Origin of the sequence: Herbaspirillum sp. RV1423 (assembly GCF_000577615.1) — a bacterium.
Classification (GTDB): Bacteria; Pseudomonadota; Gammaproteobacteria; order Burkholderiales; family Burkholderiaceae_D; genus Herbaspirillum.
Genome location: NZ_CBXX010000014.1, coordinates 53,506 through 108,921, shown reverse-complemented (window position 1 = coordinate 108,921; position 55,416 = coordinate 53,506). Strand labels below are relative to the sequence as shown.

The 55,416-nt window shown below is 59.2% G+C and carries 57 protein-coding genes and 1 tRNA gene (2 of these 58 cut by a window edge); 26 read left to right on the top strand and 32 right to left on the bottom strand.

All coding sequences use genetic code 11. From position 1 onward, the window contains the following. Positions 1–685: the 3' portion of a urate hydroxylase PuuD gene (locus RV1423_RS15010; protein WP_034298066.1), read on the top strand. Its footprint begins 518 nt before the window's first position; the window shows 685 of its 1,203 coding nt (coding positions 519–1,203); its start codon lies off the left edge, out of view; the stop codon is at positions 683–685. A gap of 73 nt (positions 686–758) precedes the next feature. Here the strand turns inward: RV1423_RS15010 and puuE are convergent, their stop codons facing one another. The 3 genes from puuE to RV1423_RS29845 form a co-directional block, all read right to left on the bottom strand. Then, complete coding sequence (gene puuE / locus RV1423_RS15005) at positions 759–1,688, bottom strand: allantoinase PuuE (RefSeq protein WP_034298063.1); 930 nt, start codon at positions 1,686–1,688, stop codon at positions 759–761. Between the two features lie 100 nt (positions 1,689–1,788). Further along, positions 1,789–2,520, bottom strand: coding sequence for a GntR family transcriptional regulator (locus RV1423_RS15000; protein ID WP_034298061.1), 732 nt, complete (start codon positions 2,518–2,520; stop codon positions 1,789–1,791). Further along, positions 2,513–2,938 carry a hypothetical protein gene (locus RV1423_RS29845; protein ID WP_155835115.1) on the bottom strand — a complete coding sequence of 142 codons (426 nt, stop codon included), beginning with the start codon at positions 2,936–2,938 and terminating at the stop codon, positions 2,513–2,515. The genes RV1423_RS15000 and RV1423_RS29845 overlap by 8 nt, the downstream gene beginning before the upstream one ends. Before the next feature lie 83 nt (positions 2,939–3,021). On the opposite strand from RV1423_RS29845, the gene RV1423_RS14995 reads away from it, so the two are divergent. Beyond that, on the top strand, positions 3,022–4,287 hold the full coding sequence (locus tag RV1423_RS14995) for a M20/M25/M40 family metallo-hydrolase (RefSeq protein WP_034298059.1): 1,266 nt from the start codon (positions 3,022–3,024) through the stop codon (positions 4,285–4,287). Between the two features lie 86 nt (positions 4,288–4,373). Here RV1423_RS14995 and RV1423_RS14990 read toward each other — a convergent pair whose 3' ends face one another. Continuing rightward, on the bottom strand, positions 4,374–5,426 hold the full coding sequence (locus RV1423_RS14990) for an adenosine deaminase (RefSeq protein ID WP_034298057.1): 1,053 nt from the start codon (positions 5,424–5,426) through the stop codon (positions 4,374–4,376). A gap of 243 nt (positions 5,427–5,669) precedes the next feature. Between RV1423_RS14990 and RV1423_RS14985 the strand changes: the two genes are divergently transcribed. After that, entirely contained in the window at positions 5,670–6,215 is a 546-nt protein-coding gene (locus tag RV1423_RS14985; protein WP_034298055.1) for a hypothetical protein, read from the top strand. 114 nt (positions 6,216–6,329) lie between these two features. Here RV1423_RS14985 and RV1423_RS14980 read toward each other — a convergent pair whose 3' ends face one another. From RV1423_RS14980 to RV1423_RS14955, 6 genes are all read right to left on the bottom strand, one after another. Further along, entirely contained in the window at positions 6,330–7,058 is a 729-nt protein-coding gene (locus RV1423_RS14980; RefSeq protein WP_034298053.1) for an amino acid ABC transporter ATP-binding protein, read from the bottom strand. Then, complete coding sequence (locus tag RV1423_RS14975; protein ID WP_034298050.1) at positions 7,039–7,695, bottom strand: amino acid ABC transporter permease; 657 nt, start codon at positions 7,693–7,695, stop codon at positions 7,039–7,041. Before RV1423_RS14975 ends, RV1423_RS14980 begins: the two co-directional genes overlap by 20 nt. Then, the gene (locus RV1423_RS14970; protein WP_034298048.1) at positions 7,692–8,363 is read right to left on the bottom strand and encodes an amino acid ABC transporter permease; all 672 of its coding nucleotides are present in this window, start codon (positions 8,361–8,363) and stop codon (positions 7,692–7,694) included. Before RV1423_RS14970 ends, RV1423_RS14975 begins: the two co-directional genes overlap by 4 nt. Positions 8,364–8,521: 158 nt before the next feature. Further along, a complete protein-coding gene (locus tag RV1423_RS14965; protein ID WP_034298044.1) occupies positions 8,522–9,304 on the bottom strand; it encodes a transporter substrate-binding domain-containing protein in 783 nt (260 codons plus the stop codon). Positions 9,305–9,306: 2 nt separating this feature from the next. Next, entirely contained in the window at positions 9,307–10,101 is a 795-nt protein-coding gene (locus tag RV1423_RS14960; RefSeq protein WP_034298041.1) for a GntR family transcriptional regulator, read from the bottom strand. 246 nt (positions 10,102–10,347) lie between these two features. Next, the gene (locus RV1423_RS14955) at positions 10,348–11,331 is read right to left on the bottom strand and encodes a 5'-nucleotidase (protein ID WP_034298039.1); all 984 of its coding nucleotides are present in this window, start codon (positions 11,329–11,331) and stop codon (positions 10,348–10,350) included. Between the two features lie 304 nt (positions 11,332–11,635). On the opposite strand from RV1423_RS14955, the gene RV1423_RS14950 reads away from it, so the two are divergent. The 5 genes from RV1423_RS14950 to otnI all read left to right on the top strand — a co-directional run bounded on the left by RV1423_RS14950 (position 11,636) and on the right by otnI (position 16,176). Then, positions 11,636–12,331: a FadR/GntR family transcriptional regulator gene (locus RV1423_RS14950; protein ID WP_034298036.1), complete on the top strand. Its 696-nt coding sequence runs from the start codon at positions 11,636–11,638 to the stop codon at positions 12,329–12,331. Further along, a complete protein-coding gene (ltnD, locus tag RV1423_RS14945) occupies positions 12,316–13,299 on the top strand; it encodes an L-threonate dehydrogenase (RefSeq protein WP_373419966.1) in 984 nt (327 codons plus the stop codon). Before RV1423_RS14950 ends, ltnD begins: the two co-directional genes overlap by 16 nt. Positions 13,300–13,335: 36 nt before the next feature. Beyond that, positions 13,336–14,619 (top strand): 3-oxo-tetronate kinase, encoded by a 1,284-nt coding sequence (gene otnK / locus RV1423_RS14940; RefSeq protein ID WP_034298032.1) that lies wholly within the window; start codon positions 13,336–13,338, stop codon positions 14,617–14,619. Further along, the gene (locus tag RV1423_RS14935) at positions 14,616–15,254 is read left to right on the top strand and encodes an aldolase (protein ID WP_034298030.1); all 639 of its coding nucleotides are present in this window, start codon (positions 14,616–14,618) and stop codon (positions 15,252–15,254) included. Before otnK ends, RV1423_RS14935 begins: the two co-directional genes overlap by 4 nt. Before the next feature lie 115 nt (positions 15,255–15,369). After that, positions 15,370–16,176 (top strand): 2-oxo-tetronate isomerase, encoded by an 807-nt coding sequence (gene otnI, locus RV1423_RS14930; protein WP_034298100.1) that lies wholly within the window; start codon positions 15,370–15,372, stop codon positions 16,174–16,176. Positions 16,177–16,637: 461 nt separating this feature from the next. On the opposite strand, the gene RV1423_RS14925 is transcribed toward otnI, so the two are convergent. After that, complete coding sequence (locus tag RV1423_RS14925; RefSeq protein WP_034298026.1) at positions 16,638–17,228, bottom strand: hypothetical protein; 591 nt, start codon at positions 17,226–17,228, stop codon at positions 16,638–16,640. Between the two features lie 230 nt (positions 17,229–17,458). Between RV1423_RS14925 and RV1423_RS14920 the strand changes: the two genes are divergently transcribed. The 4 genes from RV1423_RS14920 (at position 17,459) to RV1423_RS14905 (ending at position 21,103) form a co-directional block, all read left to right on the top strand. After that, the gene (locus RV1423_RS14920; protein ID WP_034298024.1) at positions 17,459–18,028 is read left to right on the top strand and encodes a DUF2726 domain-containing protein; all 570 of its coding nucleotides are present in this window, start codon (positions 17,459–17,461) and stop codon (positions 18,026–18,028) included. Positions 18,029–18,093: 65 nt separating this feature from the next. After that, complete coding sequence (locus tag RV1423_RS14915; RefSeq protein ID WP_155835114.1) at positions 18,094–18,891, top strand: hypothetical protein; 798 nt, start codon at positions 18,094–18,096, stop codon at positions 18,889–18,891. A gap of 363 nt (positions 18,892–19,254) precedes the next feature. Continuing rightward, positions 19,255–19,914, top strand: a complete 660-nt coding sequence (locus RV1423_RS14910; protein ID WP_034298020.1) for a hypothetical protein — start codon at positions 19,255–19,257, stop codon at positions 19,912–19,914. Beyond that, on the top strand, positions 19,895–21,103 hold the full coding sequence (locus RV1423_RS14905; RefSeq protein WP_034298018.1) for an XRE family transcriptional regulator: 1,209 nt from the start codon (positions 19,895–19,897) through the stop codon (positions 21,101–21,103). The genes RV1423_RS14910 and RV1423_RS14905 overlap by 20 nt, the downstream gene beginning before the upstream one ends. 125 nt (positions 21,104–21,228) lie before the next feature. Here the strand turns inward: RV1423_RS14905 and RV1423_RS14900 are convergent, their stop codons facing one another. Then, positions 21,229–21,867: a hypothetical protein gene (locus tag RV1423_RS14900; protein WP_034298016.1), complete on the bottom strand. Its 639-nt coding sequence runs from the start codon at positions 21,865–21,867 to the stop codon at positions 21,229–21,231. Positions 21,868–22,054: 187 nt separating this feature from the next. On the opposite strand from RV1423_RS14900, the gene RV1423_RS14895 reads away from it, so the two are divergent. Further along, a complete protein-coding gene (locus tag RV1423_RS14895; protein WP_155835113.1) occupies positions 22,055–22,300 on the top strand; it encodes a hypothetical protein in 246 nt (81 codons plus the stop codon). A gap of 184 nt (positions 22,301–22,484) precedes the next feature. Further along, a complete protein-coding gene (locus tag RV1423_RS14890; protein WP_197034943.1) occupies positions 22,485–23,270 on the top strand; it encodes a tyrosine-type recombinase/integrase in 786 nt (261 codons plus the stop codon). A 176-nt stretch (positions 23,271–23,446) separates the two neighbouring features. Here the strand turns inward: RV1423_RS14890 and RV1423_RS14885 are convergent, their stop codons facing one another. Together RV1423_RS14885 and RV1423_RS14880 are read right to left on the bottom strand one after the other, a co-directional pair. Further along, positions 23,447–23,956, bottom strand: coding sequence for a hypothetical protein (locus RV1423_RS14885; protein ID WP_034298008.1), 510 nt, complete (start codon positions 23,954–23,956; stop codon positions 23,447–23,449). Between the two features lie 128 nt (positions 23,957–24,084). Continuing rightward, positions 24,085–24,160: transfer RNA gene (locus tag RV1423_RS14880), tRNA-Phe, on the bottom strand. Between the two features lie 164 nt (positions 24,161–24,324). Between RV1423_RS14880 and RV1423_RS14875 the strand changes: the two genes are divergently transcribed. Continuing rightward, positions 24,325–25,587, top strand: coding sequence for an FAD-dependent monooxygenase (locus tag RV1423_RS14875; protein ID WP_034298006.1), 1,263 nt, complete (start codon positions 24,325–24,327; stop codon positions 25,585–25,587). Positions 25,588–25,718: 131 nt separating this feature from the next. Beyond that, positions 25,719–26,411, top strand: coding sequence for a DsbC family protein (locus RV1423_RS14870; RefSeq protein WP_373419965.1), 693 nt, complete (start codon positions 25,719–25,721; stop codon positions 26,409–26,411). Positions 26,412–26,432: 21 nt separating this feature from the next. On the opposite strand, the gene pth is transcribed toward RV1423_RS14870, so the two are convergent. After that, on the bottom strand, positions 26,433–27,014 hold the full coding sequence (gene pth / locus RV1423_RS14865; RefSeq protein WP_034298000.1) for an aminoacyl-tRNA hydrolase: 582 nt from the start codon (positions 27,012–27,014) through the stop codon (positions 26,433–26,435). Positions 27,015–27,205: 191 nt separating this feature from the next. Here pth and RV1423_RS14860 point away from each other — a divergent pair, with 191 nt between their 5' ends. Then, positions 27,206–29,557: a Tex family protein gene (locus tag RV1423_RS14860; protein ID WP_034297997.1), complete on the top strand. Its 2,352-nt coding sequence runs from the start codon at positions 27,206–27,208 to the stop codon at positions 29,555–29,557. A gap of 115 nt (positions 29,558–29,672) precedes the next feature. Here RV1423_RS14860 and RV1423_RS14855 read toward each other — a convergent pair whose 3' ends face one another. From RV1423_RS14855 to pilM, 10 genes are all read right to left on the bottom strand, one after another. Continuing rightward, a complete protein-coding gene (locus tag RV1423_RS14855) occupies positions 29,673–30,389 on the bottom strand; it encodes a DUF5610 domain-containing protein (RefSeq protein WP_034297994.1) in 717 nt (238 codons plus the stop codon). 63 nt (positions 30,390–30,452) lie between these two features. Next, complete coding sequence (locus tag RV1423_RS29840) at positions 30,453–30,674, bottom strand: hypothetical protein (protein ID WP_155835112.1); 222 nt, start codon at positions 30,672–30,674, stop codon at positions 30,453–30,455. A 25-nt stretch (positions 30,675–30,699) separates the two neighbouring features. Then, the gene (locus tag RV1423_RS14850; RefSeq protein WP_231502294.1) at positions 30,700–31,839 is read right to left on the bottom strand and encodes an ABC transporter substrate-binding protein; all 1,140 of its coding nucleotides are present in this window, start codon (positions 31,837–31,839) and stop codon (positions 30,700–30,702) included. A gap of 162 nt (positions 31,840–32,001) precedes the next feature. Beyond that, complete coding sequence (locus RV1423_RS14845; RefSeq protein ID WP_034297992.1) at positions 32,002–33,153, bottom strand: deoxyguanosinetriphosphate triphosphohydrolase; 1,152 nt, start codon at positions 33,151–33,153, stop codon at positions 32,002–32,004. Positions 33,154–33,223: 70 nt separating this feature from the next. Then, positions 33,224–34,921: a bifunctional shikimate kinase/3-dehydroquinate synthase AroKB gene (gene aroKB, locus RV1423_RS14840; RefSeq protein ID WP_034297988.1), complete on the bottom strand. Its 1,698-nt coding sequence runs from the start codon at positions 34,919–34,921 to the stop codon at positions 33,224–33,226. Positions 34,922–35,084: 163 nt separating this feature from the next. After that, complete coding sequence (pilQ, locus tag RV1423_RS14835) at positions 35,085–37,181, bottom strand: type IV pilus secretin PilQ (RefSeq protein ID WP_034297985.1); 2,097 nt, start codon at positions 37,179–37,181, stop codon at positions 35,085–35,087. Further along, the gene (locus RV1423_RS28565; protein WP_197034942.1) at positions 37,178–37,690 is read right to left on the bottom strand and encodes a pilus assembly protein PilP; all 513 of its coding nucleotides are present in this window, start codon (positions 37,688–37,690) and stop codon (positions 37,178–37,180) included. Before RV1423_RS28565 ends, pilQ begins: the two co-directional genes overlap by 4 nt. Then, positions 37,687–38,292, bottom strand: a complete 606-nt coding sequence (locus RV1423_RS14825) for a type 4a pilus biogenesis protein PilO (RefSeq protein ID WP_051516693.1) — start codon at positions 38,290–38,292, stop codon at positions 37,687–37,689. The genes RV1423_RS28565 and RV1423_RS14825 overlap by 4 nt, the downstream gene beginning before the upstream one ends. Further along, complete coding sequence (locus RV1423_RS14820; protein ID WP_034297982.1) at positions 38,289–38,882, bottom strand: PilN domain-containing protein; 594 nt, start codon at positions 38,880–38,882, stop codon at positions 38,289–38,291. Before RV1423_RS14820 ends, RV1423_RS14825 begins: the two co-directional genes overlap by 4 nt. Next, positions 38,879–39,961 carry a type IV pilus assembly protein PilM gene (pilM, locus tag RV1423_RS14815; RefSeq protein ID WP_034297978.1) on the bottom strand — a complete coding sequence of 361 codons (1,083 nt, stop codon included), beginning with the start codon at positions 39,959–39,961 and terminating at the stop codon, positions 38,879–38,881. The genes RV1423_RS14820 and pilM overlap by 4 nt, the downstream gene beginning before the upstream one ends. A gap of 341 nt (positions 39,962–40,302) precedes the next feature. Here pilM and RV1423_RS14810 point away from each other — a divergent pair, with 341 nt between their 5' ends. After that, positions 40,303–42,720 (top strand): penicillin-binding protein 1A, encoded by a 2,418-nt coding sequence (locus tag RV1423_RS14810; protein ID WP_373419964.1) that lies wholly within the window; start codon positions 40,303–40,305, stop codon positions 42,718–42,720. An 86-nt stretch (positions 42,721–42,806) separates the two neighbouring features. Here RV1423_RS14810 and queC read toward each other — a convergent pair whose 3' ends face one another. From queC to RV1423_RS14795, 3 genes are all read right to left on the bottom strand, one after another. Then, complete coding sequence (gene queC / locus RV1423_RS14805) at positions 42,807–43,526, bottom strand: 7-cyano-7-deazaguanine synthase QueC (protein WP_034297975.1); 720 nt, start codon at positions 43,524–43,526, stop codon at positions 42,807–42,809. Positions 43,527–43,547: 21 nt separating this feature from the next. Beyond that, positions 43,548–44,336: a DUF3108 domain-containing protein gene (locus RV1423_RS14800; RefSeq protein WP_034297972.1), complete on the bottom strand. Its 789-nt coding sequence runs from the start codon at positions 44,334–44,336 to the stop codon at positions 43,548–43,550. 135 nt (positions 44,337–44,471) lie between these two features. Then, positions 44,472–45,572, bottom strand: coding sequence for a DUF3108 domain-containing protein (locus RV1423_RS14795; protein WP_034297970.1), 1,101 nt, complete (start codon positions 45,570–45,572; stop codon positions 44,472–44,474). Positions 45,573–45,694: 122 nt separating this feature from the next. On the opposite strand from RV1423_RS14795, the gene RV1423_RS14790 reads away from it, so the two are divergent. The 3 genes from RV1423_RS14790 to rfaE2 all read left to right on the top strand — a co-directional run bounded on the left by RV1423_RS14790 (position 45,695) and on the right by rfaE2 (position 47,992). After that, a complete protein-coding gene (locus RV1423_RS14790) occupies positions 45,695–46,438 on the top strand; it encodes a PhaM family polyhydroxyalkanoate granule multifunctional regulatory protein (RefSeq protein ID WP_306409599.1) in 744 nt (247 codons plus the stop codon). 138 nt (positions 46,439–46,576) lie between these two features. Beyond that, on the top strand, positions 46,577–47,431 hold the full coding sequence (locus RV1423_RS14785; protein ID WP_034297965.1) for a ferritin: 855 nt from the start codon (positions 46,577–46,579) through the stop codon (positions 47,429–47,431). 87 nt (positions 47,432–47,518) lie between these two features. Beyond that, positions 47,519–47,992 (top strand): D-glycero-beta-D-manno-heptose 1-phosphate adenylyltransferase, encoded by a 474-nt coding sequence (gene rfaE2, locus RV1423_RS14780; protein WP_034297963.1) that lies wholly within the window; start codon positions 47,519–47,521, stop codon positions 47,990–47,992. Between the two features lie 278 nt (positions 47,993–48,270). On the opposite strand, the gene RV1423_RS14775 is transcribed toward rfaE2, so the two are convergent. Together RV1423_RS14775 and RV1423_RS14770 are read right to left on the bottom strand one after the other, a co-directional pair. Then, positions 48,271–48,762 carry a copper chaperone PCu(A)C gene (locus tag RV1423_RS14775; protein ID WP_034297960.1) on the bottom strand — a complete coding sequence of 164 codons (492 nt, stop codon included), beginning with the start codon at positions 48,760–48,762 and terminating at the stop codon, positions 48,271–48,273. Between the two features lie 59 nt (positions 48,763–48,821). After that, entirely contained in the window at positions 48,822–49,175 is a 354-nt protein-coding gene (locus RV1423_RS14770) for a hypothetical protein (RefSeq protein ID WP_034297957.1), read from the bottom strand. Positions 49,176–49,445: 270 nt separating this feature from the next. Here RV1423_RS14770 and RV1423_RS14765 point away from each other — a divergent pair, with 270 nt between their 5' ends. The 4 genes from RV1423_RS14765 (at position 49,446) to RV1423_RS14750 (ending at position 53,330) form a co-directional block, all read left to right on the top strand. Next, complete coding sequence (locus RV1423_RS14765) at positions 49,446–50,435, top strand: ABC transporter substrate-binding protein (RefSeq protein WP_034297955.1); 990 nt, start codon at positions 49,446–49,448, stop codon at positions 50,433–50,435. Positions 50,436–50,502: 67 nt separating this feature from the next. Next, positions 50,503–51,477, top strand: a complete 975-nt coding sequence (locus tag RV1423_RS14760) for an ABC transporter substrate-binding protein (protein ID WP_034297953.1) — start codon at positions 50,503–50,505, stop codon at positions 51,475–51,477. Between the two features lie 163 nt (positions 51,478–51,640). Beyond that, on the top strand, positions 51,641–52,534 hold the full coding sequence (locus RV1423_RS14755) for an ABC transporter permease (RefSeq protein WP_034297952.1): 894 nt from the start codon (positions 51,641–51,643) through the stop codon (positions 52,532–52,534). Between the two features lies 1 nt (position 52,535). Continuing rightward, entirely contained in the window at positions 52,536–53,330 is a 795-nt protein-coding gene (locus tag RV1423_RS14750) for an ABC transporter ATP-binding protein (protein WP_034297949.1), read from the top strand. A 245-nt stretch (positions 53,331–53,575) separates the two neighbouring features. Here RV1423_RS14750 and trmL read toward each other — a convergent pair whose 3' ends face one another. Both trmL and RV1423_RS14740 read right to left on the bottom strand, forming a co-directional pair. Next, positions 53,576–54,058, bottom strand: a complete 483-nt coding sequence (gene trmL / locus RV1423_RS14745) for a tRNA (uridine(34)/cytosine(34)/5-carboxymethylaminomethyluridine(34)-2'-O)-methyltransferase TrmL (protein ID WP_034297946.1) — start codon at positions 54,056–54,058, stop codon at positions 53,576–53,578. Positions 54,059–54,083: 25 nt separating this feature from the next. Beyond that, entirely contained in the window at positions 54,084–54,785 is a 702-nt protein-coding gene (locus RV1423_RS14740; RefSeq protein WP_306409589.1) for a double zinc ribbon domain-containing protein, read from the bottom strand. A 184-nt stretch (positions 54,786–54,969) separates the two neighbouring features. Between RV1423_RS14740 and RV1423_RS14735 the strand changes: the two genes are divergently transcribed. After that, positions 54,970–55,416 carry the 5' end (the start) of a methyltransferase domain-containing protein gene (locus tag RV1423_RS14735; protein WP_034297941.1) on the top strand. The gene runs 489 nt beyond the window's last position, so 447 of the gene's 936 nt are visible here — the first part of the coding sequence; it begins with the start codon at positions 54,970–54,972; its stop codon lies beyond the right edge, outside the window.

Here is a 55,416-nt window from a genome sequence, read left to right as displayed (position 1 = left end):
GTTTTCGGGGCGCGCGGCCTTCCTCATGACCGGCGCGTCGCTGGCGACCGTGATGAGCGCCAACGTGCTGTTCTGGATCATTCCCGGCCAGCGCAAGATGGTGGCGTCGATGCGCGCCGGCCAGAGTCCCGATCCCATCCACGGCAAGCGCGGCAAGCAGCGCAGCGTGCACAACACCTACTTCACGCTGCCGGTGATCTTCGCCATGCTGTCGAACCACTACAGCATGACCTACGGCGCGCCAGCCAACTGGCTGGTGCTGTTGCTGATCATGCTGGCCGGCGTGCTGATACGGCAATTCTTCGTGCTCAGGCACAAGGGCGTTTTCAAATGGCAATATCCGGCTGCGGCGGTCGTCATCCTGGCCGGCGTGGCATTCTGGATTGTGCCGAAGTCGGCGTTGCAGCCTGCGCAGGGTGTTGCGACAACGGTGTCGTTCGCCCAGGCGCGGCAGGTGGTCGAGACGCGCTGCATCCAATGCCATGCCGCCAAACCGACGCTCATGCCGGTGCCGGGCAAGGGCATTCTGCTCGACAGCAAGGACGGCATCTTGCAACATGCCCAGCAGATTTACCAGCAGGCGGTGGTGCAGAAAGCCATGCCGCTCGGGAATATGACCAACATCACCGACGATGAACGCGCGGTGCTGGGCAAGTGGTTCGAGGCCGGCGCCAAGGGCGAATGAAACAGATTCCGCAAGGGCGATAAAAAAGGCTGAACGCAATGTTCAGCCTTTTTGTTTTTGTGCGACCAGTTTGTCAGCCCCGGTACGGATGCTGCTCGCGCCAGTGATTGGCGATGTCGATGCGGCGGCAGATCCAGACGCGCTCATGCGATTGCACGTAGTCGAGGAAACGCTGCAAGGCTGCAAAGCGTCCCGGTCGGCCGAGCAGGCGGCAGTGCATGCCGACCGACAGCATTCTTGGCGTTTCTTCGCCTTCGGCGTACAGCACGTCGAAGCTGTCCTTCAGGTATTGGAAGAACTGCTCGCCGGTGTTGAAGCCTTGCGGCGTGGCGAAGCGCATGTCGTTGCTGTCGAGCGTGTAAGGCACCACCAGATGCGGCTGCAGGGCGCCGTCGGCGCACGCGACCTTGGTCCAGAACGGCAGGTCGTCGCCATAGTAATCGGAGTCGTAGACGAAGCCGCCGTGCTCGACCACCAGTTGCCGCGTGTTGGGCGAATCGCGGCCGGTATACCAGCCTTGCGGATCGACCCCGGTCAGCTTGCGGAAAATCTCGACGGCGGCGCGCATGTGTTCGCGCTCGGTGTCGATATCGACGTTCTGGTAATGGATCCAGCGCAGGCCGTGGCAGGCGATCTCATGGCCCAGTTCAATGAACGCCTGCGTCACCTCCGGATGGCGCTGCAAGGCCATGGCGATGCCGAATACGGTCAGCGGCAACCGGCGTTTCTCGAATTCGCGCAGGATGCGCCAGACGCCCACGCGCGAGCCGTATTCGTAGATCGATTCCATCGACAGGTGGCGCGCCGGATAGGCGGCCGCGCCGATGATCTCGGACAGGAACTGTTCCGACGCCGGGTCGCCGTGCAGCACGGAGTTTTCGCCGCCTTCTTCATAGTTCAGGACGAACTGCACGGCGATCCTGGCTTGTCCGGGCCAGTTGGCGTGAGGGACGTTGCGACCGTAGCCGATCAGGTCGCGCGGATAATTGTCTGCTTGTTGCATGTGTTCTTTATGGTGATGGATATGGTCAGGCGGGCATTGTCATTCGGCGCGTTGCAGCGTGTCAAAGGCCTGGCGCGACGACATCCCGCCCTGTCGCCGCTCACGCACTTTTGCCCAACACCGAACGCAAATCAAAGTGATCGGTGTCATCGGGACGAACGCGGTCTTCACACAAGTGCAAATGGTGTGCCATGTGCTCCTGCGCCAGCGCGACGTCGCCACTTTCCAGCGCCGCGAGCACGGTATCGTGCTCGTCGAAGGAGCAGGCGTTGTGTCCCGGCGCTTCGGTCTTGGCGATCATCAGCGTGGTGCGCGAGACCAGCTTGCGCAGGGTTTCGACCAGCAGGGTATTGCCGGTCAGTTCAGCCAGCGCCAGGTGAAACTGCGCCGACAGGCGGATCCAGCGCGGCCGGTCGCCGGTCAGGTAGGAGTGCCGCTCTTCCTCGACCATTTTGCGCAGGCTGGCGATCTGGCGCGTGCTGGCTTCGCGGCCGACCTTGTCGAGCACCGCGTATTCGATGATGTTGCGCAGCTCGAACATGTCCTTCACTTCGGTGTTGGACGGACTGGCGATGAAGGCGCCGCGGTTGGCCTCGAGATCAACCATGCCTTCCGCGGCCAGGCGCGACAGCACCTTGCGCACGGTATGCCGGGCGGTATCGTAAATCTGGCACAGGACCTGCTCTGTGAGCTTGGTGCGCGGCGGCAGGCGATGTTCCATGATGGCGTCGTAGATGTCCTGGTAAATGCGTTCTTCCACGGCCGGCGAGTGATCGCGGGCGGTGGTTTGCGAAGCCAGGAAAGAGCGGGATGTCTTGCTTGGTTTAGTCATGGCGGTCAGTAGATGACATCAGAGGTTGGATGGACGAACGGTCATTTGCAACAGAGCAGGAGTCATACCGGCAAGCGATATTGTCGACAATAAATAAATTGATTTGCGACAAATTGGTGAGTTTATGCACCAAAAACGGTGCGATCGCCCAGGCAGTGCACCATGAGAAAAAATGCGGTGTACGCGATTCTTCGATGCGGCGGCGGACCTGCCGACAATCGGGGGCGCGATTTTTCCAGAGAAATCGGCGCATCTTGGATTGTTGACAATTTTTTTTGGTATTTTTCATCGGACATTGCTCATGCTTTTTGACGACGACTTTCCATCCTATGCAAGAAGCGTACTTGCCGCGCGATTTTGTCATTGACGGAGCGGCTGGAGCGGCCAACCGTTTGCGGCCCAACTCTTCTACAATCATGGACCGGCCGTTTTTGCTGCACGCGCATTCACCATGCGCATACTTTTACTCGTCTACACCGCTTATTCTTCACAGGTCACTTTATGCCGTCTTCATCCGCTTCATTCCAGCAGTCAGCCGTTTCCTTCCTCGATACGGAACATGCCGCGCAAATCCGTTTCCTGCAGGAACTGGTGCGCGTTCCTTCCGATAATCCTCCCGGCGATTGCGCCGCTCATGGCGCGCGCGTCCAACAATTGCTGGAGCAACTCGGTTTTGAGGTCGAGGCGCATGTGGTGCCGGCAGAGCTGGTCAAGGCCAACGGCATGCTGTCGGCGACCAACCTGATCGTGCGCAAGCGCTTCGGCAGCGGCGGCCCGACCATCGCGCTCAACGCCCACGGCGACGTGGTGCCGCCCGGCCTCGGCTGGAGCAAGGATCCCTACGGCGGCGAGATCGTGCAGGATCCGGAACATGGTCCGGTGATGTACGGCCGCGGCGTGGCGGTGTCGAAGTCGGACTTCGCCACCTACACCTGGGCGTTGCTGGCCTTGATCGCCGCCGAACGACAAGGCGTTGCGCTAAACGGCGCGATCGAGCTGCAATTCACCTACGACGAAGAAGCCGGCGGCGACATCGGCCCGAAATGGATACTGGAGCAAGGCCTGAGCAAGCCCGATTATGCCGTCTCGGCCGGTTTTGCCTACGGCATCACTTCGGCTCACAACGGCTGTCTGCACCTGGAAGTCACGGTCAAGGGCAGGCAGGCGCATGCCGCCATGCCGCATACCGGCATCGACGCCATCGAAGCGGCAAGCGGCATCCTGCAGGCGTTGTATGCCTATCGTGCGGAACTGGCGAAAAAGAAATCCGGGGTCAGCGGCATCGATCACGCCACGCTCAACGTCGGCCTGATCAAGGGCGGCATCAACACCAATGTGGTGCCTGATCTGGCGACGTTCCGCCTGGACCGCCGCATGATTCCGGAAGAGGCGGGCTTTGACGCCGAAGGCGAGCTGCGCCGTGTCATTGAGGCCGCCGCGGCGCTTTATCCCGGTATCGAAGTCAGCGTGCGGCGCATCCTGCTGGCCGAACCGCTGGCCGAGCTGCCGGGCGTGGAAAAACTGATCGCCGCGTTCCGACGCAATGCCGAAGCGGTACTCGGCGAGCCGGTGGCGGCGCATGGCGTGCCGCTGTATACCGATGCGCGCCATTACACCAAGCGGGGCATCCCGACGATCCTGTACGGCGCCGGGCCGCGCACGCTGATGGAAGCGCGCGGACACAATTCCGATGAAAACCTGCGTCTCGACGACTTGCTGAAGGCGACCAAGGTGGTGACGCTGGCGCTGGGCGAACTGTTGCAGTAATTGCCAGCGCCCGGGGTCCGGTGTCGTGAAAACGGACGGGAAGACGCGGGGGCCTGACTTTCGTCAGGACGACAACCGTGCGGGAATCAATGCGCGGCAGCGTACCGATCCAGTTCCGCCGTCAGGCGGCCTTTTTCAGCGACGGGCAGGAAGCTCGCATCGATGCCGTTGCGCGCCAGTTGCACGATCTCCTCGCGGGTGAGCGCCAGGGCCGAGGCGACGGCGAGATAATTGTCGTTCATGTAGCCGCCGAAGTAGGCCGGGTCGTCGGAATTGACCGTGACCGCGAGTCCGGCGCGCAGCAGGCGCGCCAGGTTGTGCTTGGCCATATCGTCCACCACGCACAGTTTCAGATTGGACAGCGGACATACCGTCAGCGGCATCTTTTCGCGCGCCAGGCGCTGCATCAACGCCGGGTCCTCTTCGCTGCGCACGCCGTGGTCGATGCGTTCCACCTTGAGTACATCAAGCGCGCCGGTCACATATGCCGGCGGACCCTCTTCGCCGGCATGGGCGACCAGATGGAAGCCTAGTTCCCTGCAGCGCGCGAATACGCGTGCGAATTTCTCCGGCGGATTGCCGCGTTCGGACGAGTCCAGGCCGATGCCGTTCCACAAATCCTTGTATTGCTCGCGCAGCGGCAGCGCGGCTTCCAGCGTGGCGAAAGCGTCCTCTTCCGACAGATGGCGCAGGAAGGACATGATCATGGCGCCGGAAAAACCATGCTCGTCGCGCGCTGCACGCAAGGCGCGGGCAATGCCGGCGAACACCACGTCGATGCCGATGCCGCGCTCGGTGTGGGTCTGCGGGTCGAAGAAAATCTCGGCATGGCGCACGTTGTCGGCGCGCGCGCGCTCGATGTAAGCGGCGGTCATGTCGTGGAAATCCTGTTCGGTGCGCAGCACGTTGGCGCCGGCGTAGTAGAGGTCGAGGAAGGATTGCAGGTCGGTGAAGGCATAGGCGGCGCGCAGGGCTTCCACCGAAGCATAGGGCAGCGCGATCTTGTTGCGTTGCGCCAGGGCGAACAGCAGTTCCGGCTCGAGCGTGCCTTCGATGTGCAGATGCAGTTCGGTCTTGGGCAAGGCCTCGACGAAGGCGCGCATCTCGGCGGACAGGGGCGGGGTGGCGGAGGTATTCATGGCTGACCTTTGGGTGTGTGCTGGAACGATGGCGTATTTTCTCAGAAAGCGGGAGAGAGCCAAAAAAAACGTCTGATGAGAAAACTAAATCGGTTCGGCGTTGACTAAGCATGCAAGCCGCAGGCCATGACGACGCGAAAAATAAAAATGTAAAGTTCTCATGAAATCCGTCGGATTGTCGGCGAGGCGTGCTTTAATGCTATGCCGTTAATGAATGGGTACAGAATCAGGTCGGGATCACGAATGAAAAAGATAATTGCGACGACGATGACATGCAGCATGCTGGCGGGCGTTGGGGCAGCGCTGTCCGGTTGCTCGCTGTTTTTCTGGAACAAGAAGGAAGACAGCTCGCTGGTGCCGTTCTCGACGATTCCAAGCAGCGCTTATCAAAGCTTTGTAAAGACCTGGGACGACAAGGACCAGCCGGTGCTGTGCGCGTTGATCCGTTCCCAGAGCGACTGGAACTACTGGTTCCGACCGGCCGCAACCATGCGCACCAGGCAGGCGCTGACGCCATCGGCCGATTATTTTGAAACCCGCCAGTTGCTGCTGGCCACGCGGGTGATCCAGGCGCCGGACAGCGTCGAGCGCAGCCAGATATTCACGGCCGACAAGGTGACCATGAAGGGCGGTGTGCTGAAACTGGAATATCGCTTCGTCAAGCCGCGCTCGGGCGCGACCTATGAGGTCAAGGATTTCCTGCTGGTCGAGATTCCCAAAGAACGCTATACCACCGGGCCGGTGCAGTTCATCGAAAACGGCCAGAAGGTTTGCCAGATTTCACGTTGAACCGGCATCGCCTCGGTTGTGCGCGTTTGTGCGCATAATCCCCCTGAGTCAGAAGCCTGAATCAAAAGCCTGAGTGGTGTGCTCAGGCTTTTTTTCGTTTCCGCCGTCGCGCCGTCAATGCGTCATGCCGAGGAATTGCTGCAACTCCGGCGTCTGCGGATTGGTGAACAATTCTTCCGGCGGTCCGATTTCATGGACCTTGCCCTGATGCATGAAGACCACGCGGTCGCAGACTTCGCGCGCAAAGCGCATTTCATGCGTGACCATCAGCAGCGTCATGCCGTCGTCGGCCAGGCCGCGCACCACGGCCAGCACTTCATTGACCAGTTCCGGATCGAGCGCCGAGGTGATTTCGTCGCACAGCAAAGCCTGCGGCTGCATGCTCAGCGCGCGGGCAATCGCCACGCGTTGTTGCTGGCCGCCGGAGAGTTGCTCGGGGAAGGCATCGAACTTCATGCCCAGGCCGACGCGCTCCAGATTCTTCTTTGCCAGTTCGCGCGCTTGCGCTTCCGGCATGCCCTTGACGATCATCGGCGAGATCATCACGTTGCGGCCCACGCTCAGGTGCGGGAACAGGTTGAACTGCTGGAAGATCATGCCGACCTTCAGCCGCAGCGTGCGCAGTTCCAGCTCGCTTTGCCCGAGATAGGCGCCGGCCACGCTGATCGAACCTTCGTCGATGGTTTCCAGTCCGTTGATACAGCGCAGCAGCGTGCTTTTGCCGGAGCCGCTCTTGCCGATGATGGCGATGACTTCCCCGGCGTCGACGGCGAGACGGATGCCCTTGAGCACTTCGTTGTCGCCGTAGCGTTTTTTGACATCCTCAATGGCGATGAGCGGCATTGAATTTCCTTTCCAAGAATTGGCTGTACTTCGACAGCGGCCAGCACAGAACAAAGTAAAAAAGTCCGACGACGGCAAACACGGTGAACGGCGCGAAGGTGGCGTTGGTGATCACGGTGCCGGCCTTCGATAGTTCGACAAAGCCGATGATCGAGGTCACGGCGGTGCCCTTGATGATCTGCACGCCGAAGCCGACGGTCGGCGGAATCGCGATCCTGAGCGCTTGCGGCAGGATGATGTGGCGCATCTGTTGCATGTGGCCCATGGCCAGCACCGAAGATGCCTCCCACTGGCCGCGCGGAATCGCCTCGACGCAGCCGCGCCAGATTTCGGCGAGGAAGGACGCGCTCCACAAGGTCAGCGCCAGCCCCGCCGCCAGCCAGGCCGGCACTTCCATGCCGAACAGCGCGAGGCCGAAGAAGATCAGGAACAATTGCATCAGCAGCGGCGTGCCCTGGAACACTTCGATATACAGCTTGGCCGAACGCTGCAGGAAGCGACGTTTGGAAATGCGCGCGAACAGGATGATCATGCCGACCACGCCGCCCAGCGCGAAGGTCGCCAGCGACAGCAGCACGGTCCAGCGTCCCGCCAGCAGCAAGTTGCGGACGATGTCCCACAAGGAAAAGGAAATCATGACGCCCTCCGCGCAAAGATGAATTTGTCGCCGATCACGCGCAACAACAGGCGCAGCAGGATCGCCATCAGCAAGTAAATGGCGGTGGCGATCAGATATGCTTCGAAGGCGCGGAAATTACGGCCCTGGATGAAGTTGGCGGCGAACGACAGTTCTTCCACCGCGATCTGCGAACACACCGCCGAACCTAGCATCACAATGACGACCTGGCTCGACAGCGCCGGCCAGATTTTTTGCAGCGCCGGGCGCAGGATGATGTGGCGGAACACCTGCACGCGCGTCATCGACAGGCTCAGCGCGGCTTCCACCTGGCCGCGCGCAATCGCGTTGACGCCGGCGCGGATGATCTCGGTGCTGTAGGCGCCGAGATTGATGACCATGGTCAGGATGGCCGCCTGCATTTCGCTGATCTGTATGCCCAGGCTGGGCAAGCCGAAGAAGATGAAGAACAGTTGCACCAGGAACGGCGTGTTGCGGACCAGCTCGACGTAGGCGCTGACGATGGGCTTGAGCCAGCGCGGCCCCTGGGTACGCGCCCAGGCGCCGAAAATGCCGACGGCAATGCCAATGACGCCGCCTACGGCGATCAGCTCGATCGTCGTCAGTACGCCCTTGACCAGCACGTCGGTATAGTCGAACGCCGACAGGAAATCAAAGTGATAGGCCATATGGATTCATTTTCTGAAAATGGTTGTCGGCGTTGATCAATTCAGATTGCAAGTGAATGGGTTCCGGCTTGCGCCGGGACGATGGTATTTTTTGCGATAACAAGGATGTCATTTTGCCGTCATCCCGGCGCAAGCCGGGACCCAGTGTCGTTACTTAATCACAGGTTGGCCGGCAGCGGCAGGCCCAGCCACTTCACGGTCAGCGCGCTCAGTTCGCCGTCCTTCTTGATGTCGGCGAGGATGGCGTTGACCTTGTCCTGCAGCTTCTTCTCATCCTTGTTCAGGCCGATGAAGCATGGCGAGTCCTTGATCAGGAACTTGGTTTCAGGCTTCTTCGGCGGGTTCTTGGCGATGATGGCGGCGGCGATCACGTTGCCGGTCGCGACCAGTTGCACCTGGTTCGACAGGAACGAGCTGATGGTGCCGTTGTTGTCTTCATAGCGTTTGATGGTGGCGCCCGCCGGAGCGATCTTGGAGAGTTCCAGGTCTTCCACTGAACCGCGCGTGACGCCGATGGTCTTGCCGGCCAGGTCGGCGGGGCCGCTGACCTTCTGGTCGGCCGGACCGAACACGCCGTTGAAGAAGGGCGCGTAGGCCGCCGAGAAGTCGATCACTTTTTCACGCTCGGCATTCTTGCCCATGCTGGAAATGACCAGGTCGACCTTCTTGGTTTGCAGGTAAGGCACACGGTTGGCGCTGGTGACCGGGATCAGTTCGACCTTGACGCCGATCTTCTTGGCGATCAGCGTGGCGACGTCGATGTCCAGGCCCTGCGGCTTGAGGTCGGCGGTGACCGAACCGAACGGCGGGAAGTCTTGCGGTACGGCCACGCGCAGCACGCCGTTTTTCTGGATATCGTCCAGCGCGTCGGCGCGCGCGGCGGAAGCGGAAATCAGCAGCGCGCCAGCCATCAGGCCAAGCAGAAGTTTGGATAATTTCATCATTATTCTCCAGGTTGAGATGAAGTAAGAGGAATGGCTGTCGCAGCCGATTTTTCAACGGAACGCGAAGCTGGCTTCTTGCGTTTCGCACTTGCTACAAAAGGATTGCCGACTGCGGAAACCGGCGCCAGCGCCTGCCGCAGCGGCGCCAGCGGATCGTTGATGCCGGCTTTGTTGAGGCCGGCTTCGACGTGCCGCAGGTGTTCATGCATCAATTGTTCCGCCGCCGCCAGGTCGCCGCGCTCCAGCGCCGCGACGATATGCACGTGTTCGGAGCAGGAGTCTTCGGCCTGCTCCGACGACTGATGCAGCATGGCGGTCAAGGTGGTGCGCGCGGTGAGGTCGCGCAGGGTGTCCGACAGCAGCGTGTTGCCCAGGCATTCGCACAGGCAGACGTGGAAATCGCCGAGCAGGTAGCTGCGCGCGCCGACGTCGTCGCCCTCGATGGCGGCTTGTTCTCGCTCGATATGGTCGCGCAGTTGCCGGATGGCGGCTTCGGTGATCGGGCGCGCATGGCGCAATAGGCCGAGTTCGATCACACGGCGCGCTTCGAAGGCTTCGCGCGCGTCGCTCGGCGACGGCTCGATGACGAACCAGCCGCGTCGGGCACTGACCGTGACGATGCCGCGCGTGACCAGGCGCGTCAGCGCTTCGCGCACCAACGTGCGGCTCACCCCGAACAGCGTCGACAGTTGCTGCTCGCCCAGCCGCGTGCCGGGGGCAAGCTGCTTGGCGAGGATCGCTTCCATGATGCGGCTGGCGATCTGGATCGAGGATTTGATGGCGTCGGTGCTCATGCCATCATCTGAGCAATATGTATGCCAGTCTGATATACAAGATTGACGTGCGGAAAGGGTGCATCTTGCCTCAAAGAGGAAAATGCTGCAGGGCCAGCGTGGCTGGGGCTCGGGACTAGATTGCAGAACTGGTATGGCTTTGGCGCCGATTCAATCTGGATCGGAGGCAATCACCGGAATGGTGCATCTTGTATACCAGTTCACGATAAAAACGCATTGCCGGGCGGCTCTTTGTTTCTATTTGCCCTAGTTCTTCGATGTCTCCAGCGGCGTTTCGCTGTCGGCCGGGGCTACCGGCGGTTTGGCCGGTTTGCGCACGATGCGGCCGCCCAGCGTGCCGCCTTCATACGGCACGCGGCCCGAAGGCACCACCGCAGAGGCCAGTTGCACATGGCCTTCCTGATCGTCAAAGAACATGTGCGCGCCGAAAGCATGCAGCACATCCGCCTTGGGCAGGCCGCCGAGGAAGAACGCTTCGTCCACCGTCACGTTCCAGGTGCGCAGCGTGTGGATCACGCGCTTGTGCGCCGGGCTGTTGCGCGCGGTGACGATGGCGATGCGCACCGGGCAGGTTTCGGGCGTGAACTGTTTCTGGATTTCCGACAGCGCGAACAGCAGCTTGGCCAGCGGGCCTTCCTTCATGGCCTTGTTGCGGTGGCGCTGTTCGTGGCGGACGAAGGCTTCCAGTCCCTTTTCGGCGTAGATGCGTTCCGATTCCGGCGAAAACAACACGGCGTCGCCGTCGAAGGCAATGCGGATCTGGTTTTCCGGGGCGACGTAGTTGGTCGGCGCGGTATACAACTGGGCCGCTGCGACGCCGCCGTCGATGGCGTCCTGCACATCGCTTTTTTCGCGCGACAGGAACAGGTCGATCTTGAAGGCTTCCAGATAATGCACGATCGGCTCGCCGCCGGTGAAAGCCGCGCGGCTGATGTCGAGCTTGTGCGCTTCGATGGCGTTGAAGGCGCGCAGGCCGGTGTCGGGCGTGTTGCGCGAGATGACCACCACTTCCACCAGGCGGCGGCCGGGGATCAGGTGGTTCAGCTTGAGCAGCGCCTTGACCAGCGGAAAAGCCGTGCCGGGCAGCAGCGGATCGTTTTCATGTTCGCGCTGATAGGCGGTATAGGCCGCCACGCCTTCATTGTCGAAGATGGCATTTTCGTGCTCGAGGTCGAACAGCGCGCGCGAGGAAATGCCGATGACCAGCATGCCGGAAAGATCGTAGGCCATGTTTTATAAACAGTATTTGTTAGAACGCATCCCGCTTCTATCGATGAAATGAGTTCTATAAGATCGGATGCGTGCAGTGTGCCACAGATACGGTTTCGCAGCGATTTCGTCGCATAGGCAATCGCTATGACCAAGGATGCCGCTCTTTGCTGTCGTCATTTACACCTTATCTCCGTCAAGAGCCGTCAATTTCCTTGTTTCTTTGTCAGGCAATGCCTGAAAGTATTTTGCGGCGACGGATTGCACGACGTCGCATAAATTTGTATGATGACCGGACAATTTAATGAAAACATCCAGAGACAGCATGTTCCAGAAAATCCCGGTGCAGGCGCTGAGCGACACGGTTGCGCGGCAATTGCTGGAGAAAATCGACCTCGGCGCGTTCCCGCGCGGCGGCAAGCTGCCGACCGAAGCGGTATTGGCGCGGGAGTTCGGCGTCAGCCGCACGGTGGTGCGCGAAGCGATCTCGCGGCTCAAGAACGAAGGCGTGGTCGAGCCGCGCCAGGGCAGCGGCGTGTTCGTGACCGAGCAGGCTGGCATCAAGCCGCTACGCATCGACTACACTGAAGTCAGTTCTCCCGACGCGGTCTTGCAGATCGTCGAGTTGCGTCGCGCCATCGAAGCCGAAGTCGCGGCGCAGGCCGCCAAGCGCCGCACCGACGCCGACATGGTGGCGATCGACGCGGCATTGGCGCGCATCGGCCAGGATGTCCGGGAAGGCGGCGACGGTGTTGCCGCCGATGTGGCGTTTCACCGCGCGCTGGCGGTGGCCACGCGCAATCCGTATTTCATCAAGACGCTGGAATTCCTGAGCCAGTATCTGGAAGCGGCAACCACGGTCACGCGCGGCAATGAAGCGCGGCGCGATGATTTCTCGCGCCAGGTGCGCGAAGAGCACGAGGCCATCGTCGCGGCGATTCGCGCCGGCGACGAGATGGCGGCGCGCGCTGCGGCGCAGACGCATATGTTTAACGCGGCACGGCGATTGAGCCAGGCCTGATCATTTCCAACCAGGCGACGCGTGTCGAACCGACCGGTTCGCAGTCAACGCCGCCGCAATCATCGGAGTCGAGAATGTCCAGAAATATAGGTGTGATCGGTCTAGGCGCGATGGGCCTGGGTGTTGCCCGCTCCCTGCTGCGGGCGGGTTTCAATGTGCACGCTTGCGACGTGCGCAAGGAGGTGCTCGACAGGTTTGCGGCGGAAGGCGGCGTCGCCTGCGCCAGTCCGGCCGAGATGGGCAAGGCTGTCGACGTGATCGTCACGCTGGTGGTCAACGGGGCGCAAACCGAGACCGTGCTGTTCGGCGAGAATGGCGCGGCTGCAACCTTGAAGCCGGGCAGCGTGGTGATTTCCAGCGCCACCGTCGCGCCGGATTTTGCGATTGCGCTCGCCCAGCGCCTTGCCGAAAAGGGATTGCTCATGCTGGATGCACCGGTGTCGGGGGGCGCGGCGCGCGCCGCATCGGGGGAGATGACGATGATGACTTCCGGCCCCGCCGAGGTTTATGCCGGAATCGAAGACGTGTTGAGGGGTATGGCCGGCAAGGTCTATCGCCTGGGCGACACGCACGGCATCGGCTCCAAGGTCAAGATCATCAACCAGTTGCTGGCCGGCGTACATATCGCCGCCTCGGCGGAAGCGATGGCATTGGGCTTGCGCGAAGGCGTCGACCCCGCTGCGCTGTACGAGGTGATCACGCACAGCGCGGGCAATTCGTGGATGTTTGAAAACCGTGTGCCGCATATCCTCAACGGCGATTACACGCCGCTGTCGGCGGTGGATATTTTCGTCAAGGATCTGGGGCTGGTGCTCGACACCGCGCGCCGCAGCAAATTCCCGCTGCCGCTGTCGGCCGCCGCGCACCAGATGTTCATGATGGCCTCGACCGCCGGACATGGCGGCGAAGACGACTCGGCTGTGATCAAGATTTTCCCCGGCATCGACCTGCCGTCGCCGAACCAGTAACAGACCCGTCAATCGACCCGCTTTCGGAGCAAGACCATGAATACCAAACCTCTGCTCGGTTGCATCGCCGACGATTTCACCGGCGCCACCGATCTCGCCAACATGCTGGTGCGCGGCGGCATGCGTACCGTGCAAACCATCGGCATTCCCGAACGGATGCCGGCAGTCGCGGCCGATGCGCTGGTGCTGGCGCTGAAGTCACGCACCATCCCCGCCGCCGAAGCGGTCGAGCAATCGCTGGCCGCTTTGCGCTGGCTGCAACAGCAAGGCTGCACGCAATTCTTTTTCAAGTATTGCTCGACCTTCGACTCCACCGACGCCGGCAACATCGGCCAGGTTACCGACGCGCTGCTCAAGGAGCTGGGCGCCGACTTCACCATCGCCTGTCCGGCTTTTCCGGAAAATGGCCGCACCATTTATCGCGGCTACCTGTTCGTCGGCGACGTGCTGCTCAATGAATCCGGCATGGAGAATCATCCGCTGACGCCGATGACCGACGCCAACCTGGTGCGCGTGTTGCAGCGCCAGACCGCATCCAAGGTCGGGCTGGTGCGTTACGACACTGTCGCCAAAGGGGTTGCAGCGATCGGCGAGCGTTTCACTGCATTGCGCAGCGACGGCGTGAAGATGGCGATCGCCGATGCGGTGTCCGACCGCGATCTGCATGCGCTGGGCGAAGCCTGCGCGGAATTGAAACTGCTCACCGGCGGCTCGGGCATCGCGCTCGGCCTGCCGGAGAACTTCCGCCGCGCCGGCTTGCTGCACGCCGCGGACGAAGCGGCGCAATTGCCCAAGGTCGACGGCTTGTCGGTGGTGCTGGCCGGCAGCGCTTCCAAGGCCACCAACGCGCAGGTCGCCGAATGGAAACACAAGCATCCCGCCTATCGCATCGACCCGCTGGCGTTGGCGCGCGGCGAAGCGGTGGTGGCGCAGGCGCTGGCGTTCGCCGATGAACATATCGGGAAAGAGCCGGTGCTGATCTATGCCACCGCAACGCCCGACGAAGTGAAGTCGGTGCAAAAGGAACTGGGCGTCGCCAAGGCCGGCCATCTGGTCGAGCAGGCGCTGGCCGAGATCGCCCGCGCTTTGCGCGAACGCGGCGTGCGCCGTTTCGTGGTGGCCGGCGGCGAGACTTCCGGTGCGGTGGTGCAGGCGCTCGACGTGCGCGCGCTGCGCATCGGGCCGCAGATCGATCCGGGCGTGCCGGCGACGGCGACGCTGGATGAACAGCCGCTGGCGCTGGCGCTCAAGTCGGGCAATTTCGGCGGCGTCGATTTCTTCGAGAAGGCCCTGCGCTTCCTCGGCGGGGCCAAAGCATGAACAAGGAAATCCAACTGCGCGAAGAAATTTGCCGCATCGGCGCCAGCCTGTACCAGCGCGGCTATACCGTCGGGACAGCCGGCAACATCAGCGCGCGTCTCGATGACGGATGGCTGATTACGCCGACCGACGCTTGTCTGGGCTTCCTCGATCCGGCTGCAATCGCCAAAGTCGACGCGGGCGGCAACTGGGTATCGGGAGCCAAGCCGTCCAAGACGCTGGTGCTGCATCGCATGGTCTACGACAACAATCCGGAGATGCACGCCGTCATCCATACGCATTCGACCTACCTGGTCAAGCTGACCATCAGCGGCGTGTGGTCGCAGGACGATGTGCTGCCGCCGATCACGCCGTATTACGTGATGAAGGTCGGCCATGTTCCGCTGATTTCCTATCGCCGTCCCGGCGATCCGCTGGTGGCCGAACAGATCGGGAAGCTGGCCGCCAGCGTGCGCGGGGTGCTGCTCGAACGTCTCGGTCCGGTGGTCTGGGAAGGTTCGGTGTCCAGGGCCGCGCATGCGCTGGAAGAACTGGAAGAAACCGCCAAGCTGTGGCATCTGGCCGGCGGCGACATCGCGCCTCTGGACGAGGCGGCGCTCAAGGAACTGCGCGAGGTGTTCAAGGCGCGCTGGTAGGTTTGCGTATGGCCGCGATCAATCCACCGGAACCGGTGAACAATAAGGTTCGCAAATAAACTTGTCCGGTGCGCGCCGCCATCGCGGCGCGCACCATCATCCCAAGGAGATCACAATGCTGCGCTTCGCCGCCAACCTGAGCATGATGTACAACGAGCATGCCTTTCTCGATCGCTTCGCCGCTGCCGCCAAAGACGGTTTCAGCGGCGTCGAGTTCCTGTTTCCTTACGATTTCCAGGCGGAAGACATCAGGTCGCGTCTCGACGCGCACGGCCTGACGCAAGCGCTGTTCAATGCGCCGCCGGGAGACTGGGCGGCCGGCGAACGCGGCATCGCTTCGCTGCCGGGCCGCGAAGACGAATTCAAGCGCAGCGTGGAAACCGCGCTTCGCTACACCAAGGTGATCGGCAACAAGACGTTGCATCTCATGGCCGGCCTGATCCGTCCCGAACAGGACCGCGCGAAGCATCGCGCCGTGTACATGGACAACTTGTCGTATGCCGCGCACCAGGCCGAATCGGCCGGCGTGACCGTGGTCATCGAACCGATCAACACGCGCAACATCCCCGGTTTTTTCCTCAATCGCCAGGATGATGCGCAAGCCATCTGCGCGGAGATCGGCGCGGAGAACCTCAAGGTGCAGTTCGACTGCTACCACTGCCAGATCGTCGAGGGCGACGTCGCCGTCAAGCTCAAGCGCGACATGGCGGGCGTCGGCCACATCCAGATCGCCGGCGTGCCGGAACGCCATGAGCCGGACATCGGCGAACTGAATTATCCGTATCTGCTCAAGCTGATCGACGAACTGGGTTACAAGGGCTGGATTGGTTGCGAATATGTGCCGGCGGCGGCGACTTCGGCCGGCCTCGGCTGGCTCAAGGCGCTGGCGGCGCAAGGACTCACTGAGTTGAAACCGCGTTAAGCACTTGTCGCGGCAACGAAAAGCGGGCGGTTCCTGACGGAACGGCCCGCTTTTGTCTTGTTATTCGTACCCTGCTTTAATCGTTCGGGTGAAGCTGCTTCGTGACATTGCTTTTTTCATGGCACTTGACGCAGGTCGCGTAATGCCAGATAGCTGGAAGCGGTATCTTGTAGCCGTGTTTCTGGCCGCAAGAAAGGCATACCAGTTGGCCTTGCTCGGGGATGTTCATGGAAGATGCTGCGTGAAAAATGGTTGCTCGAAGTCGCGGAGCCGCCTGGCATGGAGTTGATTTTCATCAAGTTTCGGTGGCAGTCTGCAGACTGATGTTGATTCTACTCCCTAATGCCGGCACGTGCTGGCAGAAGAGCACATGCCGGGGACGCTTGTCGAACGCCTGCTTCGTCCGGCCCGCAAACGCCATTGGACGTGGCAGACGCGGCAGCCCGTCCAACTTGCATGTCCTACAAGGAGGCAACAATATCTGCCTCTTGCAACAGGCCTTTGTAGATCAGGTAACTCCAACGCATATAAATAAAACTGGAGCCATCCCCATTGGCGATGAATCCGTAAAAATCAGGTCGGGAATACAGGCTCTCTCTTTTTTCCATCAGGAAGGCTGCTGCTTCGATCAGGTCAATGGTTTTGATTGCCGCCGCAGCCTGCAAACTTCCGTTCTTTCGGTCCAGATAAGCCTGGATGGTGATATGAGGATAGAGAGGCCCTTCTTGCCTGTTGCGAATGGCATAGAGTCTTTTCTGAAACTCGGTGTCGTTTCCCGAACGTACAGCAATGCGGATGCTGAAAGAATCATGGCGCGAACCCCATTGCACTCGGCTGGCGATTCCTCGAATGCTGGAAGTGTCATACAGAATTTGCCAGGCATCGATACCGGCCAGCAAATCCAGTTCGTCCTTGAACTCCTTCTCGGCGACTGCTTCCACCGGCTTGAGAACGCCGCCGCCCACCAGAGGCGTTGTCGAGATCCGCGGCCACACCACGTTTTTGAAATCATTTGCGCTATCGCTTAGCGAAGCCAGTAATCCAGTATTCATATTGGTTGTTGTCGCATTATTGCGGTGTTTTTATTGATGTCCGGCAGGGGAGAGCAATTGTCGCATCATTTTGGGCTGCCGTCGGCAAGTCAACTCTTCGTTGCTCGCGTCGGGCAGATTTCTCCGGAGCCTTGCATTCTCGACGCCCATGCGGAAATATTCATCTTCCAGTACGCCGGAGTTTGCGGATCGGTTACTCTCTGGTTTTTATGTTTTGATGAAAGAACAATATGGTGTTCCGTCCTGATATCGTTGGCCAGAATGAAAGTTTTCAAGACTACCTGGACAGGGCTGAGCAGTCATGGTCGGCGGATTTTGAACTGACCGAGATTGAACGGTTGCTGCAAATGCTGAGCCCCAAGAAGTTGTTTCCGCGTGAAGCGATGCTGCTGAAATTGCTTCAGCAGTGGCGCCCGAGTGAGTTGATCTGGTGTCAGGTTCATCTCCTCCAGCTTTTCCAGATTGACCAGAAGGCAATGAATTCTTTTAACCAGTGGTGGGCTCACCTGGCGCCCCAGGGCGGGTTTAGCCTGACCAACGCGACGCGCTGGAAAATATTGAATCCGGTGACCAAGCTATCGCTGGATTTCGTGATCGCCGACACTTCGGGCAACATCCTGTTTGCGATCGAACTCGATGGCAGATCTCACACGACGAACGATCGCCAGATCGAAAACGACGAAGTGAAGACATTCTTGCTGCGGCATCTGGGGATTTCGCTTTTACGTATCGACAATGCAGAAATCGATGACTCAACGCTTCACGCCGCGCTTCAAAGAAAGATCCAGAACGCGCCCTGAGGCGCCCTCGGGAAATTCTGATCAGGCGGGTGATTAAGTGGGGATTACTGATAATGACAGATTCAATGAAATTAATAGAGCAGGTAAGCGCCGACGCAGTCGGCAAATTTACATTCGCCGTATACCCGGTCTATGCTTTTGTCGAGACCGGAGATCCGGAACTGCTTGGAACATGCTTCGCGATCGAGTACAGGAATCGAAAGTTTCTCGTCACCGCCGCACACGTGATAGACAATCACAAACATGCCGCGCTTGCCTTAGGTACTCCGTTTTCGAATGAATTGGTTGCTATCGAAAGACTGTTTCATCTCGTCGACCCTGGAGACAAGCCCCGTGAGGACGACCCGTTCGACTTTGCATGGCACGAACTCACCGCCGAAGAGGCGCGCATAATTGCCTGCATTCCGGAGGACAATATCGAGAATCGGCGTTCTCATGAGGGCGGCACCGGCCTATATATGGCGATGGGCTTTCCTGTCTCGAAGAACAAAAAAATCAGTCCGGATGATCGACGGGCGCGCAGGCTCATCCCCCTCATGTTTCGTTATACGAACCTGCAGGCGGATGCCGACGAATATTTCAAAAAAAGGGGAATGTCGCCGGAAACCCATATTGCAATCAAACGCGAGAATCGCTCGATCAATGAGGACGGCAAGGAAGAAAATACTATCGGCCCCAAAGGATTGAGCGGCGGCCCCCTGATCAATACAGGGCTGAGACTGCCTTTCTCATCCATTCTTCCCCCGAAGGTCGGTGGGATGATACTGGAGAAAGATGAGAAATCTCAGGTCATCGTCGCGCTTCGCCTCTCGGTGGTTTTGCAGCACATCGACGCGACCATCGGCCGGTTTTCGTCCTTGTAATACAAAAGGGCTTACATTGCTGTAAGCCCTTGTTTTGGTGCCGCTCATTCTTGGTGGTCCGGTGCGGAATCGAACCACCGACACAAGGATTTTCAATCATTGCCATTTAGTCATTAAATGAATGACTTAGACTAAAAGCATTCTACAAATTCGTTGTTCCAATGCGGCGCAATCCCTCGAATTTACGTGGGGGCAATCTGAGTTGTAGAACATGGTTACCTCAGGGCTAGTAGTGTCTTCAATAACGAATGTTTCTTTTTTTGAAACTCTCAGTTGCTGCAACGTGAAATCTTGATAAAAACCATCGCACACGAAAGTATTTTGATATATATTCCTGTTATTGGAAAAATATTTAGGTGAAATATGCTCTCGACGAATGCAGGCGATCTGGAAAAGCTGATCATTAAACATATCCCGCGTGATGCCCTCATGGCGTTCGAAGATGCTTATTTCAGCGGCGATGCAAAGGGGCGTTCTAGGGCTTCAGATTTCGAAAAGGGTCACAGGCCATCGGCAGCAGGGCAGAACAAGCATTTTTCTATCAATGAATCTTTTTTTGATGCTTTACAGGCCCATGGCGCTGACCCTTCACCGCTTCGAGGTACCAAACTGGTTATCGGGAAGCTGGGTATTTTTAACATTGCTCGACTGAATGTGCCTGGTCATCAATGGGTTGATTTAGGGCGAAGCTCTACGCGCAAGAAGTTGGCAGATCAGAATCACGCGATCAATAAAAAATTTATTCAAGCGGATTTGTTTCAGCAAGATTCAGAGTTGACTGCGGGGACGATTTTTATCGTTGGGATCATGGATGGCGCTGATGAAAATAATATTTCCCAGCTCACCCAAGTCATGTTGGCACTTCCAGCGCCAAATATGAAATCATGGCTGTACATCAGTACAATAGCTGACTTTCTAAAAATTTATGATGAGGCAGATGCGGTCGCACAGGTCGACAATGCGAAGCCGATTCTTAGAACTATCACCAAGAAGAAAACTGGTAATGAGCAAGGGAATAACTGATATTCAGCCGACGCGCCTTGAGCAAGCACTTGCAGCGCGTGGACTGACCAAGGGACAACTGGCAAGTCTTGTCGGGGTAGCTGCATCTACCGTTACTAAATGGTGCAAAGGAGATCAGGCCCCTGAAGTAGAGACTTTTGAGCGTCTTGCTTCGGTTCTCAATGTTCAGTCTGAATGGCTGACACGACCCTCCCTCATGTCGATTACAGCTCCTTTGTATCGTAGCAACGCTTCTGCTTTGAAGGCGGCTAGAGCTAAGTTGGAAGCCCGCACGGAATGGGCGCAAGAATTGGCCGTTTTGCTCAACGAATATGTCGATTATCCAAAGTTGAATTTGCCGGAGCGCTCGTTTGAAGACCCTGAGCAGATTGGTGACGTTGATATTGAAGATGCGGCTGAGGAATGCCGAGCTCTTTGGCAATTGGGGCGGGGACCGATTCAAAATCTTACTTTAGCCGCAGAAAGTGCCGGGATCATTATCGTAAGAGAAGAGACTGAGATTTCAGCGATTGAGGGACTTTCTAGTTGGAGTGAATTGCTCGGGCGTCCAATAATCTTTTTATCGGCAGATAAAGGCAACGCATTTAGAAGTCGTTTCGATCTGGCTCATGAGATTGGTCATCTTATTTTGCATAAGCACATTCCTCGTGCTGATGAGCGAGATCGCTATAACCAAATGGAGAAGCAGGCACACAAATTTGCTAGTGCATTTTTGCTCCCCGCAGAGGCATTTTCTAATGAGGTTCGTTTACCACCGAACCTAGATAATTTGCTTATTCTCAAGCAGCGATGGGGGGTATCAGTTGCTGCAATGATGATGAGACTGCATGTGCTCGGCTTTCTCAGTGATGAGGAGAAGCTTGCGCTTTTTAAGCGGAGATCAGCTCGATGGGGTTCTAAGGCGGAGCCTTATGACGATAAATGGGAGATTGAGCTGCCGAGGCTTATGCGTCGTACTGTCGAGCTACTCATAAATGAAGGCGTTCTTGCGGCAGAAGACTTTTCTCGATATTTAGGAGTTTCTTCTAGAGACATTGAGAAGTTATGTTCACTTAGAGAGAACTTCTTTTCGGCTCCCGCGGATGTAGTCGAGTTGGCGACATTGCGTTCCGCTCGTGTTGAGGCAACGAACATACCGAAACGTGGCGAGAAAGGTACTGTGCTCTCTTTTTTAGGCTATAAAAAATAGCTTTTTGCTAGCTGATTCAGCCATAGTTTGTCGTACTACAACTAAAAAAAGAGCCAGGATAACCCTGGCTTTTTTTTATTTGATATAGCGAGATGCGCTGAAGAACTCCCGCTTCGATGCCCAAGTTAGGAATCTTCTTTCTCACTTTGCTCATTTATCGTGCGAGTGATTGCTCTTTCAAATATCTTCCAGTTTCTTTTCTCGTGTTTCTTCCATTCCGCTATCGATTCTTTGTCGGACGGATCTACTTGGAGTGGCGAGAAAATGCCGCCAAAGTGAACCCACTCTAAAAACATCGGCCTGGCCTTGCATACGACATTAATCATTTCAACACTTGGTTGGTCTAGGCGCATGATCACGCGTTGCCATTGCAGTGCGCTCACTTTCTTGTTTGAGCGTCCCTCTAAGTATTTTGTTAGCTCTTCTCCAACCGGCGACGCCCATTCTGTAATTACCCAGTTCAGGCGATCTCCGATTGTTTGCCCTTCCCATGTTGTCGCAACCGGTGCCAAAAAGGGATATTCGTCTTCGCGGGGCTGCATTTTCCCGGTCTTTAGCCAGACTTCATCTTCTGGGTATCGACTAGACCAAAAATCAATAATCTCTGCAGTAGCCTCCTGCTTACGATAGTAGATATTTTTCCATTTCGATTCTCCGATTCCGCTGGCTTCTTCTAGAAGTCGGAATTTTCCACGTTCGCCAAATCTGCGCACTATCAGATCTCTCAATCGTTCTGTAAGCGCGACGTCCTTCACTGTTTTCATTTTTCTTAGTCCTCTGCGGCTGATACCGAATTGTCGCACATTGTTTTTTATTGTAAAAAATTTGAAAGGTAGGTATATTTCATAAACCGTGTAAGAAATATGCAATATATGGCATACATATGACACGGTTTTGGCGTTTCAAGCGCATCAACAACAGATCAGCAAAATTCAACTCAAAAAGGAAAATATGGATACCAAGCACTTACTCCGCATCGTCGGTTACAAGATCATTCCCTATCGCAATAAGAAAACCGGCGCACCTGAAGAAATTCGTCTTGCTCAGACCATCGTCACTTCGGACAGTGTTGAGAAGGGGCAGCAGGTCTTGGTTGGTGAGCTGATGATGCCTAAGCTGCTATGGGATACAAGGCCTAATTTTTCAGCGTTGGGAAAGGTTTTAAATCGTAAGTATGGGAAGGCGACGGCAGGGTAATCTTAATTTACCTCCAAGGATGCACGTCAAGGGGAACGCGTACTATCACGTGTCGAGTACTTTGCCGCGAAAATGGACATCTCTTGGGCACGATCTCAATGAGGCGCGTCGGAAGTGGGCTGATATAGAAGGTACACAGTCTGAGGGGGATGATAGAACATTTGGCGTGATCGGAAGACGCTATATGCGCGAGGTGCTACCGACGCTTCGTCCGATTACGCAGAGGGACTATGCGCAGTATTTCCGGCTACTCGATGTAGTATTTGGTGAGTTGCCGATTGAACGAATTCGACCATTTGATATCGCTGAATATTTGAGAGTTCGTGGAGAGACATCGAAGGTCCGGGCAAACAGAGAGAAGGCGCTCTTCAGCACCATATTCAATTATGCGAGAGCCTGGGGATACGTGGATTCTGTGAATCCTTGTGTCGGTGTGAAAGGTTTCAAAGAAAAGGCGCGAGATCGATACGTTTCGGATGAGGAATACCTCTCGCTATGGCGAACTGCTCATCCAACGGTGCAGGATGCGATGGATCTGGCTTTGTGTACCGCTCAGCGCCCGGCGGATGTATTGAAAATAGTGGTGGGTGATATAGCTGATGGGAAATTATCGATTTCCCAGAACAAAACAGGTAAGAAGCTACGTATAGCTATAGAGGGCGATCTTGCGGATGTTATCGCTAGGATATTGGCAAAACCTCGTAGCACAACAAATCACACGCTTCTGCAAGACCCCGATGGGAAATCTTTGACATATTTTGCCTTGAGATCAAGATTCGACAAGGCTCGGGAGAAATCAGGGGTAAGTTTTCAATTCAGGGATCTTCGCGCAAAGGCCGCGACTGATGTCGAAGACCTTGCTCATGCGCAAAGTCTCTTGGGCCATAAGAACCGAAGCACGACTGAAATTTATACTAGAGAGCGACGGGGAGATCTCGTTCGGCCTCTATTTAAACGTGGCAAGGACTGATGCGACATTAGCGTTGCTATTCACTCATGCGAGGTTCGACAAGGGAATCTCTATGCGCCTGGGCGAGGTGGGGGACCCGGACGTGGTCCTGGCGGCGCGCGATGCGGTCTAGGCAATGGAGCTGGGGTACCTAGCGGTGAAGTCGCAATCTGTTTCATAGCATTCCTCAAACGGTTTTAGTAGCCTAGGCGTTGATCAAGGTTTTTTTGGCATTTCACTTGCATAGAATTTGTTCGGAGAATGTCATCCTTGGTTCGCTTGCACTCTTGAGTGTAGCGGTCACGGAAGGCTAGCAATTCTTTTTGGAAAGAAGTGACTGAAAATTGAGGGTCAATTTTCATGCGGTAGGCAAACGTTTCCAATTCAATCCGCAGGGATGAAAAAGCACGCATGCTGTTGCTACTTTCGCGCAATTTTCCTTTTACGCCAAGACATTCTGTAAGTATGGATAGGGCTGCACTTATCCCGGTAAGGATTGGCCACAACCATGTAAGGGAGGGGTCTTTCCATAGAGCCCATCCTGTAATTGCGGAACCAGTAGCAGTCAGTCCAGCCAAAACTCTTGATGCATGATCTAACTTTAGCCAGTTTTTCATAAGGGTTTCTTCAACCAGCTCTGAAAAATAAGCGTCGTATTTCGTCTCGAAAGCTGCGTTCCAAATTTCGGTGCGCGGATCAATTGCCATGAGAAGCTACCCCTAGCTAATTCGTTCATTTCACATCTATGAAGATGTATTTAATTTTAATTGTAGAAAACGGTCCAAAATGTAGAAAAGCGGACTAACTGATATTCACAGTAAGTCCGCTTCTAATTTGGTGGCCCGGGGCGGAATCGAACCACCGACACAAGGATTTTCAATCCTCTGCTCTACCGACTGAGCTACCAGGCCAAGAGGCCGAATTATAGCAAGATAATTTTGGAATGCAAAGGGTGCCCCCACTTTTTTCTCAAAAAGTCCGTGCGCTTCATTTCAGGATAATTATTTCCGTCCTTGCCTTCCTATGACGGAGATCAAGGAAAGGCCTGCGGTGAAGCCGTTTATAATGCTTCACCATGAACGGTCCATCATCCACTTCCTCTTCCTCCGCTGCCGCGCGCAAGTCTGCAGGCGCTTCTTCCGGCGATTCCAGCGATATTTGCATTGTCGGCAACGGCGCGATCGGCAAGACCGCCGCGTTGGCGCTGGCGCAAGCCGGACTGCGCGTGACCTTGCTGGCGCCGGTGCAGTTGCCCGTTGCGGCCGCGAGTGAGCAGGCCAGTTGGGATGTGCGCGTCTATGCAGTGAACCAGATTGCGTATGACCTGCTGTCGTTGATCAAGGTATGGGATGCGCTCGATGCCGAGCGCGTTGCTGTGGTCGACGGCATGGACGTGACCGGCGATGCGGACAACCATCCCGGGCATCTGACGTTCGACGCTTATTCGGCGCGTGTCGATGCGCTGGCGTGGATCGTCGAGGATCGCAACCTGAATGCCGCGCTCGATGCGGCGCTGAAATTTTCTCCCAATGTGCGCGTCGTCAACGGCCGCGCCGTGTCGCTGCATGCGGACCAGCAAAGCGTCAGCCTGCAACTGGAAAACGGCGACGTGCTCAATGCTTCGCTGCTGGTCGGCGCTGACGGCGGACAATCCTGGGTGCGCGGGCAATGCGACATCGGCCTCGATTACCGCGCTTACGGACAACGCGCCATCGTCACCAATTTCGCCTGCGAAAAAGCGCACCAGGGCGTGGCGTATCAATGGTTCACCGGCGCCGAAGGCGTCGTTGCCTTGTTGCCGTTGCCGGGACAGCGCGTGTCGCTGGTGTGGTCGGCGCCCGATGTGCTGGCCGAGACTTTGCTGCGGCAACCCGCGGCGCAACTGGCGCAGCATCTGGCGAAATACGCCGGCCACGCGCTGGGTGCGCTGACGCCGCTGGAGCCGGAAGTGGTGCGCGACTTTCCGTTGAGGCTGATCAAGCCGCATGCGATGACGGCGCCGCGCGTGGCGCTGATCGGCGACGCTGCGCATGTGATCCATCCGCTCGCCGGGCACGGCATGAATCTCGGCTTTGCCGATATCGTCGCTCTGCTCAAGGTGATCGGCGAGCGCGAGCAGCAGCGCGATTGCGGCGACGCCCGCGTGCTGAATCGCTACGCGCGTGCGCGCAAGGAAGAAGTCTTGCTGATGCAACTGGCGACCGACGGCCTGGCGCGCCTGTTCGAAACCGGCATCGAGCCGTTGCGCATGGCGCGCAATATCGGGTTGAACTTGGTGAACCGCTTGCCTGTCTTAAAGCGGCGTTTGATGGCTCATGCACTCGGAAAACACATTTAGCCAATTTAATTTATAGTGTGACGCTATTGCACTTCTGCGGCGCGCCCCGGGGCGTTGCGGCTACGGTCTCCTCATTGGAACAGAACATGAAAAAGATTTTTGCATTCCCCGTTTTCGTCGCGGCAGCCGGCATGTTGCTGGCCTGCATGGGTGGTTCGGCCTTTGCCGCCGACAGCACCGAAGCCACCATCAAGAAACTGATCGAGCCGCGCCTGGGCGAAGGCGCAAAGGTCGAGGCCGTCACCAAGACGCCGTATTCGGGTTTGTATGAAGTACAGGTCGACGGCGACGTGATCTACACCGACGCCAAGGCGCAGTACCTGTTTATCGGCCGCGTGGTCGACTCGCAAACCTATCGCGATTTCACCAAGGAAAAGATCCAGGCCATCAACAAGGTCAAGTTCTCCGACCTGCCGCTGGACCTGGCGATCAAGACCGTCAAGGGCAACGGCAAGCGCGCCATCGCCGTGTTCGAAGATCCCAACTGCGGCTATTGCAAGCGCTTCCAGAAGACCTTGCAGGAAGTCGACAACGTGACCGTCTACACCTTCCAGTACAACATCCTGGCGCAGGATTCCATCGAGAAGTCGCGCAACATCTGGTGTTCGTCCAACCCTGGCAAGGCCTGGAGCGACTGGATGCTGAACGGCAAGGAAGCATCGGCCGCGCCGGCGTCGTGCAACGCGCCGCATGAGCAGGTGCTGGCGCTGGGCCAGAAGATGAAAGTGACCGGTACGCCGACCATTATTTTTGCGGACGGCTCGCGCATCCCGGGTGCCATCGACGCCAAGGGCCTGGAACAGAAGTTCGCTACGCTGAAGTAAGCGCTTGCGCCGGCCGCCGACTTACTTGGCGGCCGTATGCAACTGCATCATTCCAGCTTCAAATTTCCCTTCGCACAGCAGCGGTATCGCGTCGAGGCTTTTCTCGAGTGCGTCGTTGATCAGCGCCTGTTCTTCCTTGCGCGGACGATGCAGCACGAAGTCGGCCACCGGCTGCTGCAATCCCATCGTGCGCGGATGGCCGATGCCGATGCGCAGGCGCCAGTAGTCCTGCGTGCCGAGCGCGGCGGTGATGTCTTTCAGGCCGTTGTGGCCGCCTGACGAACCGCCTTTCTTGATCTTGGCGCTGCCGGGCGGCAGGTCCAGTTCGTCATGCACCACCAGTACTTCGTCCGGCGCGATCTTGTAGAAGCGCGCGATGGCGCCCACCGACTGGCCGGAGCGGTTCATGAAGGTCTGGGGCTCCAGCAGCCAGACTTCCTGGCCGCCGATGAATGTCTTTGCGGCCAGCGCGTTGAAGCGCGCTTCGCGGGTCAGGCGTGTGCTGCCGGCGAGATTGTCTACCAGCCAGAAGCCGGCGTTGTGCCGGGTTTGCTCGTATTCCGGGCCGGGGTTGCCGAGGCCGACGATGAGACGGATAGACATACGGATAAAAAGTGAAAAGAAAGCGCAGATTATCGCGGATAACGAATCGGCGCGTCCAATTCTGCGGCGTATACCGGTTTTGTTACTGTAAACCTATTTATTTCTCGCATTTGAGGGTTGTCAAGATTGGCGCATGTCCTTGAATTGCGTATCATCCAACGCTTGTTTTTCAATTCCCGGATTTCATTCTCATGCTGCCTTCCATCGAACAACGTTTAGCTCTTGAACTCGTCGCCAAGCCGGTGCAGGTTGCCGCCGCGATCGCCTTACTCGACGAAGGCGCGACCGTGCCTTTCATCGCGCGCTACCGCAAGGAAGCGACCGGCGGCCTGGACGATACGCAACTGCGCCTGCTGGAAGAGCGCCTGCGCTATTTGCGCGAGCTGGAAGATCGCCGCGCCGCGATCATCGCGTCCATCGAAGAGCAGGGCAAGATGACGCCGGTATTGCTCGATTCCATCGTCCACGCTGAAGACAAGACGCGCCTGGAAGACTTGTACCTGCCGTACAAGCCCAAGCGTCGCACCAAGGCCCAGATCGCCGCCGAAGCCGGCTTGACCGAACTGGCCGACGCGCTGCTGAACGATCCGATGTTGAATCCGGAAGAAGAAGCCGCCAAATACCTCAAGCCCGCTTTCACCACCGACAACGGCGACAATCCCGGCGTGGCCGACGCCAAGGCTGCGTTGGACGGCGCGCGCCAGATCCTGATGGAGCGTTTCTCGGAAGATGCGCAACTGCTGCAATCGCTGCGCGAATACCTGACCGAACACGGTGTGGTCGAATCGAAAGTGGTCGAAGGCAAGCAGGATGCCGGTGAAAAATTCGCCGACTATTTCGATTACTCGGAAACCGTCGGCACGATTCCGTCGCACCGCGCGCTGGCCTTGTTCCGCGGCCGCCGCGAAGAGATGCTGACCGTGACGTTGCGCCTCGACAGCGAAGAAGAAAAACCGAAGTGGGACGCGCCGCATAATCCTTGCGAGAACCGCATCGCCTCGCGCTTCGGCGTCAGCAACAAGGGCCGTCCGGCCGACAAGTGGCTGGCCGACACCGTGCGCTGGGCCTGGCGCGTGAAGGTGTTCATGCATCTGGAGACCGAATTGATGACCGGCCTGCGCGAGCGCAGCGAAGCTGAAGCGATCAACGTCTTTGCCCGTAATCTCAAAGACCTGCTGCTGGCGGCGCCTGCCGGTCCGCGCGCGACCATGGGCCTGGATCCCGGATTGCGCACCGGCGTCAAGGTCGCGGTCGTGGACGCCACCGGCAAGGTGGTCGACACCACCGCGATTTTCCCGCACCAGCCGCGCAACGATTGGGAAGGTTCGCTGCACACGCTGGCCAAATTGGCGGAGAAGCACAATGTGTCGCTGATCTCGATCGGCAACGGCACTGCTTCGCGCGAAACCGACAAGCTGGCGCAAGACCTGATCAAGATGCGCCCGGAACTGAAACTGACCAAGATCGTTGTGTCCGAAGCCGGCGCATCGGTGTATTCGGCGTCCGAATTCGCTTCCAAGGAATTGCCAGACATGGATGTCTCGCTGCGCGGCGCCGTATCGATTGCCCGCCGCCTCCAAGATCCGCTGGCCGAACTGGTCAAGATCGATCCGAAGTCGATCGGCGTCGGCCAATATCAGCACGACGTCGGCCAGTCGCAACTGGCGCGTTCGCTCGACGCGGTCGTCGAGGATTGCGTGAACGCTGTCGGCGTTGACGTCAACACCGCCTCGGCGCCGTTGCTGGCGCGCGTGTCCGGCCTGAATGCCAGCGTCGCGCAAAGCATCGTCTCGTATCGCGACATGAAGGGTATGTTCACTTCGCGCGCAGCGCTGCGCGAGGTGCCGCGACTGGGCGACAAGACGTTTGAACAGGCGGCCGGCTTCCTGCGCGTGATGAACGGCGAGAACCCGCTCGATGCTTCCGCGGTCCACCCGGAATCATATCCGCTGGTGCAAAAAATCCTGGCCGACATCAAGAAGGACGTGAAGGGCGTACTCGGCGAAGCCGCGTTGCTGAAGTCGCTGAACCCGGCCAAGTATGCCGACGAAAAATTCGGCGTGCCGACCGTGACCGACATCCTGAAGGAACTCGAAAAACCGGGCCGCGATCCGCGTCCGGAATTCACCACCGCCACCTTCAAGGACGGCGTGGAAGAGATCAAGGACTTGCGCCCCGACATGATCCTTGAAGGCGTGGTCACCAACGTCGCCGCGTTCGGCGCCTTCGTCGACATCGGCGTGCATCAGGATGGCCTGGTGCATATCTCGGCCTTGTCCAACACCTTCGTCAAGGACCCGCACACCGTGGTCAAGGCCGGCCAGGTCGTCAAGGTCAAGGTGCTGGAAGTCGACGAGAAGCGCAAACGCATCGCGCTGACCATGCGCCTGTCCGACAGCGCCCCCGTCGCCGGCAGCAAGCCGGAACAGCGCGGCGACCGCAATGACGCGCGTCGCCTGTCGCAGCATCAGGGCCAGCAGTCGCGCCAACCGGCGCCGATGAACAATGCCATGGCGGCGGCGTTCGCCAAGCTCAAAGGGTAGAGGTGTCGCCTTGTCTTCGGTCAGGCATTGAAGACGAGTATGCAGGGACAAAGAGAAAAGACGCGGATGTCCGCGTCTTTTTTTACGTTTGCTGTAAAGCTACGATCGCAGGCGATCAATAGGTCACGGTTTCGGTCCTGCTGGCAGTGATGGAGATCGATACCGAGACGGTGGTGCTGGAGGTGGAACCGCTGCCGTCGCCGGTGGCTGGTGCAGATCCGTTGTCGCCTGTGGCCGGAGCTTTCAGCGATGCTGCAAAATCGGCAAGCCCCTTTTTGACCAGGTCGTAGGTTTTGTCGATGTTGCTTGCGATGTCGCCGTTGAGGACTTGCAGGCTGGCCAGGATGCCGCGGGCTTCATCGAAACCTTTGTCGACGCCGGCCTGGATCAGGCTGAGGAAATTGTCGGCGGTGCTGCCGTCGGGATTCATCGGATTGACCTGGCTGTACATCGCATAGGCACTCTTGATGAACGAGACGATGCGTCCTGCCGTGGCTTCCGGGCTATTGTCCTGGCTGGCGGCATTCTGGATGGCATTGTCGCCGAGCTGAGGCTTCAGAATGTCGTTCAGATTCTCAATGGCCGATTTGTACACCAATGCGAGCGGATCGTTTTGCGAAGTGATGGATACTTCCAACGATGCCTGCAGGATGGATGCATTCAATTGTTGCCTGGCAAGCTGCGGCGTCAGTTTTACCTGTTTCGCGTCGTCGGCGTTGCCGGTCTGACTGGCGTTGCCGGCGGCGCCTGACGTTGCAGGCGGCGTGCTGGCCGGTGACGTCTGGGTGTTGAGCGTATTGAGGGTGTTCAGATCATTGGTGCTGATAGACATGGCAGTCTCCTGTACACGGACCGCACACAAAAAGGGGAGATAAATCGGCAGTCCATCCGCAGCTTACGGCATCTCAAATGGATTCTGAAGGTCGGAATGGCAACTTCCGATAATGTAATTTGCGTGCTGAATCGAGACAATACGTATCGTTTTCAATGAAATTGCCAGATGTTTTGCAATCGGGAAATGCCGCTTCGCAAGGAATGCGCCGTTTGCCCGCCTCAGGCCGGCGATTATTTCCATAAAGCGCTCAGCGGCGCAATTATCTGCGCTTGCTGCACGCATTCCTGCGCCGATGGGCCACCTCCGGCTAGTGCAAAATGGCGCCGGCTTTGCCGATAGTCGTTACGTCGACGTAGACCGAACCCTGATGGTTTGAATTGGAGAAATTGATCTGATATCCGGGATTGCTGTAGTTTTTTTCATTGATGCTTTCCAGTGCGGCAATCAGTTTTTCGCGCGTCGGCGCTGGACCGGCGCGATACAGGCCTTCCGTCAGTACTTTGGCGGCGATGAATCCTTCCAGGCCGAGATAGCTGAATTTGCTGATGCGCGCCTTGAGCATCGCCTGTTGGTATTCCCGGACGATGGGTGAGCTGGCTCTCCAAGGAAAAGGGACGATCTGAGAGATGATCAATCCGTTGGCTGTTTCTTGCAGACTGTCGGTGAGCAGCGGGCTGCAAATCAGCGAGTTACAGTAAAAGTAGCCGAGATAGCCTTTGTTGCGCAGCGTCCTGAACAACGCGGCGTTGACTTTTGGGGAGACGCTCATGATCAGGATCACGTCGGGGCGGGCCTGTATGAGATTGTCGGCGACCTTGTCGATGTCCCGGCCGATGCCGCTTTCGGATGCGACCAGTTCCGCCTTGGCATCGGCAATCATGGTTTGCATCAGCGAGTCGTTCGACAAGCTGACGGCATCGTAAAAGACGGCCAGGCGCTTGAGTCCCATTTGGGTGAAGCGCGAGAACAGGTAGCGATATTCGTCGGTGTAACTGGCACGGATGGTGAAGACATGGCGGTTGAATGCAGAATAGACGATCCTCGAGCCGGTCATAGGCGCAAAGTAGGGAACCTTGTATTCGTTGATGGTGGGCAGCACGGCGCCGCTGATTTGCGCGCCGACATACCCGAATAGCGCCAGTGCCTTGTCGGTCTGCAGCAAGCGATGGGTGTTCCGGATGGCGAGGTCGGGATCGCTCCTGTCGTCCATCGTGATCAGCCTGATCCGCCGCCCGTGGATGCCGCCGCCGCTGTTGATCCCGGAAAAGTAGATGTTGGCGCCGGTAAGGAATTGCCGGGTGATGTGCGCATACTGGCCGCTCAGGTCGGCAGACTGTCCGATGACGATGTCCTTGCTTTCCGCGCGCGCATCGCCGACCAGGCAGGCGAGCGCGACTGCGCCAATCCAGTCGGTCCAGTATCGACCGGGTATTCGCATGATGTGCATGATGGCCTCCATTTCGTCTCGCATCCTCGCCGGGAAGAGGACGTCTTGCCGATTGTCTCTGTTGAGCTTAGCAATGCGTCGGCGGAGTGCAATGGAGGTGTGCCGGATCAGGTGAAATAGAGAACAAAATTCGGAAAAATTTGAAGCCGGTGACGATGATTTTCAGCGTTCTTCTATCATGAACAGGCGACGATGCTCGCGCATGGCATAACGGTCCGTCATGCCGGCGATGTAATCGGAGACTTGGCGCGCCTGGCGGCGCTCGTCGTCCTGGTCGCGTCTGGCGGTCTGATAGTCGGGCGGCAACAGAGCAGGTTGGGAGAGAAAGGCATGAAACAGTTCCGCAATGATGCGGCGCGCCTTGGCCGTCATGCGGTTGACCTGGTAGTGGCGATACAGGTTTTCATGCAGGAAGCGTTTGAGCACGGCGGCTTCCTGCTGCATCGGTTGCGAGAAGGCGATCAGCGGCGGCGCGTTGCGCACGTCGTCGATGCTGCGTGGCGCGACGCCGGCGATGTTGTCTTGCGAGGTGCGGATCAGGTCGACGATCAGCGTGTTGATCATGCGGCGCACGGTTTCGTTGATGGCGCGGCGGCCGGTGATGCCGGGATAGGTCAGTTCCGCCTCGCGCTGATGGCGCGCGAAAAAATCCACCTCGCCCAGTTGCGCGATGGTCAGCAGGCCCGAGCGCAAGCCGTCGTCGATATCGTGGTTGTTGTAGGCGATTTCGTCGGCGAGGTTGGCCAGTTGGGCTTCCAGGCCGGGCTGCTTCCTGTCGATGAAACGCTGGCCGATGGCGCCGAGCTGACGTGCATTATTCAGCGAACAATGCTTGAGGATGCCCTCGCGCGTTTCGAACATCAGGTTGAGGCCGTCGAAGGCGCCGTAGTGTTGTTCGAGGTCGTCGACTACGCGCAGGCTTTGCAGGTTGTGTTCGAAGCCGCCGAAATCTTTCATGCAGATGTTGAGCTCGTCCTGTCCGGCATGGCCGAACGGCGTGTGGCCGAGGTCATGCGCCAGCGAGATGGCCTCCACCAGGTCCTCGTTCAGGCGCAGGTTGCGCGCGCAAGAGCGGGCGATCTGGGCAACTTCGATGCTGTGGGTCAGGCGCGTGCGGAACAGGTCGCCTTCATGGTTGACGAAGACCTGGGTCTTGTATTCGAGCCGGCGGAAGGCGGTGGAGTGGATGATGCGGTCGCGGTCGCGCTGGTATTCGGTGCGCGAGCCGGGCGCCGGCTCGGGCAGGCGCCGCCCGGTTGATGCGGCGGCGTGGGCGGCATAAGGTGCCAGGTGGAGGGGCGCGTCTTGGGTCATGTCGGAAACTCATTTCGTGAAGGTTCTTCAATCGAACGCAAAACATGGGAAAGCGACAGGAAGGGCGACGTCAGCTTTGCGTGCAGGCTGCCAGGGTTTGCAGCAGGAGGTCTTGCGGCACGCCGGTGATCAGCGGCTTGCCCAGCGGTTTGATCAGGATGAACTTGATCTGGCCGCCTTCGTTTTTCTTGTCGACTTCCATCAGTTCCAGCCAGCGCGCCGTGCCGAGGTCGGGCGCCACGACCGGCAAGCCGGCAGCCTTGACCAGGGCCGTCAGGCGGTCTTTGGCGGCGGTGTCGATATAGCCCAGGCGATGCGACAGGTCGGCCGCCATCACCATGCCGCAGCCGACCGCTTCGCCGTGCAGCCACTGGCCGTAACCGAGGCCGGATTCGATGGCGTGGCCGAAGGTGTGGCCGAAGTTGAGGATGGCGCGCAGGCCGCCTTCGCGTTCGTCCTGGCGCACCACGTCGGCCTTGATCTCGCATGAGCGCTGGATGGAGTAGGCCAGCGCCGCGTTGTCCCCGGCGACCAGTTTGCCGATGTTGGCTTCGATCCAGTCGAAGAAGGGCGCGTCGATGATGGCGCCGTGCTTGATCACCTCGGCCAGGCCGGCCGACAATTCGCGCGGCGGCAAGGTGTGCAGCGTGGCGGTGTCGGCGATGACGGCCTGCGGCTGGTAGAACGCGCCGATCATGTTCTTGCCGAGCGGATGGTTGATGCCGGTCTTGCCGCCGACCGACGAATCGACTTGCGACAGCAGCGTGGTCGGAATCTGCACGAACGGCACGCCACGCATGTAGGACGCCGCGGCAAAGCCGGTCAGGTCGCCGATGACGCCGCCGCCCAGCGCGATCAGGGTGGTCTTGCGGTCGCATTTTTGCGCCAGCAGGACATCGAACACTTTCATCAGGCTGGCCCAGGTCTTTTCTTCCTCGCCGTCGGGCAGGACGATCTCGGTCACCTGCTTGCCGGCGTCCTCGAGCAGCTTGCGCACCTGTGCCAGATACAGCGGACCGACCTTGTCGTTGGTGACGATGGCGGCGCGCTTGCCGGCGACGTGGCGCGTCAGCAGTTCCGGCCTGGACAGCAGGCCGTGGCCGATGGTGATCGGATAGCTGCGCTCTCCCAGGTCGACTTGCAGGGTGATGGGGGCGAAAGTGGAAGCATTCATGGCGGGTTCGGCTGGTTCGACTGTTGAGGCGTTATCGTGCGGCGCACAGCCAGGCGCGGTGCATGCGCCGGCGGTTTGCTTGGTAGTGAGTTCCAACTGGCTCAGAATGGCCTGCACCAGGAATTGCACATTGGGGCGGCCGGTTTCGATGACGAAATCGGCTACTTCGCGATAGTAGGGTTCGCGCTGGCGCGAGAGTTCTTCGAGTTTCCTGCGCGGATCGGCAGTCTGCAGCAGCGGGCGATTCTTGTCGCGGCCGGTGCGTTGCAGGATCTGGTTGATGCCGGCGCGCAGGTAGATCACGGTGCCGCGCTGCTTCAGGTATTCGCGTGTATCCGCGCGCAGGATCGCGCCGCCGCCGGTGGCCAGCACGATATCCTGCTGGGCGCTCAGTTCGCGGATGACTTCGGCTTCGCGCTTGCGGAAACTCTCTTCGCCTTCGATTTCAAAGATCACGGGAATGGATGCGCCGGTCCGCGATTCGATCTCGTGATCGGAATCGACGAAACGCTTGTTCAGTTTTTTCGCCAGGGCGCGCCCTATGGTTGTCTTGCCGGCGCCCATCAGGCCGACAAGAAAGATGCTTCCACTCATATGCTAGGTTTTCGCTGCGGATTGTCCGGATAGCGTGCGCAGGGGGAGGCTTGTCAGGCGGCGGTAGCCCTTTCTCTCCTGCGGCATGCTGCAACGGATGATTTTACCGTCTGTTGCAGCATTGTCGGGAAAATATCGGGAAAAACATGGCTTGGGATCTGGTTCAGCGCAGGAAATTGCGGTCGGCCATGATTTTCGGCGTCAGGAAGATCAGCAATTCCGTCTTGTGGTTGAGTCTGGCGGTATTTTTGAACAGGTTGCCCAGCACCGGGATATCGCCCAGCAGCGGCACTTTGGAAACGGTATTCGACTCGGTTTGCGTATAGATGCCGCCGATCACCACGGTGCCGCCGTTTTCCACTTGCACCAAAGTTTTGACGTGCTTGGTGTTGATCGCCAGTCCGCCCGGCGTGGAGGTGCCGCGACTGTCCTTGTTGATGTCGACGTTGAGGATCACGTTGCCGTCGGGTGTGATTTGCGGCGTGACTTCCAGCTTGAGGTTGGCCTTTTTGAAGGCGGTGGAGGTGGCGCCGCTGCTGGTGGCTTGCTGGTAAGGAATTTCTTCGCCCTGTTCGATCAGGGCCGCTTGCTGGTCGGCGGTCACCACGCGCGGGCTGGACACGATCTTGCCCTTGCCGTCGGCTTCCAGCGCCGATAATTCGAGATTGAGGAAACGGTTGGCCGTTGCATTGAACAGGCTCAGCGCAAAGCTGCCGGGGGTTGCGCCACCGCTGGTTTGCGCCGGCAAGTTGACCGCATGGTTGCCGGTGTAGGCGTTGGGCGAGGCGGGTGTCAGGCCGGCCAGTTCGCCGACGCTGTTGTAAGTATTGCCGACTGCGAAACCATCGGCCTTCGCCGAGAAGCCGAGGCGCACGCCCAGGTTGCGGCTGAAGCTGTCGTCCGCCTCGACGATGCGCGCCTCGATCTGCACCTGGCGCGAAGCGATATCGGTCTTCTCCAGCAGCTTGCGGATATTGTCGAGCACCGAGGGCGTGTCGGTGACGAACAACTGGTTGGTGCGCTGGTCGACCACCGCGCTGCCGCGGCGCGACAGTAGCGTATTCCTGCGCTCGCCGGCGTGGGTGCCGTTGCCGCCATTTTCGCCGAATACCTTACGGAAGGCCTCCGCCTTCTGGTAGTTGAGCTGGAACACTTCAGCACGCAGTGGTTCGAGTTCGGCAATCTGCGCGCGTTGCTCGAGTTCCAGCCGTTCTCTCGTCAGCAATTCTTCGCGCGGCGCCACCCACATGACGTTGCCGTTGCGCCGCATGTCCAGTCCGCGCGCCTGCAGCACGATATCCAGCGCCTGATCCCACGGGACGTCCTTCAGGCGCAGCGTCAGCGCACCGCCGACGCTGTCGCTGGCAATGATGTTGATGCCGGTGAAGTCGGCGAGCACCTGCAGGATCGCGCGCACTTCGACGTTCTGGAATTGCAGCGACAGCTTGTCGCCGCGATAGCCCTGGGTGCTTTGCAGAGAACGCCTGCCATTGTCGGAAGATGTCCTTACCTCAATGACCAGTTGCGCGTCTTTTTGATAAGCGTGGTATTCCCACATGCCTTCGGCTTCGATCAGCATGCGCACATCCGCGCCGTTGCGGCTGGCGCTGACGGCTTTCACCGGCACGCCGAAGTCACTGACGTCGAGGCGGCGCTGCAGATGCGCAGGCAGGTCGGCGTTGAAGAAGTCGGCGACGATTTGCTTGCCCTGCTGTTTCACGTTCAGCGCGGTGCCAGGGCCGGGAAGGTCGACGATGACCTGGCCTTCTCCTTGCGGGCCGCGTCGAAAGTCGATATTGCCGAGCATCGGGCGAGTCGCCACGACGTCGTGTCCGGCAGGCCTGGCCACCTCCGTATCCATGCTGACGATCACCCTATCGCCTTGAAGCCGCACGACATGGGGGAGCGAATGCCGGAGATTGAAGACGATGCGGCTGCGTCCGCCCGCGCGTGCAATGGCGTAGCTGCGTAGCGGGCCGGCGTTGATGTTCTGCTGATGATGGCCGCTCGCATTCTCCGTGCCGGGCAGGTCGACGACGATGCGCGCCGGACCGGTTGTGGAGAAATGGTCCGGCGTTGCGCCGAGCGCGGTGCGCAGCCGGATGCCGACTTCGATGCGGCTACCGGTTTGCGCGACGTCGATTGCGATAATGGCGTTCCTTGGTTCCTGCGCCCTGGCATCGGTGGCAGACAGGCCGAGCCAGGCAAGACAAAACAGCAGGCAAGCTGATATCGATAGACGGCAACATGTCGGCGTCATTTTCCGGTTCCTTGCAATTCCAGTTTTGCCGGGCGTCTTTCCCAATCGTCGGCGGCGCGTACCAGTTCTTCCAGTTCGATGCCGGTTTCGGCGATATGGCGGATGACGCCGAAATTCTTGCCGACGTAGTCGCCCGGGTGCGACTGATGGACCACCTTGTCGACTTGCAGCAAAGCCAGCAGGCGGCCGTCCCGGGCGAGCGTGCCGACCATGCGGATGGATTCCAGCGGGAAGTTCTCAAGATATTGCATGGGACCGCGCTGCGGCGGGCGGGCATTGGCGTCGGCCTCGGCGAATTCGGCGCGGCCAAACGGCGTGTCGGCGTCGTCTGCACTGTAGGCATAGGGAATAAAAGCCGGCGCGTCGGGGGCCGGCGGCTGGGTTGCCGGCGCGCCGCGCTGGAGCAGGTTCAATTGTTCGAGCAACCGGCTGGGCGTTTCCCTTTGTTTGCAGCCCGCCGAAACCGCGATCACCAGCGTCGCCATGAGAAGAGGTATTCGGTGTTTCATGGTTTTTTCTCGTCGGCTTCGATGCGGCGATAGGTCAACGCAAGCGCTTCCAGCGTCACCCATCCTTGCTTGTCGGTAGCGCTCAGGCGCATATCGTTCAGGATCAGAAGCTGCGGCATGGCCGCAATGTCGGCGGCAAAGCGGCCGATGTCGTGATAATTGCCGCCGAGGCGAATGGCGATGGGCAGTTCTAGATAGCCGTGTTTTGTTTCGGGTTTGCCGGGGCGGGCGAATTCGAAGTGCAACTGGTGGCGCAGGGCGGCGTCGCCGATGTCGCCGAGTATCGCGCTGAGATCGTCCGCGAGCGGCAGTTGTTCTTCCAGTGCGGCGAGGGATCGCGCAAGATGCCGCTCCTGTTCTTGTAGCGACGGCAGGACGGTTGCTTGCTGTTGCTTAGCGGCAAAGGTGTTTTTCAGTGTGAGTGTTTCTGTTTCGGCGCTGTCCAGCACGTCAACGGCAGGTCGCAGATACAGTAGCCAGCCTAATAGCAATACACCCAGAAAGACAGCCGCGAAGAGCAGGCATTGCGGCAGACAGGGCCAGGTCGCCGGATGGCGGCCGTTCAGATCGCGGAGTCGTCGGATGAATGTTTCCGGATTCACTGCCTGGCCTGGTCCATGTTCGCTGCGTCATGCGTCGCAGGAAAATGGCTGGCCGTGATCACGAAATCGTGTCTTTGCTTGGCTGGGATTGGATTGACGGGAGCGGCGGCGCGCGCTTCACGCAGTTCCGCGTGGCGGAAAGGGCCGGCCGGATCGCGCAACGTGTCCAGCAATTGCATGATGTGTCGGTGCGACGGCGCATGTCCGTTCAATGTGAGTTGCTTTCCTTCCTGAGTCATCGCGCCCAGATAGACGTGCCTGGGCATTTGCCGGGCGAGTTCCGCGAGCAATCGTACGGCGTCATTTCGCTGCTGTTGCAGGGCTTGCAGTCGCCGGTTTTGTTCCCGAAGCGCAGCGATCTTTTCCCGTAATTCCTTGCCCTGACGGATGTGCTGGTCCAGCCTGGCATGTTCGGTTTGCAGCACTTGCGTGAGTTGTCGCTGCAGCATGGTTTGTTCGTTGAGCGTTGCGCCGAGCGCCAGCAGCAGCGCCAGGCTGGCGGTCGACGTCGCGGCCAACAGAAGATAAAACCGCTGTTCAAGCCGGACTTGTCCATGCGCCCGGTAGGGCAGAAAATTGATTCCGATCATCGGTCGAACTGCCTTAGCGCCAAGCCGCAGGCGACCGCGCAGGACGGCGCGTCGGCAGCCAATTGCCGGCGATCGATGGCGGCAGCGACCGACATGCCGGCGAACGGCGCGGCGATGCTGGTGGCGACGTTCGCCCGTTTCTGAATGGTCTGCGCCAGGCCGGGGGTCTGCGCTCCCGGTCCGGCCAGGACAATGCGGGCGACATCACCGGTCCGCGCAGACGCTTGCATCGCTCGCAATGATTCTTGCGCTTTCGTAGCGACTTCATCGACATAGGGGGCGAGAATGTCGGCGACGTAACCGTCCGGCAGGCTGCCGTCCCGTTGCCTGCGTCTGGATTCTTCCTGCGTCAGCCCGTAGTTGCGCATGATCTTGTACTCCAACTGCTGGTGACCGCCGGCGTCGTCATGGTCAACGACGACGCGTCCGTCGCATGCGAGCGATGCGTGTGTGCCGTGCGCTTCCAGACGCAGCAGCGCAACGACGGTCCCGGCCGTCATTGTTGCCGGCGCGGCATCGTCCCGCAACAGGGCGTTGAGCGCCGCATAACTGTCGACATCGGCCACCGTTGCTTTCAGGCCGAGGGATTCTGCGATGGCGACGCGGTCTTCGATGTCTTCCTTGCGCGCAGCGGCGATCAGCAGGTCGATGTGACCGGCCGCCTTGCTGCTGGGACCGATGATGCTGTAGTCGAACAGCGCCTGTTCTATCGGGTAGGGCAGCAATCCTGCCATATACGTCTTTGCCAGCGTTTCCCGCTGCTGGTCGCTGCTGCCGGCGGCAACGACGATGATCTCCGTGAAGGCGCTCGCGGCAGGGATGCTGATTGCCACTTCTCGCGCCCGCGACCCGCTCCGGTTCCATAAGCGGCCGACGGCCTCCATTACCTGGCGCAGATTCTCGATGCCATCGCTGCTCACCGCGCCGTAGGGCAGGCTTTCGCGGGCATAACGTTCCAGGCGCGGGTGTTTGGCATTGGTGCCGGAGAGTTCGACCATCCTGACTTCAGAAGGACAAATGTCGAGACCTGCGAGCAACGGTTTTTTGGAAAAGAAAGAACGGACGAAATTGGACAGCATTGCATTCCAGATACAAATACCACGTTAGGAGAAACGCAAGGACGGCAATGAGAATAATTGTCGTTTTTGCAACATGCGGCATCCTAACAACAAGATTTATTGTCTGTAAAGCAATTTTATTGCGGGCGGTTGCCGGTTGTGGCGCGTAACGACACGAACGATGTCGCGAAACTTCTCGGCGCAAACGGTTTCTGAGCAACGGTTCCCCCGTTTGTATCGGGCGGACAGGAAGGTCTGCGGATGACGCCGTTGTGCCTCTGTTCCGGCGAATTGCCGGATTTTCCCGTCCCGCAAGTCGCTATAATGAGAGGATTGTCTTTCTTACACCCAGTCTCAAGCGCATGACCACCCCTGAAAACAACGGCAAAGCGCCAGCTCCCAATCCTGCTGCCGCGACGTCGGCTCCAGCAGCACCGGCACCCCAAGCACCCGTCAAAAAACGCCTGCATCCGGTTATCCGCGTCTTCCTTGGGACGATAGGCGTATTGGCGGCGCTGGTGCTGATGGCGGCGTTGGTGCTGGGATTCGTGGTCACGCTGGCCTATCCCAAGTTGCCCGATCTCGACACGCTGACCGACTACCGTCCCAAGATTCCGCTGCGCGTGTTTTCCGCCGATGGCGTGCTGATCGGCGAATTCGGCGAGGAGCGCCGCAATCTGGTGCATATCAAGGAAATCCCCGATATCATGAAAAAGGCCGTATTGGCGATCGAAGACGATCGCTTCTACGAACACGGCGGCGTCGATTATCAGGGTATCGTGCGCGCCACCTTCGCCAACTTGTCGGGCGGCAGCGGCGGCGCCAGCACGATCACCCAGCAGGTGGCGCGCAATTTCTTCCTGACCAGCAACGAGCCGACTTTCCTGCAAAAAGCTTCGCGCAAATTCCTCTACGAAATTCCACTGGCCTGGAAGATCGAGCGCAACCTGACCAAGGACCAGATCCTTGAGGTCTACATGAACCAGATTTATCTGGGGCAGCGCGCTTACGGTTTTTCGTCCGCGGCGCAAATTTATTTCGGTAAGCCGCTCAAGGACCTGACCATCGCCGAAGCCGCGATGCTGGCGGGCCTCCCGAAAGCGCCGTCGGCCTACAATCCGGTGGTCAATCCGAAACGCGCCCATGCGCGCCAGCAATACATCTTGTTGCGCATGCGCCAGCTCGGCTACATCACCGACCAGCAATACACGCAGGCCAAGGATGAGCCGCTGAACATCAAGAGCGACAGCACGGCCTTCGGCGTGCACGCCGAATACGTGTCGGAAATGGCGCGCCAACTGGTCTATGCGCAATTCAAGGATGACACGTACACGCGCGGCCTGAATGTCTTCACCACCATCACGAAGGCCGACCAGGATGCCGCTTACCTGGCTCTGCGCCGCGGCATCATCGACTATGAGCGCCGCCACGGCTATCGCGGTCCGGAAGGCTACATGGAAATTCCGACCACCTCCAAGGAAGAAGCCGACGACGCCATCGAATCCGAGCTGGCCGACCATCCCGACAGCGACGATCTGATTGCCGCGGTGGTGCTGGAAGCGACCACCAAGGAAATCACCGCCGTGCTGGCGACCGGCGATGAGATCAAGATTTCCGGCAGCGGCCTGGGTTTCGCCGGCAACCTGCTGAGCGACAAGGCGCCGCCGCAGAAAAAAATCAAGCGCGGTGCCATCATCCGTGTCTTCCAGGACGGCAAGAACTGGATCGTGACGCAGATGCCGGAAGTGGAGTCGGCTTTCATTTCGCTCGATCCGAACGACGGCGCGATCCGCTCGCTGGTCGGCGGTTTCGATTTCAACCGCAACAAGTTCAACCACGTGATCCAGGCATGGCGCCAGCCGGGCTCGTCGTTCAAGCCGTTCATCTATTCGTCGTCGCTGGAAAAAGGCCTGTCGCCGGCCACCATCATCAACGATGCACCGCTGACGTTCACACAGACCGGTGGCCAGGTGTGGCAGCCGAAGAACTACGGCGGCAAGTTCGAAGGCCCGATCTCGATGCGCCGCGCGCTGCAGAAGTCGATCAATCTGGTGTCGATCCGTATTCTGGAGCGCGTCGGCGTGAAATATGCGCAGGAATACATCACGCGCTTCGGCTTCGACGCCGACAAGAATCCGCCCTATCTGACGCTGGCGCTGGGTGCGGGTGCTGTGACGCCGCTGCAGATGGTGGGCGCTTATTCTGTGTTCGCCAACGGCGGTTACAAGATCAATCCCTATCTGATTTCCAAAATCACCGACAGTAACGGCAACACTTTGTCCGAGGCGCGGCCGGTCAAGGCCGGCGACGAGGCCAATCGCGTGATCGATGCGCGCAATGCCTTCGTGATGGACAGCATGCTGCGCGATGTGGTGCGTCATGGCACAGCGGTCAAGGCCTTGTCGCTCAAGCGTACCGACCTGGCCGGCAAGACCGGCACCACCAACGATTCGATGGATGCCTGGTTCGCCGGCTACCAGCCGAATCTGGTCGGCATCGCGTGGATGGGTTACGACCAGCCGAAGAGCCTGGGTGATCGCGAGACGGGCGGCGGCCTGGCCTTGCCGATCTGGATCAGCTACATGCAGAAGGCGCTCAAGGACGTGCCGATGGTCGATCGCACGGTGCCGGGCGGCCTGATTGAATCGGGCGGTGAGTATTACTATTCGGAATATCCGCCGAACGCCAGCGTGCGCGATCTGGGTCTGGGCGACCACGGCACGGCGGCGTCGCCGGAAGAAGAAAAAGCCAAGAACCAGATGAAGAACGAATTGTTCTGACGCTCTTTCTGCTCAGGCAACCATGAAAAAACGGCAGGAGAGGGATATATCCCGCCTGCCGTTTTTTCATGACTTCGACGATACGATCAGGCAGCTTCCACGTACTGCCGGTAACCGCGCGCGCGCAGTTCGCAGGCCGGGCAGGCGCCGCAGCCGTAACCCCAGTCATGCAGCGCGCCGCGTTCACCCAGGTAGCAGGTATGGGTATCGGCGCGGATCAGGTCGACCAGTGTTGTGCCGCCGAGTTCGTGGGCCAGGCGCCAGGTGGCAGCCTTGTCGATCCACATCAGCGGCGTTTCCACTTTCAGGTGCGTCGCCATGCCGAGGTTGAGCGCGACCTGCAGCGCTTTCATGGTGTCGTCGCGGCAATCCGGGTAGCCGGAAAAATCCGTCTCGCACATGCCGCCCACCAGCACATCCAGTCCGCGCCGATACGCCACCGTCGCCGCCACCGTCATAAATAGCAGGTTGCGTCCCGGCACGAAGGTGTTGGGCAAGCCGTTCTCTTGCATCGAAATGGCGACGTCGCGCGTCAACGCGGTGTCGGAAATCTTGCCGATCAGCGACAGGTCGACCATGTGGTCTTCGCCGAGCTTGCTGTTCCATTCGGAAGAGAAACCGCGCATTTTTTCCAGCAAGGTCGGGCGCACCTGCAATTCGATCGCGTGGCGCTGGCCGTAATCGAAACCGATGGTCTCGACTTTCTGATAGCGCGACAGCGCCCAGGCGAGACAGGTGGTGGAATCCTGGCCGCCGCTGAACAGGACCAGCGCGCGTTGGGGCAGGGGAGGGTGAGGAGTCGCCATGTCGGTATTTCCGGTTCGCTTTTATTTAACGGGTTTCTTGTTGACGCTGTCGAGGGTTTGTTCGATGAAGTCGCCATCGGGATCGGTGAAGCGCAGACGCACCGGATACCAGTCCGACGATGGCGCCAGCCAGATGTCCAGCTTCTGACCCTGATCGCCCGGCGGCGGCGCGCGGAAGACGTGCACGGCATTGACGTCGCCCTGCCCGGTCCTGATTTTTTCACGCCCGATCACCTTGAAACTCCATTGCTCCGCATCGCGCGGACCGGCCACGAAGAACAGCCATTCCGAACCGCTAGTGAATTTGTCGGCATTGCCGCGTGCGACCGCGATCAATTGCCAGATGATGCTGGTGCGATCCTGTTCGCCGCCTTTGAGCGGATAGTTTTCGGCCGACTGCGTGAAATTGATGGTGTTCAGCTCGCGATTGAAGGTGGTGGTCGAGGGTTCGCGGCGAAAGCGTTTATCGACGAAACGGCCCGGCGCCAGTCCGTAGCTGTCGATGTCGCCTTCGCTGCTGGCTTCGAGGATCTTGCCGATCAGCATGGCGCGGGTTTCGGCGTTGACGCTGTATTTATTGTTGGCGTTGTTCCATTTGACCAGCGCCTCGCCGGTGACTTCCAGGCCTCTTTGCTTGGCCTCGATGTTGTAGTGGAGTTCCGCCGACGGCGGCAGGCTGACCTTGCGTTTGACGACGGGATGCTCGGCGGGACTGGCGGCGCCGGCAGCGGTGAAGGCGCCGGCTGCGGCTAGCAGCAGGGCGCACATCAGTTGCTGCGCATTGCGGGGGAAAGCGTTGGATGTCTGCATGTAGAGTTCACTTGAAAAGTCGGCAACTGTCCGGCAGGCAATACGGATGCCGCGACGATGATTGCCAGGGTTTTTTCGGAGCGCAGGCGAAGGCGCACTCGCGCTTCGCTCAATAACGCTAGTTTATAGCGTTTTTTATAGAGCCTTCAGGTTGGACAACGACAGTTCCAAATAGTCCCCGTTGGTTTCGGTAAAGCGCAGCCGCGCCGGATACCATTGCCGGCCGGGTTCGAGCCAGATGTCGAGGCGCTGGTCGTAAGAGCCCGGGCGCGGCTGGCGCACCACGTGCCAGACTTGGGCGGCGCCGGTGGTCAGGTGTATTTCTTCCTGCCCGACCACCTGCATGCGCCAGACTTCGCCGTCGCGCACGCCGGCGACGAACATGTCGATCACGGCGCCGGGCGTGAATTTGCCGTTGTCGCCGCGGCCGATGCCGGCCAGTTGCCAGATCAGGCTGGCGCGATCCTGTTCGCCGCCGACGCGCGGATAGTTGGCGGTCGAAGCGGAAAAGCTGACGACGTTGCGTTCGCGGTTGAAATGCGTATTGGTGGCGGGACGGTTTCTTTTCTTTTCCGTATATAGCTCCGGCGCGACGCCGAATTCGTTGATGTCGCCGGTACTGCTGAAATTGAGGAAACCGATTTTGGCGAACAGGCGCGTATAGACTTCACCGTCGACGCGGTAGCGGCTGCCGTCGGTTTTCCAGGTCAGGATGCTGGTGCCGTACCAGTTGAGGTTGTCGGAAAAGGCGCGCACCTCGTATTCCAGTTCGGCCGAGGGCGGCGGATCGATCTGGTAGTGCGTGCCCTGCGTCTCGGGCGTCTTGCTGTCGTCTTTTGGGGATGGCGCATTTTTTGCGTCTGTTGCATCTGCTGCCGCAGCGCCGGCGTCATTGCCGTCGGCGGCGGCTGGCGGTTCCGCGGCTGGCGCCGTCGTCACAGGCTGGATCTCGTCCGAGGGCGTCGCCGGAGCGATGGACGGTGCAGGTACGGGCGCAGGTTTGCGCGCTTTGCGGACTTTGGGTGGGGCGGCGGTCGGCAGCGAGACCTGTTGTTTCGGCAATTCCACCGGACGCAGCGCGACGCTGATGCTGGATTGCGCGCGCTGATCCGCTGTCGCCGCGTTGAAATATTCCTTTCCCCAATCGATGGCCAGCAAGTGCAGCAGGACGGTGAGCAGGACCAGCGCCGCTGCGCGCCATGGCCTGGATAGTGGAAAAGCTTTTGCTTCTGTCATAGCCGTAAGTGTATCGCGCCCTGCGCTGCGGATGGCATGAATGCGTTGCCGCGGTTTTCAAACGACGTACAATGGTCGCAGTGACTGATGCCTCGCCAAGAACGTTTCACCGATTGGAGACAATGATGCTGAACCATAACAAGATGCCCGGAGCCGGATCGATTGCCGATACTATGGAATTCATGCGCAAGATGTGGGGCAGCATGGGCGCGCCGGCCATGGGCATTCCGTCGCTGTCGGTCGAAGAAATCAACAAGAAGATCGCCGACCTCAAGACCGTGGCGTCCTGGCTGGAACTCAACATGAACATGCTGCGCGCGACGATACAGACGCTGGAGGTGCAAAGCGCCACCTTGTCGACCTTGCAGGCGATGGGGGCGATCCTGACGCCGCGTGAAGGCGCCGCGACGGCATCCGAAGCCGCGAGCGCGACATCGCTTTTCGGCGGTTTCCCGGCATGGCCGCCGCAAGGCTCCGCGCAGCCGGCTGCCGACGCCGCGCCTGAAACCGAAGAGGAACCTGAGGCCGAGCCTGAGCCTGCCCGCGAAGCGGAAACGCCACAAGCGGCCAAGGCGAAAGCCGGGCAAAAGCCGGCGTCGCCCTCACCGGACTTCCAGGCCTCAATGGCCAATCCCAATGCATGGTGGAACTTGCTGCAAGAGCAATTCCAGCAAGCTGTCGGCAATGTTCTGGCCGATCAGGGGCCTGCCGGGAAAGACGCCAAGCCTGTAGCGGCGACGACCCAGGCGGCACAGAAGAAAACAACAAAATCCAAGACGGCGGCCAAACCGCGAACACGCGCCAAATCGACTGTTGTACAATCTCGCCAAGCCAAGCCAGCCTCCCGCAAGCCAAAATCCCCTTGATCGGCGCAAAACAACAACATTTGTCCGCAAATACGCGTGACTTTACCGTTTGTCATCATTCTGAAATGAAGCCGTTTTAGTATGGGGACGGGGAAAATCTTGGTAAAATCAATAAGTTAAATCATAGGCAAGGTCAGAATGCTGTACCCAGAACTGTTTAAATCGCTCGAGCAAGTCCGCTGGAATATGGATAAAGATATTCCTTGGGATAAATTCGACGCTTCCATGCTCTCCGACGAGCAAGCCCAGACCATCCGCATGAATGCGATCACCGAATGGTCGGCGCTGCCTGCGACCGAAATGTTCCTGCGCGATAATCGCGGCGACAGCGATTTTTCCGCCTTCATGTCGGTGTGGTTCTTTGAAGAGCAAAAACATTCTCTGGTGCTGATGGAATATCTGCGCCGTTTCAAGCCTGAATTCGCGCCGACCGAACAGGAACTGCACAACGTGCGCTTCGAATTCGATCCGGCGCCGCCGCTGGAAACGCTGATGATGCACTTCTGCGGCGAAATCCGTCTGAACCACTGGTACCGTTGCGCCTCCGACTGGCACACCGAACCGGTCATCAAGCAAATTTACAAGATCATCAGCCAGGACGAAGCGCGCCACGGCGGCGCTTACCTGCGCTACATGAAGAAGGCGCTGGTTGAAGTCGGCGACACCGCGCGCGCCGCATTCGCCAAGATCGGTGTACTGATGGCGTCGGCCCGCCGCACTGAAAAACCTCTGCATCCGACCAACCTCCATGTCAATCAGGCGCTGTTCCCGAACGACACCGTGCAAAGCCGCCTGCCGGATCCGGAGTGGCTGGAACACTGGCTCGACACGCAAATCAAGTTCGACAGCGAGTGGGAAAAGAAGGTCGTCGACCGTATCCTGCACAACATGTCGCTGCTGTTCGAGCGTACCTTCGAGACCGTGCAGGAGCTGAACCGCTATCGCAAGGAAATCGTCACGCGTATGGTGCCGGTGCATCCTGCCGCAGCCTGATCGGGCCGGTTCCGAATCAGCAAAGCCGCACCTGGCCTGGGGTGCGGCTTTTTTATATGGAAAAAACTGTCGTAGGAAAAGCCGCGTATGAGTGACTTCGAAAAAAAAATCTGCAGCCGCGCCGATCTCAAGGTCCGCGTCGCCGCTTTGCCGCAGCCGGTGGTGCTGACCAACGGCGTGTTCGACATCCTGCACCGCGGGCATGTCACCTACCTGGCGCAAGCGCGTGCGCAAGGCGCTTCGCTGGTCGTGGCAGCCAACACTGACGCTTCTGTCAGGCGGCTGGGCAAGGGCGAAGATCGTCCGATCAATACTTGTGAGGACCGCATGGCGGTGCTGGCGGCGTTGGAGTCGGTGTCGCTGGTGGTTCCGTTCGATGAAGACACCGCGCTGGAAGTGGTGCAGGAAGCGCGCCCGCAGATTTACGTCAAGGGCGGCGATTACGACATGGCGGCGATACCGGAAGGAAAAGCTGTCGCGGCCTATGGCGGCAAGGCGGTAGCGATCGCCTTCGAGCATGATCGCTCGACGACCAAGCTGCTGGCCAAAGTGCGTAAATAAGGCACATCGATAAGGCGCATCGGATCGCCAGAAAAAAGCGGCCGCGGGTCTCATGCCGTTCAGTTAAGTTTTAAAAGCCCTAAAAATCCCCTTGCCGCATTGTTGTCAGTCCATCACAACTGTCGTCCTGACGAAAGTCAGGACCCAGCGTCGTATCGGACGTTTTCATGACACTGGGTCTCAGCGTTCGCTGGGACGAGGGCTGGGAAAACAGGCTTCGTTGAACGGCATAAGGCAGCCCGCGGCCGCTTTTTTATATTGAGCCGGCCGGCATCACATCAATGTTGCATATGCTCCATGCCGTCCTTGCCGTCGCCCTTGCCGGCGCTCTTGTCTTCGACATACACCGACACTTCCAGCTTGCCCGCTTTTTCGAAAGTCAGCGTCAGCGGGACCTTGTCGCCGACTTTCAGCGGCTGGACAAGGCCGATCAGCATGATGTGATAGCCGTTGCCGGGTTGCATGGCGATTTTTTCGGACGGCTTGATGTCGATGCTGCCGACCTCGCGCATCTTCATCACATTGCCTTCCATGGACATGGTGTGGATTTCGGCGGATTTTGCGACCGGCGAGGCAACCGAAACCAGCTTGTCGCCGGTCTTGCCCTTGTTTTCGATGCTTAGGTAAGCGCCGCCGGAGGGCTGGCCGGGGACGGTGGGACGAGCCCAGGGGTGACCTACTTGCAGTTCGCCTGCTTTGTAATCATGGGCATACGCGGCGCCGATGAGAGCGACGCCAGCGATCAGGGCGATCAAATGACGGAGAGACATGGATATCCTTTGAGAAATAAAGTAAACGGACGGAGAGACAGGTTTGACGGAGTTTTCCGTCAAGCCGGCGGTGCTCGGGCCCAACTGTCTTCTCTTAGGAGGTAGGGATGTGCGGCGCGCTGGGGCGCCTGTGCGGTGAAATAAAGCAGCGCGGCGCGGAAATCGCCGCCATTGCCGAGGTTGCCTTCCTGAAATCCGAATGCGTACGATTGACTGCTGCAATAAATGCAGTGTGCATGTCCGGCCTGCCCCGAACCGGATCCCGGCATTTGCCAGGATGGCGCGCCTGAGCAAATGGCCATTGCCGAGGCGGGCGTCTTGGCCTCCGCCAGCGAAGCCAGCGGCAACAGGCTCGCGAACGCCAGGCAGGCGATGGCGATCCAGGCGGCGAGGGAACGGAAGACGGTCAGCATAGGGCGCAGATTATAGCAAGCGAGGGTTTCTTGCTTTGAATGCTCCTCGGCAATACGCGTGTGAAAGACCGCCCGATGTCGAAAATGCGGGGAAAATGCGAACGGATGTGCGGAAGTTCGCGCCGGATGAGAGTTTTTGACCCGGCAAGCGTCTCTGGAGCCCGGTTGCGGGCCGGATCCAAATTGTTTACGTAAATTGATTGTTGGCAGGGGCTAGGCTAGACTTAGCGTCTTTTTCGGGTTTTATCAAAAAATTTTGAGGAGACAGTCATGTCCAGCATGAAAAAATTGTCGTTGCGCGTCTTGGCCAAGGCATTGGTCGGCACCCTGGCATTGGCAGCAGCATGTTCTGCGCCGGCTCTGGCGGCGGACAAGGCTGTTCTGGTGACGGCCATCGTCGAGCATCCTGCACTGGACGCGGTGCGCGACGGCGTCAAGGACGAACTCAAGGATGAAGGTTTCGAGGCAGGCAAGAACCTCAAGTGGGAATACCAAAGCGCCCAGGGCAATACCGGCACTGCGGCCCAGATCGCCCGTAAATTCGTCGGCGACAAGCCGGACGTGATCGTTGCCATCGCCACGCCGTCGGCGCAGGCGCTGGTGTCCGCCACCAAGTCGATTCCCATCGTCTATTCGGGCGTGACCGATCCGGTCGCCGCACAACTGGTCAAGGACTGGAAGCCGTCCGGCACCAATGTCACCGGCGTGTCCGACCTGCTGGAACTGGAAAAACAGATCGACCTCATCAAGCGCGTCGTGCCTAACGTCAAGCGCGTCGGCATGGTCTACAACCCGGGCGAAGCCAACTCCGCCGTGGTCGTGAAAGCACTCAAGGAATTGCTCGGCAAGTCCGGCATCACGCTGGTCGAAGCCGCCGCGCCGCGCACCGTTGACGTCGGTTCGGCCGCCAAGAGCCTGATCGGCAAGGTCGACGTGATCTACACCAATACCGACAACAACGTGGTGTCCGCCTATGAATCGCTGGTCAAGGTCGGCAACGATGCCAAGATTCCGCTGGTGGCTTCCGACACCGACAGCGTCAAGCGCGGCGCGATCGCCGCCCTGGGCGTGAACTACTACGACCTCGGCCGCCAGACCGGCAAGATTGTCGCGCGCATCCTGAAAGGTGAAAAGCCGGGAGATATCGCGTCGGCCACCAGCAGCAAGCTGGAGTTATTCGTCAATACGACCGCCGCGCAAAAGCAGGGCGTGACCCTGTCGTCCGATCTGATCAAGTCGGCCAAGACGGTTATTAAATAATCAGAGGAAAAACAAGCGCCCGCCAAGAGGCGCTTTTTCATGCACAAACAATCATCCGAGGAGAGATATGTTCATATTGAATAAAACGTTGCGCACCGTGATCGGCGCGCTGACCCTGGCCGCGGTTTGCGCTGCGCCGGCATTGGCGGCGGACAAGAGCGTACTGGTGACATCCATCGTCGAGCATCCGGCATTGGATGCCGTGCGCGACGGCACCCGCGACGAACTGAAGGCCGAAGGCTTCGATGCCGGCAAGGGGTTCAAATGGGAGTTCCAGAGCGCCCAGGGCAATGCCGGCACCGCCGGCCAGATCGCCAAGAAATTCGTCGGCGACAATCCTGACGTGATCGTCGCCATCGGCACGCCGTCGGCGCAGCCGCTGGTGGCGTCGACCAAGACCATTCCCATCGTCTATTCGGCCATCGCCGATCCGATTGCAGCGCAATTGGTCAAGGACTGGGGCCCGTCCGGCACCAACGTGACCGGCCTGTCGCATATGCTCGATCCGGTCAAGCAAGTCGAGATCATCAAGAAAGTCGTTCCCAGCGCCAAGCGTGTCGGCATCGTTTACAATCCGGGCGAATCCAATTCCGTGTCGGCGCTCAACGCCATCAAGGCCGTGCTGGAAAAGCAGGGCATGACGCTGGTGGAGGCTGCCGCGCCGCGCTCGGTTGACGTGGCGCCGGCCGCCAAGAGCCTGATCGGCAAGATCGACGTGATGTACTCCACTACCGACAATGTTGTCGTGTCGACCTTCGAGTCGCTGGCCAAGGTCTGCAACGACGCGAAGATTCCGCTGATCGCCTCCGACACCGGCAGCGTCAAGCGCGGCGCCGTGGCTGCGCTGGGCGTGAATTTCTACGATCTGGGCCGTCAGACCGGTAAAATCGTGGCGCGCATCCTGAAGGGCGAAAAGCCGGGCGACATTCCATCGTCGACCAGCAAGAACCTGGAGCTGTACGTGAACACCGCCGCCGCGCAGAAGCAAGGCGTGACGCTGTCGCCGGAATTCATCAAGTCGGCAACCAAGGTCATCAACTGATCAGCCTTTGAGCGGTTGTCGATCAGCAGTATCCTGAAACATGGCATGTGCGGTTACCGACGGCGCATGCCATGATTTCCAGAAGACATTCGGCATTGACCGGCATGTTATTCGCATGCCCACCCGGGTCAATGCCGAATGTGTTTTTTAAGAAAGACCTTTTATGTCGCTGTATACGCTGCTGGGCGCGCTGGAAATCGGCCTGATTTTCAGCCTGGTTGCCCTCGGGGTGCTGATTTCGTTTCGCATCCTCACCTTCCCCGATCTGACCGTCGACGGCAGTTTTCCGCTCGGCGGCGCTGTTGCGGCGACGATGATCGCCGCCGGCTACAACCCCTTCCTGGCGACCGGCGTGGCCATCCTGGCCGGAGCGCTGGCCGGCTTCACCACCGCCTGGCTGAACGTGCGCCTGAAGATCATGGATCTGCTGGCCAGTATCCTGATGATGATCGCGCTGTATTCGATCAACCTGCGCGTGATGGGCAAGCCGAACGTGCCGCTGATCAATGAGCCGACGATTTTCAGCATTCTGCTGCCCGACTGGATGCCCGACTATGTCGAACGTCCATTGGTGTTGCTGGTGGTGGTGATCATTGCCAAGCTGTTGCTGGACTGGTTCTTTTCTTCAGAAATCGGCCTGGCCATGCGCGCCACCGGCGCCAACGCCCGCATGGCGCGCGCGCAGGGCATCGCCACCGGCCGCGCCACGCTGGCCGGCATGGCGTTGGCCAATGCGCTGGTCGCATTGGGCGGTGCGCTGTTTGCGCAGACCCAGGGCGGCGCCGATATCTCCATGGGTATCGGCACCATCGTGATCGGCCTGGCGGCCGTGATCATCGGCGAAAACATCCTGCCGGCGCGCCGCCTGGTGTGGACCACGCTGGCCGTGATCCTGGGCGCGATCCTGTACCGCTTCTTTATCGCGCTGGCGTTGAACAGCGATTTCATCGGCCTGCAGGCGCAAGATCTGAACCTGGTCACCGCCGTGCTGGTGATGCTGGCCCTGGTGCTGCCGATGGGCAAGCGCAAGCTGAAGCTGCTGACGAGAGGAGCCTGAGATGTTGAAGGCTACCGATCTGCACATCACATTCAACGCCGGCACCCCGATCGAAAACCGCGCATTGCGCGGCCTCGACCTTGAAATCCCGACCGGCCAGTTCGTTGCCGTGATCGGTTCCAACGGCGCCGGCAAGTCGACTTTCCTTAATGCGATTTCCGGCGACCTGCTGGTCGACGAAGGCAAGATCGAGATCGACGGCGTCGATGTCACCAAAAAACAAGCCTGGGATCGCGCCGGCATGGTGGCACGCGTGTTCCAGGACCCGATGGCGGGCACCTGCGAAGCGTTGACCATCGAAGAAAACATGGCGCTGGCGATGGCGCGCGGCAAGCGTCGTGGCTTCGGTTTCGCCATCAAGCGCAACATGCGCGAGCTGTTCCGTGAGAAGCTTGCCATCCTGAATCTCGGCCTCGAAAAGCGCCTGACCGACCGCATCGGCCTGTTGTCCGGCGGCCAGCGGCAAGCCGTCAGCCTGCTGATGGCGTCGCTGCAACCGTCGCGCATCCTGCTGCTGGATGAGCACACCGCCGCGCTGGACCCGAAAACCGCGGCCTTCGTGCTGGAACTGACCGCCAAGATCGTCGCCGAAAGCAAGCTGACCACCATGATGGTGACGCACAGCATGCGCCAGGCGCTTGATTACGGCGACCGCACCGTGATGCTGCATCAGGGCAAGGTGGTGCTGGATGTCTCCGGAGAGGAACGCGCCGGGCTGGATGTGCCGGACCTGCTGAAGATGTTCGAGCGCACGCGCGGCGAAGTCTTGTCCGATGACGCTTTGCTGCTGGGATAAAGCAGTCGTTCTAGGAAAGTGAAGAAGGCCGCGATGGCGGTAATGTCGTTCAATGAAGCCTATTTTCCCGGCCGTCGTCCCGGCGCACGCCGGGACCCAGTGTCGTGAAAACGTCCGATACGACACTGGGTCCTGACTTTCGTCAGGACGACGGTCGTGATGAACTAATGCGGCAAGGAGCTTTTTACACTTGAAACTGAACGGCATTACCGCCATCGCGGCCTTCTTCAATGCGGCTCCAACGCTCAGCTTCCACCCGCAAAACCGTTCTGCCGCCAGGCTTCGTACACCACTACCGCTACCGTATTGGACAGGTTGAGGCTGCGGTTGTCGGGGCGCATCGGCAGGCGGATGCGTTGCGCGACCGGGAAGGACTCGCGCAATGCGCGCGCAAGTCCCCGGGTTTCGGCGCCGAACACGAACACGTCGCCGGGCCGGAACACCACACTCGCAAACGGCGTCGAGCCGTGCGTGGTGAGCGCGAACATGCGCGTGGCATCGAAGCCGGGATCGGCGCGGCGCTTTTCCATGAAGGCATCCCAATGGGGATGGACCTGCATGGTCGCGTAGTCGTGATAATCCAGACCGGCGCGCCGCATCTTGGCATCGTCGAGCGGGAAGCCGAGCGGTTCGATCAGGTGCAATTGCGCGCCGGTGTTGGCACACAGGCGAATGATGTTGCCGGTGTTCGGTGGGATTTCCGGCTCGACCAGGACGACGTGAAACAAGTGATTCTCCTTGATGGGCGCTGATTTACTTTGCGACGGTGCGGGCAAACACGATATTGGTGACGCGCCGCGCGCCGAAACGCTTGAGGGTCTCGGCAATTTCATTGAGGGTTTCCCCGGTGGTGATGACGTCATCGACGACACCGATGTGCGCGCCGCGTACGTGATTCATCGTCCCGGTCGGCACGACGAAGGCGCGGCGCATATTGCGCTTGCGTTCGTCATTGGGCAGCGTGGCTTGCGCCTGCGTGTCGCGCAGCCGCACCAGCAGTTGCGGATCGAGCCGGACACCCAGACTGCGCGCCAGCGGCCGCGCGATTTCGAGCGACTGGTTGAAGCCGCGCTCTCGCAGGCGCCTGACGCCCAATGGCACGGCCGTCATCAGCGTCGGCAACGGCAGGCCGCGTTCCGTGTAGTGCTGCACCGAGGCGTGCAGCATGTCCGCCAGCAGCGGCGCCAGCGGCAGCGTGGCGCCGAACTTCAGCGCCAGCACCAGTTGGTCGGCCGGCGCGGCATAATCGGTCGCCACCACGGTGGCGTCGAACGCGGGTTTGTTCTTGAGGCAGTCGCCGCAGCGGATTTCCTTGGCGGTGGTCGGAATCGGCATGGCGCACTGCACGCAACGGCGCGGCCGGACCATAAAATAGCGCTGGCGGCAGGGTTGGCACAACGCTTCACGATCAGTCTGCCCGCACAATACGCAGGAAGACGGCAGCAAGTGCCGCATTGGCTGCATTGGCAACAAACGGCGGGTGATTGTCAGCAGGCGCGAGAGCATGGACAGGATGGTTGGGTGGTTGCAGTCGGATTTCAGTCCGATTCGGCGTCTCCGCGGGGGCGGCATCGTACCCGAAAGAAGGAATTGGACTAAACTAACGCCGATTATCTCATCTTGTCCGTCCGATTTTTCCATGTCTTTGTCTCCGCCCAACGCCAGCGCCAAATTGAGCGCGCCGATCGATCTGCCTCTAGTGCGCCGCCTGTTTTCCGCTCCGGCGCGCGTGGCGGAATCGGATTTCCTGCGCCGCGAGGTGTCGGCGCGCATGCTGGAGCGTCTGCTGCTGATCAAGATCACGCCGCAGCGAGTGCTGGATGCGGGTTGCGGCGAGGGTGCCGATATCGCCGCCTTGCAGAAGCGTTTCATTGATGCCCAGATCGTCGGTCTCGACGGCGCCTTCAACATGGTGGCGCTAGCCCGGGAGCGTCAACTGGCGGCGCAGTCCGCCGTCAATCGCCTGCTGACCAGATGGCTGCCGACTGCCAGCGCGGCCGGCACCGGCAGCCTGGCCTGCGCCGACTTTGCGCAACTGCCGTTTGCCGCCAATGCGCTCGACATGGTCTGGTCCAATCTGGCGCTG

Bases quoted from the DNA above. Each gene is read 5' to 3' on its own strand.
- puuE (WP_034298063.1), bottom strand. From the start codon at position 1,688: ATGCAACAAGCAGACAATTATCCGCGCGACCTGATCGGCTACGGTCGC.
- RV1423_RS15000 (WP_034298061.1), bottom strand. From the start codon at position 2,520: ATGACTAAACCAAGCAAGACATCCCGCTCTTTCCTGGCTTCGCAAACC.
- RV1423_RS29845 (WP_155835115.1), bottom strand. From the start codon at position 2,938: ATGATTGTAGAAGAGTTGGGCCGCAAACGGTTGGCCGCTCCAGCCGCT.
- RV1423_RS14995 (WP_034298059.1), top strand. From the start codon at position 3,022: ATGCCGTCTTCATCCGCTTCATTCCAGCAGTCAGCCGTTTCCTTCCTC.
- RV1423_RS14990 (WP_034298057.1), bottom strand. From the start codon at position 5,426: ATGAATACCTCCGCCACCCCGCCCCTGTCCGCCGAGATGCGCGCCTTC.
- RV1423_RS14985 (WP_034298055.1), top strand. From the start codon at position 5,670: ATGAAAAAGATAATTGCGACGACGATGACATGCAGCATGCTGGCGGGC.
- RV1423_RS14980 (WP_034298053.1), bottom strand. From the start codon at position 7,058: ATGCCGCTCATCGCCATTGAGGATGTCAAAAAACGCTACGGCGACAAC.
- RV1423_RS14975 (WP_034298050.1), bottom strand. From the start codon at position 7,695: ATGATTTCCTTTTCCTTGTGGGACATCGTCCGCAACTTGCTGCTGGCG.
- RV1423_RS14970 (WP_034298048.1), bottom strand. From the start codon at position 8,363: ATGGCCTATCACTTTGATTTCCTGTCGGCGTTCGACTATACCGACGTG.
- RV1423_RS14965 (WP_034298044.1), bottom strand. From the start codon at position 9,304: ATGAAATTATCCAAACTTCTGCTTGGCCTGATGGCTGGCGCGCTGCTG.
- RV1423_RS14960 (WP_034298041.1), bottom strand. From the start codon at position 10,101: ATGAGCACCGACGCCATCAAATCCTCGATCCAGATCGCCAGCCGCATC.
- RV1423_RS14955 (WP_034298039.1), bottom strand. From the start codon at position 11,331: ATGGCCTACGATCTTTCCGGCATGCTGGTCATCGGCATTTCCTCGCGC.
- RV1423_RS14950 (WP_034298036.1), top strand. From the start codon at position 11,636: ATGTTCCAGAAAATCCCGGTGCAGGCGCTGAGCGACACGGTTGCGCGG.
- otnK (WP_034298032.1), top strand. From the start codon at position 13,336: ATGAATACCAAACCTCTGCTCGGTTGCATCGCCGACGATTTCACCGGC.
- RV1423_RS14935 (WP_034298030.1), top strand. From the start codon at position 14,616: ATGAACAAGGAAATCCAACTGCGCGAAGAAATTTGCCGCATCGGCGCC.
- otnI (WP_034298100.1), top strand. From the start codon at position 15,370: ATGCTGCGCTTCGCCGCCAACCTGAGCATGATGTACAACGAGCATGCC.
- RV1423_RS14925 (WP_034298026.1), bottom strand. From the start codon at position 17,228: ATGAATACTGGATTACTGGCTTCGCTAAGCGATAGCGCAAATGATTTC.
- RV1423_RS14920 (WP_034298024.1), top strand. From the start codon at position 17,459: ATGGTGTTCCGTCCTGATATCGTTGGCCAGAATGAAAGTTTTCAAGAC.
- RV1423_RS14915 (WP_155835114.1), top strand. From the start codon at position 18,094: ATGAAATTAATAGAGCAGGTAAGCGCCGACGCAGTCGGCAAATTTACA.
- RV1423_RS14910 (WP_034298020.1), top strand. From the start codon at position 19,255: ATGCTCTCGACGAATGCAGGCGATCTGGAAAAGCTGATCATTAAACAT.
- RV1423_RS14905 (WP_034298018.1), top strand. From the start codon at position 19,895: ATGAGCAAGGGAATAACTGATATTCAGCCGACGCGCCTTGAGCAAGCA.
- RV1423_RS14900 (WP_034298016.1), bottom strand. From the start codon at position 21,867: ATGAAAACAGTGAAGGACGTCGCGCTTACAGAACGATTGAGAGATCTG.
- RV1423_RS14895 (WP_155835113.1), top strand. From the start codon at position 22,055: ATGGATACCAAGCACTTACTCCGCATCGTCGGTTACAAGATCATTCCC.
- RV1423_RS14890 (WP_197034943.1), top strand. From the start codon at position 22,485: ATGCGCGAGGTGCTACCGACGCTTCGTCCGATTACGCAGAGGGACTAT.
- RV1423_RS14885 (WP_034298008.1), bottom strand. From the start codon at position 23,956: ATGGCAATTGATCCGCGCACCGAAATTTGGAACGCAGCTTTCGAGACG.
- RV1423_RS14875 (WP_034298006.1), top strand. From the start codon at position 24,325: ATGAACGGTCCATCATCCACTTCCTCTTCCTCCGCTGCCGCGCGCAAG.
- RV1423_RS14870 (WP_373419965.1), top strand. From the start codon at position 25,719: ATGTTGCTGGCCTGCATGGGTGGTTCGGCCTTTGCCGCCGACAGCACC.
- pth (WP_034298000.1), bottom strand. From the start codon at position 27,014: ATGTCTATCCGTCTCATCGTCGGCCTCGGCAACCCCGGCCCGGAATAC.
- RV1423_RS14860 (WP_034297997.1), top strand. From the start codon at position 27,206: ATGCTGCCTTCCATCGAACAACGTTTAGCTCTTGAACTCGTCGCCAAG.
- RV1423_RS14855 (WP_034297994.1), bottom strand. From the start codon at position 30,389: ATGTCTATCAGCACCAATGATCTGAACACCCTCAATACGCTCAACACC.
- RV1423_RS29840 (WP_155835112.1), bottom strand. From the start codon at position 30,674: ATGCGTGCAGCAAGCGCAGATAATTGCGCCGCTGAGCGCTTTATGGAA.
- RV1423_RS14850 (WP_231502294.1), bottom strand. From the start codon at position 31,839: ATGCACATCATGCGAATACCCGGTCGATACTGGACCGACTGGATTGGC.
- RV1423_RS14845 (WP_034297992.1), bottom strand. From the start codon at position 33,153: ATGACCCAAGACGCGCCCCTCCACCTGGCACCTTATGCCGCCCACGCC.
- aroKB (WP_034297988.1), bottom strand. From the start codon at position 34,921: ATGAGTGGAAGCATCTTTCTTGTCGGCCTGATGGGCGCCGGCAAGACA.
- pilQ (WP_034297985.1), bottom strand. From the start codon at position 37,181: ATGACGCCGACATGTTGCCGTCTATCGATATCAGCTTGCCTGCTGTTT.
- RV1423_RS28565 (WP_197034942.1), bottom strand. From the start codon at position 37,690: ATGAAACACCGAATACCTCTTCTCATGGCGACGCTGGTGATCGCGGTT.
- RV1423_RS14820 (WP_034297982.1), bottom strand. From the start codon at position 38,882: ATGATCGGAATCAATTTTCTGCCCTACCGGGCGCATGGACAAGTCCGG.
- pilM (WP_034297978.1), bottom strand. From the start codon at position 39,961: ATGCTGTCCAATTTCGTCCGTTCTTTCTTTTCCAAAAAACCGTTGCTC.
- RV1423_RS14810 (WP_373419964.1), top strand. From the start codon at position 40,303: ATGACCACCCCTGAAAACAACGGCAAAGCGCCAGCTCCCAATCCTGCT.
- queC (WP_034297975.1), bottom strand. From the start codon at position 43,526: ATGGCGACTCCTCACCCTCCCCTGCCCCAACGCGCGCTGGTCCTGTTC.
- RV1423_RS14800 (WP_034297972.1), bottom strand. From the start codon at position 44,336: ATGCAGACATCCAACGCTTTCCCCCGCAATGCGCAGCAACTGATGTGC.
- RV1423_RS14795 (WP_034297970.1), bottom strand. From the start codon at position 45,572: ATGACAGAAGCAAAAGCTTTTCCACTATCCAGGCCATGGCGCGCAGCG.
- RV1423_RS14790 (WP_306409599.1), top strand. From the start codon at position 45,695: ATGATGCTGAACCATAACAAGATGCCCGGAGCCGGATCGATTGCCGAT.
- RV1423_RS14785 (WP_034297965.1), top strand. From the start codon at position 46,577: ATGCTGTACCCAGAACTGTTTAAATCGCTCGAGCAAGTCCGCTGGAAT.
- rfaE2 (WP_034297963.1), top strand. From the start codon at position 47,519: ATGAGTGACTTCGAAAAAAAAATCTGCAGCCGCGCCGATCTCAAGGTC.
- RV1423_RS14775 (WP_034297960.1), bottom strand. From the start codon at position 48,762: ATGTCTCTCCGTCATTTGATCGCCCTGATCGCTGGCGTCGCTCTCATC.
- RV1423_RS14770 (WP_034297957.1), bottom strand. From the start codon at position 49,175: ATGCTGACCGTCTTCCGTTCCCTCGCCGCCTGGATCGCCATCGCCTGC.
- RV1423_RS14765 (WP_034297955.1), top strand. From the start codon at position 49,446: ATGTCCAGCATGAAAAAATTGTCGTTGCGCGTCTTGGCCAAGGCATTG.
- RV1423_RS14760 (WP_034297953.1), top strand. From the start codon at position 50,503: ATGTTCATATTGAATAAAACGTTGCGCACCGTGATCGGCGCGCTGACC.
- RV1423_RS14755 (WP_034297952.1), top strand. From the start codon at position 51,641: ATGTCGCTGTATACGCTGCTGGGCGCGCTGGAAATCGGCCTGATTTTC.
- RV1423_RS14750 (WP_034297949.1), top strand. From the start codon at position 52,536: ATGTTGAAGGCTACCGATCTGCACATCACATTCAACGCCGGCACCCCG.
- RV1423_RS14740 (WP_306409589.1), bottom strand. From the start codon at position 54,785: ATGCGGCACTTGCTGCCGTCTTCCTGCGTATTGTGCGGGCAGACTGAT.